We start from the raw sequence: 57,671 nt of genomic DNA on the forward strand, positions 1-57,671 counted from the left end.
AATAACAACGGCTATAATCATCAGCAGCAAGTGCTCAGTGAGTCCCACGGCTGTGAGGATCGAATCGAAAGAAAAAATCATGTCGAGCAACACAATTTGAACAATGACATTGAGCAAGGTTGCCGACTTGGACGCCTTTTCTGAGTCGTCTCCCTCCATTTTCTGGTGCACCTCCATCACCGACTTAAATACCAGAAACATGCCGCCAGCCATCAGCACAAGGTCTCTCCCGCTAAGATCGGTGCCGAAGATAGAAAAAAGCGGGTTTGTAAGCCGTGTGATATAGTTGATGCCAAATAAAAGACCGATGCGCATCACCAGTGCAAGGCTAAGCCCAACAGTTCTGGCTCTCTTTTGCTGGAGATCAGGCAGCCCTTTTGAGACAATCGAAATAAAGAGGATATTATCTATCCCAAGAACAATCTCAAGAAAAGTGAGGGTGAGAAGGGCAATCCACGAAGATGGTTGAAGGAAAATATCAAAGCTCATAATAAATAACTGGTTTCAGTCTACTGTAAAAGTAATAAGCAGATCAATGAAGCTCTGATATTTTCCAACTAATAAGTCAATGTTTCAATGGCCCAAGAGGTTAAACAACCGGAGCCCAGCCTTTCTGATATTCTCTGCTCCAGTTTTTAAGCGCTTCTTTGTCATTCAAGATCTGCCCTTTAGCAGGATCAATGTTTAGGGTTCTTCCTGTTTCCTGAGAAATATTCCCAAAGTGACAAAGCTGAGTACTAATAGAAGCATCGGCAATTGGGGCGTTCAATGTTTTGCCCTCACGAATGGCGTCTGCAAAATTGTTAAAGTGATATACATCCAAAATACCCTCTCCCATTGTGTTGGTCGTAGCGCTTTCAGCACCTTCTTTCACTTCTTTCACCAGCTTACCTGACATGTCGAATAATTGATAAGAGTTTCTATCCAGTAGAATAGTCCCTTCTGTGCCATGAATGGTTACTCCTCTGCCTCTGTTATAAACTTCAAAGCCGTTGCAGCTTCTCCCTTCCCAGGTGATCATTTTACCACCTTCGAACTCGTAGTTCACCATCTGAGTGTCATAGTATTCCCAATCATCCTGAAACGCATAACGGCCACCGGAAGAGGAAACTTTTGTTGGATAATCGACGCCAAGTGCCCAGCGGCTAATGTCTATTTCGTGGGTGCCATTATTGTGCAGCTCGCCGGTGCCCCAATGCTTGAACCAATGCCAGTTATAATGCACGACGTTGTCTTTGTATTCCTTCCTGGGTGCCGGCCCCTGCCAAAGCTCCCAGTCCAGCCACTCAGGCACCGGAGCAGGCTTGCCCACGCCTATCGACTTGCGAGCATTTGCGTACCAGGCTTTGCACGCATAGGCTTTGCCAATGATTCCATTTCTGATGTCACTTATGGCTTCCTTTGAAGCAGAACCTGAGCGCTGCTGGTTGCCCATTTGCATCACAATTTTATTTTTCTTTTGTGATGCTACCAACATACCCGTTTCATTCGGATTGTGGCTACAAGGCTTTTCGATGTATACATGTTTGCCAGCGTTGGCACCCATGATACCCATCGGTGCATGCCAGTGCTCAGGGGTGGCTATAGTAATGGCGTCAACATCTTTGTTCTCAAGGAGCTTACGAAAATCTTTCTCTGTTTTCGCTTTTTTGCCCATTGCCTTTTCTATGTGAGCGCCTGCTGAGTCAAATACTCTGGAGTCAACATCGCACAGATAACCCAAGCTGGCATTGTTCACTTTCGAAATGGCCGAAATATGGGCCCTGCCCCTGCTATTGGCTCCTACCACTGCAAAGTTTACTCGATCATTAGCTCCAAGAATGGAACCGTAGCTTCTGGCTGACATGGCAAATGAAAGCCCTACAGTTCCCAAAGCTGTTTTCTTGATAAATTCTCTTCTTTCGTTATTTGTAGGCATTGCTTTGAAATTTTATAATTCTCTGATTCTAATATTCTTATAACTTACTTCGTTTCCGTGATCCTGAAGCAGGATGTGACCCACTGGCCACCTGCCAAACTCCGGCCATTTGCTATACTTGCTATATGCGACCAGGGCCCGGAACATTTGCGAAAAGCGCTCATATTCTACAACCTTGGTGCCGTTGAGCCAGTGTTCAACATGGCCATCCTTTGAAATAACTTTTGCAGTATTCCAGGTGCCCACGCCATTGAATGGTATTGGCTGCCCTAGATCAGACAAGTTCTCCGCCGCAATCAAATCATACAAAGACGATAATGTACGGTTTCCGTTCACGCCCATTTTAGCGTCGGGGTGCAGCTCGTCGTCAAGCACCTGAAACTCGCAGCCAATAGCCGAACCTGACCCTTTGTTCATTTCAGGATCCACAAAATACTTGATCCCGCTGTTGGCTCCAGGGGTAATTTTGAACTCAAGTTGCAGCTCGAAATTGCCATAGGTTTTGTCAGTAATAATGTCGCCAGGGCCCGCCGCTTCAGCACCGTCGGTGGCCAATATGGTGAGCACACCGTCTTTCATTTGCCAGCCTTTCTCCGGAAACTTGTCTAGTTTGGCTCCTCTCCAACCTTCAGTGGTTTTGCCATCCCACAGAAGTTTCCATCCATCGCTGACTTCCTGGTCGGTTAGTTTTGTGGTCTGATTTTGGGCGCATGACTGTGTAAAGCCGAAAATCGTTAATGCAAAGAGTGTTGTTAGTGTCGTATTTTTCATTTTCATACCCGATTGAATCTATGAAGGTAATAAAATATAAGGCTCTGTCGAATACCGTTCATCCTTTCCCCTTGTTTGCAATAAAAAAGCTGCCAAAAACCAGCAGCTTCAAAATAACGCTTGATGAGTCATTATCCTATTTTCAACGGCTACTTCGTCATCTTTCGGTATTTAATTCTGGTAGGGATAATATCACCCCCAAGGCGAGCTTTTCTGTTTTCCTCGTAGTCGGTGTAGTTGCCTTCAAACCAATAAACCTGGCTATCTCCTTCAAATGCCAGTATGTGGGTACAAATTCTGTCCAGGAACCACCTGTCGTGAGAAATAATGACGGCGCAGCCTGCAAAATCTTCCAGTGCGTCCTCAAGTGCTCGTAGGGTATTAACATCAAGGTCGTTGGTTGGCTCATCGAGCAGCAGTAAATTGGCTCCCATTTTCAATGTTAACGCCAGGTGCACCCGGTTTCTTTCACCACCGGAAAGTATGCCAACCTTCTTCTCCTGGTCATTGCCTGCAAAATTGAACTTGCTTACGTATGCCCGGGAGTTGATTTGCTTACCACCCAACTCAATCAATTCATTTCCTTCGGAGATCGTCTGCCAAACCGTTTTGTTAGGATCAAGGTTATCGTGCTCTTGGTCAACGTAGCCAGTCACCACGGTGGGGCCGACTTCAAATGACCCGGCATCGGGCTGAACCTTTCCGGTTATCAATTTGAAGAGCGTCGTTTTACCGGCACCGTTAGGCCCAATAATACCGACTATGCCAGCTGGTGGTAATGCGAACGACAGGTTCTCAAAAAGAAGCTTGTCACCAAATGCTTTTGAAAGCCCCGTTGCCTCAATGACTTTATTGCCGAGTCTCGGCCCGTTAGGAATAAAGAGATCCAGCTTGGCTTCCTTTTCTTTGACTTCCTCGCCTGCCATTTTATCGTAGGCATTCAAACGAGCCTTTCCTTTCGCCTGACGAGCCTTGGGTGACATTCTGATCCACTCCAATTCACGCTGCAGGGTCTTTTGTCTTTTAGACTCCGTCTTCTCTTCTTTGGCCATTCTATCCTGCTTTTGCTCCAGCCACGACGAATAGTTGCCTTTCCATGGTATGCCTTCACCACGATCAAGTTCAAGTATCCAACCCGCTACATTATCAAGGAAATAACGGTCGTGGGTCACAGCGATGACCGTGCCTTTGTAGTTCTGCAAATGCTGCTCCAGCCAATGCACCGATTCAGCGTCAAGGTGGTTGGTAGGTTCATCGAGCAACAGCACGTCCGGCTCTTTCAAAAGCAATCGACACAACGCTACTCTTCTTTTTTCACCGCCAGAAAGGTTCTTGATAAGCGCATCACCAGGAGGTGTCCGCAAAGCATCCATGGCAATCTCAAGTTTGCTATCCAACTCCCATGCATTTACATGGTCAAGTTTCTCCTGCACCTCTCCCTGGCGCTGAATCAGCTTATCCATAGCATCGGGATCGTCAAGCACTTCCGGGTCTGCAAATTTTTCATTGATTAGCTCAAACTCCTTTAGCAAATCAACAATCTCCTGAGCCCCTTCTTCCACAATGTCTTTTACTGTTTTATTGGGGTCAAACTGCGGCTCCTGCTCCAGCATTCCCACGGTGTATCCCGGCGAGAAAACTACCTCCCCCTGAAACTCCTTGTCTACCCCTGCTATGATTTTAAGCAACGAAGACTTGCCTGAACCGTTCAACCCAAGGACACCTATCTTGGCACCGTAGAAAAATGAAAGGTAAATGTTTTTTAAAACCTGTTTTTTCGGGGGGTGAATTTTGCTCACACCCGCCATTGAAAAGATTATTTTTTCTGCACTCATTGTATAGGGTATTATTGATTCAAAGATGGTAAAAATTATTACCAATGATTCATCTTTGATTTATATTAGTTATTTTGCACCAAATGCTCATTTATCCGCAACATTATAATTATTTAGGAACTTGGAAAGACGAGACATACCCTTTGGGTATATAGCAGAGGAAAAAGTTTACCTGTCGGCCTACATGGAATTTTCTGACAGGCAAATTGGCGAAGTAAAAGAAAGTGAAGAGAAAACCATCCAATACTTTTTGGATCGCTTTCAACACCTCGTACAGAAGATTGATGAGCTCGAAAAAGCCATCAACGAAAGCGAAAATAAGGGCTCGTACCTTATGAAGCTCCTTCATATGAAGGAATCCCTTGGCAACTACGACGGGCTGGGAGACTACCACCCGCTCTTTGAAAGGCTCACGGTGCTGGAAGAAGATTTGAATGTAGCCATTGCCAAAAACAGGGAAAGAAATAGTGAAATAAAAACAGCTTTACTGGAAGAATTGGATCAGGCACTGGCCGAAAGCGATTGGCGGGAAGCCACTGACAAGGTGCTTGACGTGAAGGATCGCTGGATCAAAACAGGAAATGCCAAAAAGGAAATAAATGCCGAACTGGATTTAAGTTTTCAAACGAAGCTTACTGACTTTTTTGACAGAAAGCAGGTCTATTTTGAAGACAGAAGAAAGGCATTTGATGTTCGCATTCAAAAGTGCGAAGACTATATCAACGAATTGAAATCGTTGAAACCAAAGAAAGCCGAACCAGGCACCATTGACCGGGTTCGTGAGATTCAAAGGGAGTGGAGAAACGTGGGTGAGCTGCCAGCCAGAGAAAAGCGCCGGCTTGACAAGGATTTGCGGTATCACACCAACTATTTCTTCCGCAGGCCAGACGCACCATCGGGAAGCTTTCAAAGCAGAGGTGGCTTTCAGGGGCGCAGCGGGCCTCCGGCAAGAACGATGTATGGCGGCGGCGGTGGCAGGCCCCAAGATGGAGCTCGACCAGCCTACAGCGCCAGGCCTAATGTGATGCCATCTCCTGAGGAGCTTGAGAGTAATTTGGTAAGAAAAGTTGCCCTTATTCAAGAGGCAGAAACTTTGGCTGACTTGGGTACCCGTGAAAGCGTGGAAGAGCTTAGAAAACTTCAGCAGATATGGAAGGGCATTGGCATGGTGCCAAAAGAAAGAGCCAAAGAAGTAACTGAGCACTTCCTGATTCTCTGTGATCGGGGTCAGGAGAGAATCTTCCTCGAAAACCTGGCGGCCAACAAAGATCCCGAATACACCAAGAAGAACAATAGGGAGAAGACACGATTCAAGATGAAGCTTATTCGTGACCTTCTGGTGAGAGACGAGCAGGATTTACAGACCTATCAGGAAAATCTTGACAGGCTCAATGCCACCAAACAGGCATTCGACAAGATGCTTCACAATAAATACCTCAACCAGAAGCGCAAAGTGATCGTGAAAAGGCAGTTGTTACAAGAGCTAAAAGTATCGCTGGATCAAATTTGAAGCTTTTTGAAACTTTTATTGGATAATTTTGTATTTATCCATAAAATGAAGCCATCAGCGCTGCGATTGGGCATGCCTATTTTGCCTCTTTCCTGCAATTCAGAGCCGATTTAACTTATTGTGTATGAGAAATTTAATAAAGGCCTTTGATTACAAAAACTGATGACTAATTTTGCGCACTATTTGAAAAACAGAACAAAATTGGAGGTATAGATCATGTATTGGACACTTGAACTGGCTTCGTATCTTGAAGACGCCCCATGGCCCGCCACCAAGGACGAATTAATTGACTACTCCATTAGATCAGGAGCACCACTAGAAGTAGTAGAAAACCTGCAAGAGCTAGAAGATGATGGTCAACCGTACGAAAGCATTGAAGAAATATGGCCGGACTACCCGACCAAAGAAGATTTCTTTTTCAACGAGGACGAGTATTAATACCCGTCGTCAATAGAAATAATGGCTGAAATGATGGCCCGGTAGCTTATGCCGGGCTTTTTTTATTTTTCAGCAACGCCTCTGCAATCAGTAAATCGGCCTGATGCGTGATTTTAATATTTTCTTCATTGCCGTCAATAAGCACTATTGAGTCCCCAGCCGACTCCACCACACTGGCGTCGTCGGTAAACAGGGCACTTTCGGGCTGCCTGTAAGCCTTCTTGATCACGCTAATGTCGAATGTCTGAGGGGTTTGGACCAATCTGTATTTGGATCGGTCACGTGCTGCCGACTTATTGCCAGGGCCAGGCACCTCACGAATCGACTCCTTCAGTGGTAAGGAAACTATCGCATTGCCTTGTTTCGATGCTACTTCAAACCCCTGGGTAATAACCTCAGTCGACACAAACGGGCGTACTCCATCGTGAATGGCCACTAGCCCTTTGTCTGGCAAGTGCTCTAGCCCATTTCTCACTGACTGGAATCTGGAAGCACCACCCGCCACTATTTGATGTGCAGGCAAAAATCGATGCTCTTCGCAGAGCTCTTTCCAAAGAGCCATGTTGCTTTGCGGTAGAACCAAAATGATGGCCATTGCCGGGTCAAAAGAGGAGAAGACTTCGATTGTACGCATGAGTATCGGGCGGCCATTTACCTCCAAAAACTGCTTGGGCAGCGTACTACCCATTCTGCTTCCTGAGCCTCCCGCTACTATGATCACGTACTTTTCAGGCATAAAAAAACTCCTGTTTGTTAAACCTTCGAAAGATAACGCCGAAGTTTTGTAAACAGGAGCTTCTTAAAAGAAATCTGCTTCTTTACAGAATCAGCATCGCATCGCCATAGCTGAAGAAACGATATTTTTCTTTGATCGCCACACGGTAGGCTTCCATCACGAGGTCATAGCCTCCGAAAGCGCTCGCCATCATCAACAGGGTTGATTCAGGCATGTGGAAGTTAGAAATCAAAGCGTTGCAAATCTTAAATTCGTAGGGAGGAAAAATGAATTTATCCGTCCAGCCTTCATTAGGCTTCAATCGGTTGCTGGCAGAAACCGAAGACTCCAGCGATCTCATCACCGTAGTGCCTACTGCCACCACTCTTTTTTTCTCATCGATGGCCTTGTTGACCATGTCCACCGTTGGCTGGCGCACGAAGAAGTTCTCTGAATCCATTTTGTGCTTGGTCAGGTCTTCAACGTCGACAGGACGGAAAGTGCCCAAGCCAATGTGCAGCGTAATAGGGTTGATTTCCACACCCTTGATTTCCAGGCGCTTCATCAACTGCTTGGTGAAGTGCAAACCTGCGGTGGGCGCTGCCACAGCTCCAACATTCTCTGCGTAGATCGTTTGGAAACGCTCTCTGTCGTCTGGCTCAGCTTTTCTTTTGATGTACTTTGGAAGTGGTGTTTCTCCAAGGGTATCAATCATCTTGTAGAAGTCAACTCCTTCGCCATCATAAAGGAACCTGATGGTTCTTCCTCTTGAAGTAGTGTTATCAATAACCTCTGCGACAAGGTCTCCATCACCAAAGTAGAGCTTGTTGCCAACCCTGATCTTACGTGCAGGATCCACAAGCACATCCCATAAGTGCAACTCTTTGTTGAGTTCTCTTAGAAGAAATACTTCAATTTTAGCACCTGTTTTTTCCTTGTTACCGTATAACCTGGCAGGGAAAACCTTTGTGTCGTTAATGATAAAGTTGTCTCCCTCATCGAAGTAGTCAACTATGTCCTTAAAAGTTTTGTGTTCAATTTTTCCAGAATCTCTGTGCAAAACCATTAAACGAGATTCATCTCTGTTTTCAGAGGGATAGAGGGCAACCAGCCCCGCAGGGAGGTCAAATTTAAATTCTGATAATTTCATTTAATATTACGGTATTAAATTGTGAAGGAGGTGGTAGTCCATCAAATAAAGGATGCAAAGATATAGAAAGTTTCAGTACGATGTAATTATTTGTATTGAATGTCAACTAATAAAATAAAAAGCCTTGCTGATCATCCGCTTAACACTCGAAAGCTTCAGGTTTGCCTGGAACGCTCTTAGGTCCAATCTTCTGAGAACGGTTCTTTCCTTATTAGGGGTGACCATTGGCATCTTCGCCATTATTGCCGTGTTCACGATTGTGGACAGCCTTGAACGCAGCGTTAAAGACAGCCTTAACTTTCTTGGATCAGACAATATCAACGTCGAAAAATGGCCCTATGGGTTTGGCGGAGGGCCATACCCCTGGTGGAAATACATGAATCGTCCACAACCTACCTATGCTGACTATCAGTTTCTGCTGGAAAATGGCGACAGCTTTGAAGCCATAACTATCTCTGCCCGAAGAGGTGGTGTAACGGCCAAACAAAAAAACAATTCTACCTCCTCCGACCTTATGGGGGTAGCTTTTGACCATAAGGACGTATATGAAATACCTCTTGAAAAAGGCAGGTATTTTACCCGACTGGAAGCCGATGCTGCCCGAAACGTGGCCATTATTGGCGCCCGAATTGCGAAAGATCTTTTTCCCTACGAGGATCCGGTGGGCAAAACAATAGCCATGCGAGGCCTGAAGTATTACGTGATCGGCACTATTAAAGAAGAGGGAGAAGGATTCCTCGGTACCCCAAGCAACGACGACAATATTTATGTTCCTTATAAGACATTTCTTAAGCTCTACTATAGTGGTGCCAGAGATGGAATAGGCTCATCTATTACGGCCAAAGGAAAATCTTCAGACATTGGATTGGTCGAGCTCGAATACGAGCTACGAGGACTCATGCGCCAAAGGCGGGGACTCAAGCCGAAGCAGGAAGATGACTTTGCTCTCAATCGCCCCGAAGCGCTGGTGAATTTTATCAGCTCGACTTTTGACGTACTGAGTGTTGCAGGCTGGGTCATTGGAAGCTTCTCCATTCTCGTAGGTGGTTTTGGTATTGCCAATATCATGTTTGTGTCCGTAAAAGAGCGAACCAATATTATTGGCATTCAAAAATCACTCGGTGCCAAAAACTACTTTATCCTGTTTCAATTCTTGTTTGAAGCGATTTTCCTCAGCGTGATTGGAGGCGGAACCGGCATCTTCCTGGTGTATCTGATATCCTTTGTGAGCCTGGGCACGCTCGACCTGCAGCTTACTGTTGGCAACATTATTCTTGGACTGGGCGTATCAGCTGTTATAGGCATGGCCTCGGGCATCATACCTGCTGCTACCGCCTCGAGGCTGGATCCTGTTATCGCTATTCGAACGCAGTAAAGGCAGATACCTCACCTAACAATTTGTTCACAAGCTCCTTGCTGATGTGACCGGTATGTTGTTTTCTTATTTTTTTCCAGATAGCTGGCAACTGTTTGGTGCCAAAACGTGTTGAATATGCTTTGCTCACCAAAGCCTGATCTAACTTTATCATGTCGAAGGAAAAAATCATCCTTTTTACCCTTGCCGGAATAAATTTCACTCATATTATGGACTTCATGATCATTATGCCCCTTGGGGATTTGCTCATGAAAGTATTTGAAATTACTCCTCAGCAATTCAGCCTCATTGTCTCCAGTTATACGTTTACTGCTGGTATATTCGGTTTTATGGCGGCCTTTGTCATCGATAGATTCGACCGAAGAAAGGCGCTCCTATTTCTTAATGTGGGGTTTGTGGTCGGCACCATTGCATGTGCACTTGCTCCAACTTACGTCGTTCTTCTTTTTGCGAGAAGCCTTACAGGCGCTTTTGGCGGTGTACTTGGTGCTCTCATATTATCGGTGGTAGCAGATGTGGTACCCGATGAGCGCAGAGGGCAGGGTATGGGGATCGTGATGGCCGCCTTTTCGGTGGCATCGGTGGCAGGAGTGCCTTTTGGCTATTTCCTTGCTGAGAAGTTTAGTTGGCATGCTCCATTCCTACTTTTGGCTGGCATGGGCACTTTGATTACCCTGGCGATATTCAAATTTATCCCTTCACTCACAGGGCATATGGTGAAAAAATCGGATCGCCCCAGCCCCGCCAAGGTACTGACAAATGCCATTTCGCTACCCAATCAGAAGTTGGCACTCCTTTTTATGCTAACGTTAATTCTGGGGCAGTTCTCGATTATCCCATTTATTGCTCCTTACATGATTCGAAATGTAGGTTTTGAGGGTGATCAAATTACTTACATCTACCTGGTAGGCGGCGGTCTGACCATTTTCACCTCGCCTTTGATTGGCAGACTGGCGGATAAATTTGGGAAAAAGACAGTCTTTATAGTTTGTGCCAGCGCTGCCATTATCCCAGTCTTCCTGATCACTAACATGCCCCCGGTTCCTGTGGCAGCGGCACTAGTAGCTACGGGGCTTTTCTTTGTATTGGGTGGAGGCAGGATGATCCCAGCGATGGCAATGATTACCTCTTCGGTAAAACCGCAGAACAGGGGGAGCTTCATGAGTATTAGCTCGTCGGTACAGCAGCTGGCTGCCGGATTGGCCTCACTGATTGCCGGAGTGATTGTGATAGATAATGGGGGAAGCCTGGCCAGGTACAATTGGGTAGGCTATTTTGCCATTGCCGTTACTGTGGTTTGTATTTTCCTTGGGTCCAGAATTAAGTCCGTCGAGCAATTGGCGGCTGACGACGCTTCTGTAGCGAAAGAAAAGGAAGCGCTTGCTGAAGCATGATAAAAAAATACATTGGCTCTGAAATGGAAAGCCTTCCGCTCTTAAGTGAAACGGAAGGCTTTTTTTAACCGGTCCCGGAAAGGTTACTTGAATTTAGGATGCTTCATGCCAGGAAAGTTCTTGTCGAAGAACTCACCATATTCCTTAATAATCTGAGGCATCTCTTTTCGCAACCACAAAATGCCTATCAGGTTGGGGATGGTCATCAGCGCAATGGTGATGCCTGACAGCGTCCAAATGATGGTGGTATCGGTAAAAGAAGCAAAGAAAAATGCAATGGTGTAAATAATATGATAGGGCATTACTGACTTTGGCCCGAGCAAGAAGGTCATGGCTCTGTCGCCATAATACGACCAGGAAATAGCCGTGCTAAAGGCAAAAAGCAGAAGCCCAATAGCGACAATGTACTGTCCCGCATCTCCAAAGAAACTCCTGGTAAAGGCGATTGTAGTAAGTGGAGCACTGTGCACGAGTGATTTTCCTTCAACCAAAAGGTCGCCTGAAGGGTCAACAAGGTTACCATTTTGCACTTTGACAGATCCGGTGAAGGGGCTGCCTGCTTTTGAAATCTTTACATCTTCGGCTATGGAGCGTGCGTGAATGATTGACAGGTTGTTGGTCACCGAGCCATCCTGCACATTCAGGTCACCGTTGTATAAGGCAACAGCGCTTTTGTTAGTAAGGTGTCCGAAAAGCTTTTCCTGATCCTGCGGATTATTTTCGTCGTAAACGGCGTTAAGCACAAACATGTCCGTTTGTTGAAAAACATTCTGATGCTTTTCATTCCAAACACCACTTGAGAGTAGCACAAGGCCAGTAACAGTACAGATGATTATTGTATCAATAAAAGGCTCAAGAATGGCCACCATCCCTTCTGAAAGAGGCTCGTTGGCTTTGGCTGAAGCGTGAGCAATAGGCGCAGAGCCCTGACCAGCCTCATTAGAAAACAGTCCTCTGTTGACACCTCTATTGAAGGCATAAGCCAACGTAGCTCCCAAAAAGCCACCTGTGGCAGCCGAGCCAGTAAACACATCAGCGAAAATCGATACGAATGAAGGGATGATATTGCCAGCGTTATAGAAAATAACAGCAAAGGCTCCAATGAAGTAGATGATTGCCATGGCTGGAACCAGCTTAGAAGTAACCGCAGCAATTCTTTTGATGCCTCCAATGATCACCATGCCAAGAAAAATAGAAAGCACCAGGCCGGTGATCCAATGCTCAATGCCAAAAGTGGCAAACACCGAATTGGAAATACTGTTGATTTGAGGCAAGCTGCCTGTACCAAATGAGGAAAGCACAGTGGCTATTGCGAAAAGGGTTGCCACCCAACCCAGGCTTACTTTTTTGCCAAACAGCATGAAATTGGCATTCTTCATATAATACATGGGGCCGCCTGCTTGTGAGCCATCGGCAACAGTTTCCCGGTATTTGTGAGAAAGTGTTACCTCCACAAATTTGGTGGTCATGCCCAGGGCAGCAGTCATCAACATCCAGAACAGGGCAGCGGGGCCTCCAAGGTGGATAGCCAGGGCCACACCAGCAATGTTTCCTGTGCCTACAGTACCCGAAAGTGCCGTTGAAAGCGCTTGAAAATGGGAAGTATCGCCGGGCAGGTCAGATTTGTCGTATTTACCTGACACCACCCGCAGTGCGTGGCGAAAGAAACGTATCTGAGGAAACTTCAGGTAAATGGTAAAGAAAAGTCCGGTTCCAAGCAGGAAGTAAACAAACCAGTCGGCACTGCCGATAAAGCTGTCGATAAGAACCAGAAAATCGTTGATTTGCTGCATCATACGGGATAGGTTAATAGTAGAATCGTTGGGAATGAGTTTTGTACAATCGACAAAAATAAGAATAATAGCTTCTGGTGAAAGGAGCATTATATAAAAAGCCTGTTTGACCGTACTTCAAGAAGCTAAAGACCGTTAATTTGCTCTGTGACAGAAATAGCAATGAAAATAGACGATTGGCTAACCCTTCTTGAAGAGGAGCAGCTGGAAGCCACCAAATTCGACTTACCAGTCGGTAGCATCCCATCTGTCCGCACCTACCCGTTGTTTCAAATTAAACGCTCTGACCCCAATGTCTTTTTTCCGGCTTTGATCGCAAGTAAACTGCTGGAATGGAAGCACCTGATGAACTCTTCCCAAACCGAACGGGCTGACAAGATTGCTGCCAGAATTGTCAGCACCGTTCCGCTCTACAAAAGCCGCCGGGGCCGCATGCACTATAACTTCTGGCCAACCAGTCCCGATATTCCTTTCCCCAATGGCAGGCTTCTGCATCGATTCGACTTCTTCCGCCTGCCCGATGATATTGATGACACGGCCCTGGTTTATTCGGCACTGCCAGCTGATCAAGACACACTATTAACTCTTCGGAAAGACATTGAAAAACATTTCATCAAATACTACCCACAGCAGCCCAAGGTATATGCCGCCTGGCTGGGAGATAAAATGCCGTGGGTAGTGGACACATGTGCCATAATCAATTTACTAAGCCTGTTTCGGGGCCTGTGGCCTACCGAATTCACCAGACAGTCGGACGAACACATTAAAAAGATTCTACAGGAAGCGCTATATGTGACAGAGCCATATGGGGTCGCTCCTTACTATCCGGACACGGCCGTTATTGCCTATCACCTTGCCAGATGGGTTTCAGAGCAAGACGACACTCTTCTTCTCAGCACGCTGCAAAAGTCTCTGGAAGAGCTCCTCAAAGCAGAAAAGAATGAATTCCGGGCTATGCTGTATGGCATCAGTTTGATGAGACTTGGTGCCTCACCGATAAAATCCATCGCTGCTGACAGACTAGCTGCTGACTTGCAAAAGTACCCCTGGTTTTATGGGACTATGTTGTCAGCCGTAAAACCAAATTGGCTCCAGAGAGTTGGGCGACTAAAGGTCTTTCACATATCCCATTCATGTCCGGCATGGAATTACACACTTTGGGTAGAATACACTTTGCTGAAAAAAATGATAGAAAAACGAAACATTGTATCGTAATATTACGATTAATAGTCTTGCCGGGTAGTCCGGCATATTTTTTATCGTTAACCATCGTAATAATACGATTAATCATGAGAACACAAGAACTACTATCATTGCTTAGGTCAGAAAAAGGAAGGCACCTCGAATTTGAGTACGCACCAGGAAAATTCCTTCCAGCCACTTTTCACATCACAGAGGTAAAGAACCAAAAGATTACATCGGTAGATTGTGGAGGCAGAAAACTGGCATTCAATCAGACGGTTGTGCAACTCTACGTAAATGACCTGGAGACCCTGAGAAAGCCCTGGACAACCGACAAGGCACTTTCCATATTAGACTTAGTTGACACGAAAGATGCAATGGACAAAGAAGCAGAAGTATTCTTTGAATGGGGCCACGGAGCGCTTAGAACGTCGGTTTACAGCGTGGAACTAATAGAAAACGATGAGGACACGCTGCGCATCAAGTTATTTGCTCAGCAACCGGTTTGCAAACCAAGTCTCGAACTTGCTTTGTCAGCGGCATCGTGCTGTAATTGATTTTTGCTAGCTTGGTTGAAATGTGCCGCCAGCGCCAACTGAGGGCTGTGCCTGGCACGAAAAATTGCTTCAAATGAAAACTGAGATAGCTGAAATGGTGCCCGCCAACTGGCCAGAGGTAGAACGCATCTACCTGGAGGGCATTGAAACGGGGCTGGCGACGTTCGAAACTCAAAGTCCCGGCTGGGAAAATTGGGATGCCGGACACCTTCATGCATGTCGGTTGGTTGCCAAAGTAGATAAGCAGGTCGTTGGCTGGGCGGCACTAAGTGCGGTCTCGAAACGACAGGTTTATAAAGGAGTGGCTGAGGTGAGTATTTACATCAAAAATGATTTCAGGGGAAAAGGTCTCGGGAAAGCGCTGTTTCAGGAATTGATCATTGCGGCGGAGTCGGAAGGCTTCTGGACTTTGCAGTCTTCGGTTTTCAGAGAGAACGTGGCGACAATAGCCCTTCACAAAAGCATGGGCTTCCGGGAAATTGGCTACAGGGAAAAGATTGCGCAGCTACATGGAATATGGAGAGACACTGTGCTGTTAGAAAGAAGGAGTAAGACGGCGGTATAATGCAGTTGTTTTAAAAGGATCAAGCAATATTTCTGGGGGATTAATTCTTTTGACAAGAGTATTATGTCATTACATAAAGAAGCAAAAGGTCCAAGCCTAACCCGGCCGGGCGAGACGCATTGAACCAGTTTTACTTCTTTATTGTCTATCATTCCCCAAATGGTACAACGTTATTTCAGCGTCTTACTCCCCAGGTTTTCCGCTTGATCCTTTTAAAAGGTGGTGCCACCAGCTGACGCTGTGGGCACCACAAAAGTCTCACTGAACACAATTCCAAGCTTTGTTTACCCCCACCCTAAGCTGGGTACCCTAAAGGGAGCAAAGCTTGAAATTGCTGGTCAATACCCATACTTCTCTTTCCACAGAGCCCGTAGCTGCTTTCTCATTTCTTCCTCACGGGCGTTCTTCCCGGGGTCGTATAGTTTCGTGCCTTTTATCTCCTCGGGCAAAAACTCCATTTCAGCAAAGTTACCCTTATGGCTATGGGCGTATTGGTAATCCTTGCCGTAGTTGAGGTCTTTCATCAGTTTCGTAGGTGCATTGCGAATGGCGAGAGGAACCGAAAGGTCTCCCGTTTGATTCACGAGGGAAATGGCGCTGTTGATAGCCTCGTAGCTGGCGTTGCTTTTTGCGGAGCAGGCCAAATAGGTGGCGCATTGAGAAAGGATGATGCGAGATTCCGGGTAACCGATCATGGTCACTGCCTGAAAGGTGGAAGTAGCCAGTAACAAGGCATTTGGATTGGCATTGCCAATGTCCTCTGACGCCAGAATGAGCATGCGCCGGGCAATGAACTTCACATCCTCACCTCCTTCAATCATGCGGGCCAGGTAATATACGGCGGCATTTGGATCGCTACCCCTGATGGACTTGATGAAGGCAGAAATAATATCGTAGTGTTGCTCTCCTGACTTATCGTAAATGCTGATCCGCTGCTGGGCTGTGCTGGTCACCATCTCGTCGGTAATCTCCAAAGGGTCGTCAGGATACTGGTCAGTGACCAGTTCAAACAAATTCAGAAGTTTCCTGGCATCACCGCCTGATAGTCGGAACAAAGCCGCCTTCTCCTTCAGCTTGATCTTCCTGTCCTTCAATTTTTCGTCCGCCTTCATGGCATTGGCCAGCAGGTTCTCAAGGTCTTTTACCTCAAGAGCCTTCAGGGTATACACCTGGCAGCGACTAAGCAGGGCCGAGTTGATTTCAAAGCTGGGATTTTCGGTTGTGGCACCAATGAGTGTGATTTTTCCTTTTTCGACCGCCCCCAATAGCGCATCCTGCTGCGATTTATTGAAACGATGAATCTCGTCAATGAACAATACGGTGCGGATGCCGGGTCTGGCTTTCTGAATGACCTCCCTCACATCTTTCACTCCGGCGCTGACGGCACTGAGTGTTTCAAAAGGCACCTTCAGAGTATTGGCAATGATATTGGCCATAGTGGTTTTGCCCACGCCAGGAGGTCCCCAAAAGATCATCGAGGGAATTTGCCCGGAAAGGATCACCTTCCTCAAAATCCCCTTCTCTCCCACCAGGTGCTCCTGCCCGATCAGCTGATCGAGGGTGGTGGGGCGCATGCGTTCGGCGAGGGGAAAAGTGTTTTGGAACATGTTGGTGTTTTGGCGTTTTACAGGAGAAACAAAGTAAGCAAATTTGATCTAAACAGCCGTGTAGCACAGGCATGAATCAGGTAAAAAACAAAGCCTCTGCATCCAGGCGGAATAGTTTCCCGCAATGGCGCAGAGGCGCAAAGAAAATCTGAAACTTAGTTTAGTTCAGCAACATCGCCGACTTCACCAGGTTGATGAATTCTATGCGGTAACCGTTTTTATCCTGGCCTTTGGCTCCATTAGCCAGCGACACTACCTGGTCGTATGTAATATCACCTTTGAACTCGGAGTTTCTTAGCATCATGCCAAAACCAGCAACAGCAGCTGACCATCTGTAATTCTCCGAGGTTTTGGCTGTTGGCTTGTCCATGATCGTGTTGACCAAAAGCTTGCTGGTGTCGCCATCTGGCTGCTTGTAACGTAGCTTCACAGTCATCAACTCATTTGTTTTAGCAGCGTCAGGTACGACGGTATTCTGCTGGTACTTCAATGGATCAACAGGCAGAAAGCTACTGTTGACTCCCACCGGTATGATTTCGTACAGCGCCGTTACTGTATGGCCTGAGCCAAGTTCCCCGGCATCCTTCTTGTCGTCATTGAAGTCTTCTTTGTTCAAAAGCCTGTTCTCATAACCAATCAGGCGATAGGCCTGCACTTTGGCTGGATTGAACTCCACTTGTATTTTCACGTCTTTCGCAATGGTGAACAGGGTTCCTCCAAATTCATTAACAAGCACTTTTTTGGCCTCCAGAATATTATCGATATAGGCATAATTGCCATTTCCCTTGTCGGCCAGTATCTCCATTTTGGAATCTTTGTAGTTGCCCATGCCGAAGCCAAGAACGGTTAGGAAGATGCCATCATTTCTTTTTTGCTCAATCAGCCTTTCCATGCTGGCATCGCTCGACTCACCTACATTAAAGTCGCCATCCGTGGCCAGAATCACCCGGTTGTTTCCACCTTCTACCAGGTTTTCGAGCGCCGTTTTGTAAGCCAGATGTATTCCAGCGCCACCTGCGGTAGACCCGCCAGCCTGTAACTTGTCAAATGCCTTCATGATGGTTTGCTTGTCGCTGCCACTTGTAGGGGGTAGCACAAGACCGGCCGCACCGGCGTACACCACGATGGCTACCTTGTCAACCGGACGTAGTTGCTCGGTCAACAGCTTAAAAGACGACTTCAGCAGGGGCAGCTTATTGGGATCGCTCATTGAACCTGACACATCAATCAGAAACACCAGGTTGCTGGGAGGTAGATTGTCGGTTGGGATGACTTTGCCTTGCAAGCCGATGTGCACCAGATAGTGCTTTGGATTCCAGGGAGCAGAAGACAATTCGGTGTTGATGGAAAAAGGATCTTTTCCCTCCGGCTGTGGGTAGTCATAGTCAAAGTAGTTGACCATTTCTTCTATGCGAACGGCGTCGACCGGAGGTTTTTGGCCCTGGCTCAGGAACCTGCGCATGTTGGAGTAAGAAGCTGCGTCGACATCGATAGAAAAAGTAGAAAGCGGTTCGTTCAGCGGTTGATTGAAAACGTTCTCGTGAATGGTAGCATAGCCTTCTGTGTTGTGAACCACAGGTGCAGGCTCCATATGATAAGCTGTGCTGTAAGCCGCTCCCATAGCCATCGACTTCTTCATGCTTCTTTCCATGGGTTGACTAACCGCCATATCAAAGACAATCTCTTCTTCGTCAGCCAGCTCTTTTAGTTCCGGTTTTGGTACAACTGCCGGCCTCCAGCTGGGGTCAGCCTTCATCTTCACCTCCAGCACCTTTCTTCCGATCACGGCTACCTCCTTATTAAAAAATCCTGGTTTGGTAAAAATGAGCACATCGTTCTCAGTAGGTACAAAAATTTCGAATTCACCTTTCTGGTTGGTGACTGTGGTCTTGCCGGTTGTTTTGACTGCAACATTCACGTCAGTTAGTGGCTTGCCATCTTTTTCATTCAGCACCGTTCCATTAACCTTTATGGACGCCGGGCTGTAGGCAGTAAATGAAGATAGCACCAGGGCTATCAGTACGAGGGGTTTTGCTACATTTTTCATTGTCATCATAGTTTGATTTTGATAACAGGATGCAAGACCAGTTCAAATTCCATAAATTAGGCATTAATAAATTTGATTGAGCGTTATGTCACCAACTGGCTAACCATTAAAAAAGCAACACCCGTTTGGAATTACTCGATAGATTTTCTGATGAGGCCCTGTGGCAGGGATTCGTGACTGAAAAAGACAGGAAGGTGCTGGCAGTACTGTACGACCGCTACCTCGCTCTTGTGTATGGGGTTTGCCTCAAGTACATGGGCGACAAAGAGGAGGCCAAAGATGCTACCATGGAGGTTTTTGAGAAACTCTACGAAACCAGCCCCTCCCAAAAAATAGAAAAATTCAGAAGCTGGCTTTTTGTCGTCGCTAAAAATCATTGTCTGATGAAGCTTCGTTCGAAAAAGGGAATTCAGGAAAAAAGTGCACACTTATTTATGGAATCAACCGAAGTTGTGCATCCATTAGACGAAGAAGAAACTGACCTCACTCCGCAACTACAGCAATGCCTTGAGCAACTGAAGACGGAACAGAAAGGATGTGTGGAGATGTTCTATTTCAACAAAAAGACCTATGAAGAGATCGCATTGAAGAAAAGCATAGATGTGAAACAAGTGAAAAGCCATATTCAAAACGGAAAAAGGAACTTGAAGCTCTGTATTGAGAGTAAAAGATGAGCAAGCCCAAAAACGATATCGATCCATCAAAAAGCCAGGAAGAAAAAGACCTTCTGCGCTACCTCAATGAAGAGATGAGTAGCAAGGAGAAGTACACTTTTGAAAGAAAGGCAGAAAATGACCCTTTCCTTTATGAGGCGATGGAAGGCCTGCAGGATATGGACGTGAAGCTTCTGGCCAAAGATTTGGCTGATATGAAAAAGAAACTGACCAAGTCTGAAAGTGCACCTTTTTACAGCTTCTCTAACGTTTGGAAAATAGCGGCCGTGGTTACGCTGCTACTGGTGGCAGGCTTCTCGGCCTGGAGACTGACGAACAGTCCGATAGAAGAGGAAGTGGCCAGTTCGGAAACTGTGCCAACCGACTCATCGCTTGTGGCGGACGATTTGACTCCTGCCTTACCGATTGCGAATGAGCAAACCGACTCATTGACGGAAGCTGATGAAAAAGACGTCATCTCCGGCGGCCCGGTGACTCAGAGCCAACCTGCTACGACAGACCAGACAGCCGAGGTGGCACCACAACCAGTAGCCGCCAACCAGCTAACGGAGACCACCGAAAACGAAGCAGACAACGCAACAACGCCAATAGCTATTGCCGATGACATTGCCGCAGATGAACTCGTCACGCAGCGAGAACAAGCTGCAGGTGCGGGTGTGGCCTTGCGGGAAGCTGAATTGGAAGAAGTCGCTACTGAGTCATTGGCGCAAGAGGTCTCCGTCCCCAAACTCTCAGAATTCAACGCCATTACCTCGCTTGATGTAAGCAGCACTGAAGACAAAGCAAAAAAAGAGGCATCTCCGGTAGCTAAATCAGCTGCCCGGTCAGCCAGCCCGACAATTAATACTCAGCTGGCAGCGCCGGTGTCAGGAATGGACGTATTCAGAAAGTTCGTATCAGACAGCCAGCAGAAAACAGCTGACATGGTCGCTGGGGAAGTGCAGCTTACATTTTCTCTTACTTCCCAGGGAGCTCCTCAAAACATCACGGTTAGCAAATCTCTTTGCGAGTCTTGCGATCAGGAAGCCATCCGGTTATTGCAAAACAGCGGCCCCTGGAAATACAACGATGGGATAACAGGCACTCCGTTGAGTACCATAACCATTCAAATCAGCAACTAGGCCGAATTGGCATGTGGGCATTATAGTGCCTACCTTCGTGCCATAATTTCCAGCCATGAAAGCAAACCCCTGGTGGGTTCATCCTGCACTTTTGATTACTGGCTTACTCTACGGCGCCAACTACAGCGTTGCCAAATCGGTGATGCCGGAGCCGGTATCTCCGTTTGCGTTTATTCTTGTGCGGGTGTTTGTTGCAACAGTACTTTTTTGGCTCATTCAGCCACTATTTACCAACGAAAAGGTCGAGAGCCGCAAAGATTTTATCCGGCTGATTGCCTGCGGTTTTTTTGGCGCTGCCATCAACATGCTCATGTTCTTCAAAGGCCTCAGCATGACTTCTCCCGTCAACGGCGCTTTGATCATGACCCTTACTCCAGTGGCGGTAGTCACAATGTCGTATTTTCTGTTGAAAGAAAGGATTACTAGAAGAAAAGCGCTCGGACTTGCTTTTGGCTTATGTGGAGCGGTTTTTCTTGTCGGTCTGCATGAATTCTCCTTCAACAACAGCTTTCTTTTGGGAGACCTTCTTGTGATCGGCAACGCTGTTTCCTATGCTATTTACCTTGTTTTGGTCAAGCGACTGATGGCTCAATACCACCCGCTGACTGTTGTTAAATGGACATTTCTTTTTGGATTGCTTTTCGTTACTCCGTTTTCAATTCACGAGGCTGTTAACATTCCATTTGGGGACTTGTCCAGCGCCCAGTGGATTAGCATAAGCTACGTGCTCATTGGAACAACCGTTATTGCCTACATTGCCAATGTATCGGCCTTGAAATACGTGAACTCGTCAGTAGTTGGCTATTACATCTTTCTTCAACCTCTTTTCGCCACGCTTATTGAAGTGGTATCGGGGCGGGAGCTTCCCACCATTGGCAAGCTCATTTCCGCAGGTCTTATTTTTCTTGGGGTATACCTGGTGAGTGTAAAAAGGGGTAACTAAAACGCACTTTTCAGTTTCCCCACAGCCTGGCCAAAATAGTCGATCATGTCATCCTTGATGTCCAGGTGCGTCACCAACCTTACCTCATGCTTTCCAAATGGCACAGCCAAAATGCCTGCCTCTTTCAGTTTGGCTACCATGTCAGTTGCCAGCACCTTTTTGTCCAGTTCAAAGATGACAATATTGGTATCCACAGGTAGTAGTCCGGTAACATAAGGAATCGTTTCTATCAACCCTCCAAGCGCTTTGGCTTTCTGGTGATCAATCTTCAGTCTTTCTACATGGTTGTCGAGCGCATAGATGCAGGCAGCTGCCAAAAAACCTGCCTGACGCATACCGCCACCAAAAACCTTGCGCACCCGCTTTGCCTTTTTGATGTGCTCATGGCTACCCACCAAAGCCGAGCCAACCGGGGCTCCAAGTCCTTTGGAAAAGCAGACGGACACGGTATCGAACAGTTCGCCAACATCCTCTGGCCGATCGCCCGTTTCTACTAATGCATTGAAAATACGAGCACCATCAAGATGCATTTTCAAGTTTTTCGAGCGGGCGGCGTCACTCACGGCTTTGATCTGGGCCAGCGTGTAATAAGCACCTCCCCCTTTGTTCATCGTGTTTTCCAGCGACACAAGCCTGGTGAGTGGTAGGTGGATATCATCTGGGTTGTTGATGTTTTCGAGCACGTGCTCAGGTGAAAGCCTGCCCCTGTCTCCATCGACAAGCCTGGCCGATATAAGAGAATTGCTGGCGATCCCACCCCCCTCATATAGATAAATGTGAGAACGCTTGTCGCAGATAACCTCGTCCTGAGGCTGCGTGTGAATCCGCAGGGCAATCTGGTTAGTCATGGTGCCAGAAGGGCAGTAGATGGCTGCCTCCTTTCCGAACAAGCCCGCTATTTTTGCTTCCAGCTTTTTTACGGTGGGGTCTTCATCGAAAACGTCGTCGCCGATTACGGCCGTCATCATGGCCTCGAGCATGCCTGGTGTGGGCTTTGTTACTGTATCACTTCTGAAATCTACTGTCATCATGTAGGCAAGATATTAAAATGTGTTTGTATCAGGTAAAAAAGTGGCTCGTGAAGACACGAGGCCACGGCGAAATATTAGTATGTGTGTTCAGGGGAACCTGGCTGGTGAAGACACCAGGCCGCAACGGAGACTGGTGAAAACACTGACCGCAAGTTGTATCACAAAAAAACGAATGGCAAAGGCCGGTGGGTTCTCTCCACCAACTTGCTTATAAAAAAACAAAAGGTCCAAGCGGGACGCATTGAACCAGTTTTGTTTTTTTATTCCTTACGAAATGTGTTGAGTTAAAGCTATGAAGGACAGCTACTTCAAATATTTATCAAAGTACACCTTGGCCGCCTCAAAGGTGCGGAACCAGCTATCATACCGCAGGAAGCCGTGCACTTCGTCGGGGAATATGAGCAGGTCGACGTTCACCCCTTTTTCTCTGAGTGTCTCGGCAAGGTCGGTGGTTTGCTGAAATAGCACATTCCGGTCGTCGTCACCGTGCACCAGCAGCACAGGCGCCGCCCATTTCGAAAGGTCAGATACCGGCGAAGACTCGTAGGCTTTGTCCATGAGCTCTTCACTGATGCCCCACCAGCCGCCGGGGCTAAATTGCTTTGCCCGGAAAGCCCAGTCGTGCACGCCGTGAAGATCGACGCCTGCTTTGAAAAGTTCAGGGTTTCTTGCAAGCCCCATGGCAGTGAGGTAGCCGCCGTAGGAGCCTCCCCACAGGCCAATTTTGGCTGGGTCTACTTCCGCCCTGCCTTGCAGGTATTTGCCTCCGGCTACAATGTCCTGGTATTCTGCGGCTCCCCTTGGTCCCTGATTTTCGGCTCTGCGAAAGTTTTTGCCATACCCGACACCATCACGATAATTCACCGACATCACCACATAGCCTTGGCTGGCCAGGTACTGGTTGAAGGCATAGGCGTTTGAATAATAACTTGAATAGTGGAAGGTCAGCAACATTTGTCTGATGGGGCCGCCGTGCATGAAAATAATGGCGGGATGCTTCTCACCCTTTTTGTGCGTGGCAGGCATAAATAGTTGTGCGTGAATTTCAACGCCATCGGGCGATTTGTAAATGACCTGCTCTGGCTTGACCAGCGACTTAGCGGGAAAGGCCGATGGAGCAGCCGAGGAAATTTGTTTCACAGTCGAAGCTCCAGACGCCAGAAAACCGACAGTCTTGTCAAAGTTATACCCCATGTATTGCATCGCCAGCCCCCTGCCGGAAGCCAATGGCACTGGCGTCATTTCGCTTTCTTCTCCTTTTGTTAGTGCCTTTGGCGTTCCACCTTTCACTGCCACACTATACAAGTGCCTTCTGTCGATATCCCCACAGTTAGAAGAAAAATAAAGTGTACTCCCGTCTGCAGAAATTCCGCTGTCCTCTGCCTCGCAGGCGCCGGGTGTCAAATCGGTAAGCCCCGACCCATCCGGATTCATGCTGTAAATATGCATCCAGCCTTCATGCTCCGAATAAAATAGCAGTCTGTTTGCTTTCGTCCATTGTAGTGGAGCCGCCGGGTACGATTGAGCAAAGCCGCCGTCGTCCGAAGGGGATTTCCATACTTCTTTAGCTGCCCCCGTGACAGCATCGGCCACAAAAATGGAAAATGACTCTCCACCAGTAATATTGACGAGTTCATCTCTTTTCAAGCCTTTGTATCTGACAAAAGCCACCTGTTTGCCGTCAGGCGACCATACGGGAATCATATCTCGGCCCACGGATGGAGCCATCCAGCGGATTTCTCCTTTTTCTGCGGTGAAAATGCCTATGAAACTATGATCCCCTCTCGAGCTGGTAAAAAGCACTTCTTTGCCATCAGGTGACCATGCTTGCCCACCATTGCTGCCACGAGCCCGAAACAACAGCCTTTCGCTATCAGATTCAGGAATGCCGTATTCATTGATGTTTATTTGGAAAATACCTGCCGGGCTGGAAAAAAGAATGGTGTTTTCAGTGGGATGGACGGTTGGTGAGTAGCCGTTTGCCACTCTGATCGCATCACCACCTTCTGTAGAAATAAGCCAGATGACTTGCTCGGCGCCTTCGGGGTTGCTATCGGGGTTGGCTATTTCGCCGTTGCGGTTTGGTGCACTGCCCCTCACGTAGAGCAACCACTGGTCATTCATAAAAAAGGTAAGTGAGGATATTTCCTGCCCATCATCCTTACCATAGCTGGTAAGCTGAACCGAAGGCCCATCAGGCCCTTTTGCAAAGTAGATATTTCTTATCCCCCTTTTGTTTTCAACCCACGCCATCGCATCGGTCGCCTTGCCAGCTACCAACTCAGTGGCAAAGGGGTAAGACATCACGTCCTCAAGGCTGAACTGTGCAAGTGCGGGCAAGGAAAGTATAGGAAGCAGGATAACCAGCAAAGGCTGGCGGAAACGATCGATCATTTTGTGGTTGGTTAGTCGTAGGTAATTTACCCAAATGAATCGTTCCCGCCAACTGGTTTAAGTCAACCGGCTGCTATTCACTTTCCACGATCAGAAACTCCACTCTTCGGTTGAGCTGCCGACCATCAGCAGTGTTATTATCAGCAGTTGGTTTGGTGAGCCCGTAGCCTTTGAATGCCAGTCGCCCAGCGTCGATACCCTGCTTAATTAGATAATCATAAACGGCCTTTGCCCTGTTGGCGCTCAACTTCATGTTGTAGTCAGCGCTGCCCGTGTTGTCGGTGTGCCCCGATATTTCAATACGCAGTCCCGATTGGTCGGTCAGCAGCTTGACAAACCGGTTGAGCTCAGGAGTAGCTTCCTTCTTGAATGTGAACTTGTCTACGTCAAAAAAGATGTTGTTAAGCCGCACCACCTGTCCCTTTTCAATTGGCACCAAATAAAGATCCTTATTGATTTCCCGATACTCCTTCAGGTTGATAAGATCGAGGTTTTCGCTTACTGAAATAAACCCATCGGATTGACCCAAAAAGCCATAATTCTCGCCCGAGGGTAAAATAATGCTGTAGCTACCATCTATTGCGTCGCTATTCGCAACGCCTGCCTGTTTACCGGAGCTCAGCACTTCATAGTTGATGCTGGCTCCCAGCGGCTCGTTTGTTTTGGCATTGAGCACCCGGCCCCGCACTACCACCACGGGTTTTGGCCTCAGTGATTCAGGAAGTCTCACCCGATATAAATCGCTCTTTCCATTGGAATCTTTGCCGTAAGAGGAGAAGTATGCGTAGTCACCCGATGCGGTAAAAGAATAGTATGCGTCAAATTGAGGTGAGTTAATGTGAGGTCCGAGGTTTTGCGGCTCTGTCCAGTTGAGCCAGGTGTCGTCGAGGCGTCGGGTGACGAACATGTCGGAGCCGCCGTAGCCTGGCCACCCGGCAGTGGAATAGTAGAGTGAAACGCCATCGGCGGCCATATAGGGGAAAATCTCGGATGCCGCTGTGTTTACAGTTGGCCCGATATTCATGGGTGCCGTCCAGGTACCGTTTTCCCTTTTAAAACTAACATGGATGTCTTTAGAGCCAATGGAGTTTTCTCGCTGCAAAGTCATCAAAAGCGTTTGCCCGTCGGCCACGAGAAAATACTCTCCGAACTTATTGTGGTTGTAGAAGCTGTCGATGTCGACTTTTACAGGAAAACCCCACTTGTCTCCTTCCTTATGTGTGATCGAAACACCCACGCCCATCGTTCCGTCGGCATTGTAGGTATTGAGCAGCAAGGCAGTTTGGTTGTCGGGTAAAATAGACTCCAGACCGCTGTTGCTGGCATTGTTTAGCGGCCGCCCAATGTTCACTGCCGTATCAAGGCTTCCATCTTCGTTGATTTCCGCAAACCAAATGTCCTGGGTAGCAGGATCATCGAGATTCTCCGGATGGCCTTCCCTTGTGAAGTATAATACCTTGCCATCAGGCGAAATGATGGGATTAAGCTCATCGGTCGGTGTATTCACACTTGTTGAGAGGTGCTCTATCTGCAACGCCTTGTCCGCATCGGGAGACAGGTTAATCCCCGTTGGAACTGGTGCGTCCGAGTCACTAATGGCTATTGCGTCAAGCTCGTTGAAGCCGGGCACCGAAGCTGTGCGCAATTCGACCTTTACCGCAGCCACCTTGTAGGTCGTTTTAGGGAACACATGCGAAAACAGTCTACCCGCCTCGCTCAGCGGTGCGGTTGAGTCGTTTTGGTAAATAACCGATTCGTTGTCTGCCTCATCGTAGAGGAGTATCCTGCTCACGGCACCTGGATTAAAGATTTCAACTACGGCTACCTGGCTGATTTGCATTGGCTTGTCGAAGCCAACTTTGATCCACTCGCCTTCAGGACTATTTTCCTTGCTGGGCGTCCAGCCGCATGGTGTAGCTCCAAATACCGGATACCTGCTTGGCTTACCCAGAATCTCTTTGGCGAGATATTGTCCTTTGTAATTGTTGTTGATGTACTCGCTGGAAAAACCAACCACGGAAGAAGCCCACTGCACCTGCTGGGCTTTTAATGTAAACATGCCAGCACACAACAGAATAGCTGTAGCTGCCGTCTTTCTAAAACTTGTAGCAATCATAAATGTACCTGTGTTTTGTTAACAAAACAGCGGCTAAACAGGTACGCATCCAGGGCGAAACAAGGCCCTCTTTAAAGCCGAAAATTATAGATTAATTTTGGATACTTCTCAATAGTCATTCAATTTCTTGCAATTCTTCAGGCCACTGAAGTATCCAATCGGAATGGCGGAATGGCTCCCAGGCTACGCTTCCAAGGTCAACTTCCGGGTCAATCAAAGGGTGGGAAGGGTGGCCATTGAGACTTACCACACAGTCAACAAATACGGCAACCTCTTCCCATCCTTTGTTTTCGTATTCCTTTTTGAGATGATGAGCAAACTGCCAGATGATATCGGGATGGCTGCTGGCCATCCTCCCTTTAAGTGAACCCAGATAATGAGACGGACGAACCTTCTCTACCTCACCGGTCTTCTTGTTGGTGACTCTATAAACAGCGCTGCCAGTTTTCGTCCGAAGCATCATATGCCACGATAACTTATGGCCTTCATCTGTCCAATGCACGTTGCCCTCGAACAAATGATGCCTTAGTGGCAGCAACAGCTGAATCAGGAAATAGCCCAGAAAGAGAAAATAGCCCGGGTCGTTTGGCAAGTGCGTTTTTGCAGGCAAAGCAATTCCCCATTTCCACCTTCCCAGTAGTTTTTTTCTGAGGTCTTCTCCATCGAAAAAGAAGAACAACGTGCCCAGCATGAGGTAAGGAAAGATGCCGATTTGAAAAACAAATGAATTAAAGAGGTGAAAAGCTATCGACAAGGCAACACCTACCCAGCGAGTCCTCTTGATTAATAACAACCATATAATCGCTCCGTCAAAAGCGATACCTCCATAAGCAAGCAAATAGTGAATCCACTTGTACTGCAGCATACCGCCTATCAACCAATAGTGTGACTTGCCCTTCATCCATATTTCCATTGGCCTGGCCTCGAGCCAATCAGGGTAGATTTTGGCGATGCTGGCGAACGTATAAACGATCAGTAACTGAAGCACAAAAAAGGAGATACACCACCTGGGACAAGACGTTGATCGTTTATCAGGGTGGTAATGGGCATCAAGAGACAAATCATCGGCTGCGGGCATCAGCGCCATGGCGTAGGCCATCAGCATAAAAAGGTAGTGATGATTGTTATAGTGGGCCTTGTGGGAGAAGTAAATGTATGTCCAGGTGAGGGCAAACGCCCAGGCTGAAAACCTGTACCGCCAGCCAAGCATGATCATGATGCCAATCACACAAACAAAAGCAAAAACCAGGTACATCCCAATGCCTGGCAGCGGCTGCATCCAGCCTAGTCCCTGATAGGTAAAAACAACAACTGCTTCAGTATAAATTTCGGAGATTTGGCCCAGCAAGAAAAAACTTGCTCCCTCCATAAATACGAGAAAGCCAAAAACCACCCGGAACAACACAAGGGGTGTATTGTCAACTGGTTGCGATAAGTACTGTCGATTAAGTGTCAGAGAGGGAAACACATCAAAAAATTTGTGTAAAGAAATGAATCTCTGGCATAAAAAAAAGGGCCCTAAAGACCCTCTTTTTCAAACCAACCTAAACCTATCTACTAAAAACAACTATGCGTTGTTATTTCTTATTCATTTAAAAGTGTTTACGTTTCAATTGACCATTGTGTTGCCCCCGGCAGTGAAATTTTGATCTATTTCTTTCGCCAATTTCTTGGATGTCGCCAATTTCTCAAGCTGCAACTTTGCTTCAACCCTCATAGCGTCATCTTTTCGGCCAACAGCCGCTCCCGACAATGCCCTCTCTCCTGCCACAAACCCTGACCCATTCAAAGACGACAGGAGCGAGACGACTGCCACAATTATTCCCAATAGGAGAATCTTTGTTGTATTTGCGTTCTTCGATTTCATAGTCTCTTTGTTCAATGGTCATGAAAATAAGTCAACACTTGTGCCAAAAATTTCAACTATCTAATAGTCAAATAGTTAAATATTTTCTTTTGCAAAAAAGTGTACATATATGAACAATAACCTGCCGATAGATGAACGAAACTGACCTGGCTTCAGTATCTGAAGCGCTACTAATTCGTACAAATGGGCTGATGCTATATTTTCAACCCCCATTTTCCTAATTTTGCAGCTTTACAAACCCAATTATGAGTCAGTCACTTGAAGAAATTCGCAGCCTTGTAGAAAAAGAAGTTCAGGCCATTCATAATATCCCGGTAGATGGGTCGATACTGAACGCCATTGATGCGCTGTACGAACAGATACATGTTAAAAAAGGGAAGATTGTCATTAGCGGTATCGGCAAAGCCGGCCAGGTAGGTCAGAACATCGCTACAACTTTCTGCTCAACAGGTTCGCCTGCTGTGTTCCTTCATCCATCGGAAGCACAACATGGCGACCTGGGAGTTTTGCAGCCGAACGACATCCTGCTGGTTATTTCCAATTCGGGCAAAACTGAAGAAATTCTCAAGTTGCTGGAGCTGGCAGACAACCTGTATCCAAAAATCAAGACTATTTGCATCACCGGGCATCCGGAAAACGAACTGGGAAGAACAGCCAACATTTGCCTGAGCACTGGTCGGCCGAAAGAAATTTGCCCACTAGATCTGACGCCAACCACCAGCACCACGGTGATGTCGGTTTTGGGCGACTTGCTGGTGGTATTGTTAATGAAAAAGATCAACTTTGATAAGGCTGGCTACGCCAAAAGGCACCATAGCGGCTACCTCGGACAAAAAAGCAGAATGCAATGAGTAAACTATTCCTGATAGCCGGCCCTTGTGTGGTCGAGAACGACAAAACACCTTTTGAAATAGGCAGAAAAGTAAAAGGCATCTGCGACGAGCTGGGCATCGATTACATTTTCAAAGCCAGCTTCAAAAAAGCCAACCGCACCAAGCTGAATAGCTTTACCGGTATCGAAAAAGAAGATGCCATGGCGATCATTCAGGCAGTGGGGAAAGAACTTGGGGTGCCTACCATTACCGACGTGCACGAAAGCTATGAGCCGGCTATCGCAGCCAAATATGTGGATTACCTGCAGATCCCGGCCTTCCTATGTCGACAAACCGATTTGCTGCTGGCAGCTGGCGAAACAGGCAAAGGCGTGAATATCAAGAAGGGGCAGTTTATGTCGCCCGAGGCGATGAAGTTTTCACTGGAGAAAGTGCTGTCCACCGGCAACAAAAATGTGTGGCTTTGTGAGCGTGGGTTCTCGTTTGGCTACGAAGGGCTGGTGGTGGATGCCACAGCTATTACCAGGCTAAAGAAGCATGGCGTGCCCGTGGTGATGGATTGCACGCACTCTGTTCAACAGCCCAACAAAGCTGATGGTGTCACAGGCGGCAATCCTGAAATGATCGAAACCATGGCACTTTCCGCCATTGCTACTGGTGCCGACGGCCTTTTTATAGAAACCCATCCCGATCCAGCCAATGCTTTGAGTGACGGCCAAACGATGCTGCCGATTGAAAAGCTTGAGGGGATATTGAGGAAAGTGATGAAGGTGAGGAAAGCTCTTTACTCGTAGTAAGGTATCAAACTACAAATTTACATTGCAGATTTTTAGGTACTTTTAAGAAAGAAAAGATCGAAGCCATGGTCACTGTAATAAAAAAAGGCACTCCGAAGAAGGAAATAAACGAGAAAATGAATCAGGCTCTGCGAAAGCAACCCAAAACAGATTTAAGAAAACTCGCTGGGTCTCTCAAAACGGATATTGACCCTTTGCAATATCAAAAAGATATTCGCAATGAATGGAAATGACCTTTTTGTAGACACAAATATAGTATTGTACTTTCTGAAGGGGGATCCTGAAGTGGTAGAGATGATTGCTGACAAGAACTTAACCATTTCGTTCGTAACAGAATTGGAGCTTTTGTCTTTCCCTGGCATCGATAATGAATCTGAGACGGCCATTCGAACGCTGCTGGAAAATTGCCGGATAACTTCTATTAATAAAGAGATTAAAGACGTTACTATCGCTTTCAGAAAGAATTCTCGCCTGAAACTACCGGACTCAATAATAGCTGCTTCGGCTTTTTGCCATAAGCTCCCTCTTGTCACAGCAGACAGACAATTCTTAGCTGTTGACGAGGTGGAGGTTATCTTCTATGAACTATAGCTACCCTTCTCTTTTCCCATTAGTTACTTAACATCGACCTAAGTTTTATTCGTGAAAGACTACAAAAACATAAAACTCCTCATCCTCGACGTTGACGGCACACTTACCGACGGCGGTATTTACATTATGGAAGACGGGAGTCAGTTCAAAAAATTTAATTCCCGTGATGGCATGGGCATCCGGCTGCTACAGAAAGCGGGCATTGAAGTTGGGATCATCAGCAATGGCAAAACCACCTCAATGGTACAGGCCAGGGCCGACATGCTGGGCATGACCAGGGTTTACGTAGGCGAAGCAAAGAAAATGGATGTGCTGGAAGCCTGGATGACTGAGATGGGCATAGGCCTTGACCAGGTGGGCATGGTGGGCGACGACATCAACGATTTGCCTGTCATGGAAAAAGCCGGGCTCTCGGCCTGTCCGGCTGATGCAGTGAGGGCAGTGAAGGAAAAAGCTGATATCGTGCTTCAGCTCAAAGGGGGCGAAGGATGCGTGCGTGAATTAATCGACAACTACTTGCTGGCCGATTGAAAATGGGGTTAAACCGGCCTATTTAGGTTTGGCAAAGCGATTATTAATCCTATTTTTGTGCAAAAATCTTACGACAGAATGAGCGTTCTAGTAAATAAAAATTCCAAGGTCATCGTGCAAGGCTTTACTGGCACTGAAGGCAGTTTTCATGCTGAACAGATGATCGAATATGGAACCAACGTAGTAGGAGGTGTTACTCCGGGTAAAGGAGGTCAGAAGCATCTTGACAAACCCATTTTCAATAGTGTAGAAGAGGCTGTGCAAACGACTGGAGCTGATGTTTCTATCATTTTTGTACCACCAGCTTTTGCCGCTGATGCTATCATGGAAGCAGCCGACGCCGGCATCAAGGTAATTGTGGCAATCACAGAAGGCATTCCTGTAAAGGACATGATGACTGCCAAAAATTATATCAAGAATAAAAAAGTAACGCTGATTGGCCCTAACTGTCCTGGTGTCATTACTCCGGGCGAAGCGAAAGTAGGTATCATGCCTGGTTTCGTATTCAAAAAAGGAAGAGTGGGCGTAGTGTCTAAGTCAGGTACATTGACTTACGAAGCAGCTGACCAGATTGTGAAGGCAGGTCTTGGTATTTCAACGGCAATCGGCATTGGTGGTGACCCCATCATTGGTACTCCTACGAAAGAGGCTGTTGAATTGCTGATGAACGACCCCGAAACTGACGCCATCGTGATGATTGGTGAAATTGGAGGTAACTATGAGGCACTTGCTTCTGAATACATAAAAAGCACTGGCAACAAAAAGCCTGTTGTTGGCTTCATCGCTGGCCAAACAGCCCCTCCGGGCCGCAGAATGGGTCATGCTGGTGCTATTATTGGTGGCGCCGACGATACAGCTGCAGCCAAAATGAAGATCATGGAAGCCTGCGGCATTCACGTAGTGCAGTCTCCAGCGGATATTGGAGAAACCCTTGCCAAAGTGCTTAAGAAATAAGTAATACATTATAACAAGCAAACCTAAACCAAAGAACAGAGCCGCCGTGCATAGCAGGGCGGCTTCTGTTTTTTCCACTTGTTTGGTTTAGAACTTCAGCGTGTAGACGATGTTGGGCAACATGGCCAGCTGATAAGATTTCACAATGTTGCCAGTGCCGGCCACAAAGTATTCATTCACTAATGCCTGGTTGTTGGTGACATTGGTAACGTCAATTTTAAATTCGCTCGTCGTCTTCTTCCTGTTTTTTCTGGTGCCAATAGCCAGGTTAACGAAAAACACATCATCACCTTTTACTGAAAACGGGTTGGCGTCGTCTCTCACCTCTGAACCGAGCTCTCTGGAGGCCTCAAGATCAATGGGGGTGTATCGCTGACCTCCGATAAGCGCTGCTTTAGCGTTAACAAAGAGCACCCTGTTCCTGTCGGCAGCTCCTACTTTGAACTCTTTTCCCCCGATCACATTCACGATGTAATTTCCATCAAAAGTCGACGTCCGTTCTATTCCGTCCTGTGCTGTGTAAAGAGACTTGTATAGTGACACAGTCGACATGTAATAGAAACCACGATTCAGGTATTGCTCCAGCGTAAGCTCCACGCCATAGTTCCTCCCGGTTCCTTCATTTACCAACGACTCGTTAACAAAAGCTCCTGAGCTGTTGATCATAGAGAAGCTGCTTGACGGATCTTTCTCCACCGGCACGTCGTATAGCTGCTGGTAGTAGGCTTCCAGCTTCAGGTGAGTGCTTTGGTTGAGCACCTGATTGAAACCAACAACATAGTGTGCCGCTTTAGTAGTTCTCAGGTTCTTGTTGGGCTGCAAAAGTGAGCCGTCTTCCTGCGTTTGTTTGGCCAGGTAAGCAGAGACCGGCTCCAGCCTGCTATGAAGACCAAAACCTGCCGTGAAGGCCTGCCTGCTGTTGAGGTCGTACTTCAAACCAACTCTTGGCTCCACAGATTGTGTATTGTTCAAAGCAAACAGGAAATAGTGAACACCGCTGGTCATCGTCCAGGCCTCGTTGAAACGCAGTTTCCAGCTACCAAATGCTTGAAGTGTTCCTGTGTTCCCTTTGTCATCCAGCCAGGTGTCGGTGGTTTTGGTCTCGTAGTTGTAAAGGTCAACTTTGGAATTGTATCCGAGCCTTGAGTAGATGATACCAGTCTCAAATTTGTTTTTTGCATTTAGCTTGTAGTTCAACGTGCTGGCTACTCTGATGCTATTTTTATTGAGGTCAATATCTTCCACATCCCGGAAGCCGGTGTCTTCATTCATATCGTAATTCGATGTTTGGCCGGACAACGACAAAGCAACAGAGTTTCTGACGAAGACATTGTCATTAATAAAGTAGGTGTGATTAACACCCACCACGCCGAGGCGAGCCCCAAAGTCTCCTCTGGAAAGTACAATGTCCTCATCTTCCTCATCAGTTTCGGTTTGGCTGATATTGCTAATGCCGCCCAGGCCAAACATGGTCACGTACTGCTTCTTCCCAATTGGCAAAGCGATATTGAAAGACCCATCCTGGTACTTGGGCACGCCGTTGAAATCAAGAATACCGGCATCGGACAGCAGCTGCAACGAGGAATAGCGATAATTGGCTATGTAAGAACCATTGTACCCCTGTTTGAAAGGCCCTTCAGCGGTAAAGTCCACTCCGAACACACCGAGAGAAGTAGTATACTCTCGTTGCTCATTGTTTCCCTTTTTGAATTTGATATCAAAGACTCCTGAAAGTGCATTGCCATATTCAGGCGAAAAAGCTCCGGTGAAAAAATCGGAGTTATCAAGCATATTGCTGTTCAAAGCATTCACCGGTCCGCCAGTGGCTCCTTCGTTCGCAAAGTGATTGGGGTTCGGTATTTCTACACCTTCCAATTTCCACAAGATTCCTTTGGAAGAGTTTCCTCTCACCACAATGTCATTGTTGCCCTGCGCATCGCCGTTTACTCCAGCAAACGCCGATACCATTCTGGCGGGGTCATTAATGGCACCAGCATAGCGCTGTGTTTCCTCCACCGAAAATGAACGGGCACTGACCAGCGCCATCTCATTCAGCACTTCAGATTTGTCCTTTTTTGCCGTAACGACCACTTCATCCAGCTTGTCAATCGACTCAACCAGGTCAATACTCAAAAGCACCTCCTTGGCGGAATTGACCTGAATATTTGGAATAACCTTGTCTTCAAAGCCAATGTAGGTCACAAAAAGCGAAGCCCTGCCAACTGGCACATTTGTAATCCTGAAGTTGCCATCCGGGTCGGTCACAGCGCCAAGTATTGGGTCGGTGCCAACTATCTGGACGGTGGCGCCAATCAAAGGGCTCTTGGCATCCTGGTCTAAAATCTGTCCTCTGACAGTTTGTGTCATTTGTTGAGAAAATGACAAAGAAGTAGCGAGCAGGAGGAGTGCTCCTGATAATAAAAAAGTCTTCATGAGTGTTTTTGTGTGGTTTATTGGAAAAAGGAGGGGGAGGTATTAAAACCTCACCCCAACATGATAGCCTACCCAAGCCTTCACGTTTGTGCCCGAAAAAGTCTGGTCATAAAATCCATTCTCACCGAGGCCGAGGCCATAGCTGCCATCAGCATTGACAGAACGGGAAGTGGATATATTCAATATTGGGCCAGCGTTCACTGATAAGGTTTTGAAAATTTTGTAGCCCACGTTGACTGATAGCTTGGTCACCTGGTTGAGGTCGTCCTGAAAATCATCCACTCTGTTTACCCCAAAAGAGGCAAGCTCAACGCTTGTGACAAACTTGTCTTTGATTGGTTTAAATTGTGTGCCGAAACCCGCACCTACCGCCCACAGGGGATTGTCGCCAGTTTGAATGCCGATTTCAAGTACGCTGTAAAACTTATCAGTTCCCGACCTGAACGCTGCATTGATATCGGTGATGTCGTTGTAGCTCAGGGCAACCTCGTGCTTACCAGTTCGCACGATATTAAGCAAACCAATGGTTGCGCCCTTTTCAACTGTGTCGGCTATGTTGACAATACCGAACTGAAAGCCCCGCAGCGTTTTGGTGTAGTTGGCAAAGCCAGATGCCTGCACACCATTCACTTCTTTCGCATGGTTATAAAACCCGCTGAGCTGAGCACCTTTCAGAGAATCGTTGGCATAGTTAACAAAACCGGCACCCTGCACACCCTTTACGCTTTTTGCATAGTTGACAAAACCTGAGCCCTGTGCTCCGACAACATCACCCAGTGCAAAGTTCACAAAGCCGGTTCCCTGCACGCCTGTAATATCGCCGTGGGCATAGTTCACGAATCCAGACCCCTGGCCACCGGTTACATCACCATGGGCATAGTTGACAAAACCTGAACCTTGCACCCCAGTCAAACCTTTGCTCATATTGACAAAGCCTGCCATTTGGGCTCCTGTCACCTGCTGTTTGACACCGTTTACAAAACCGGCTCCCTGAAAGCCTGTAACGCTTCCTCCCACAAGGTTTACAAAGCCCGATAGCTGCAGGTACTTCACGTCTGACCTATCCACGTTAACAAATCCACCCAGTTCAACACCATTTACACCGTAGTTGTAGCCTGCCCAAATGTTCAACGAAACATTGTTGAGTGACTGGCCATAGGGCCTGAAGTTGGTACCCAGCACCGGAATAAACGACACCTGGAGTGCCTGCTCGCTGATGATCTCTTCAGCTACGTCGCTTTTTTGATCTTCGTTTGAAGACTCTTGTGCACTACTCGCAAAGGTTACCAAACCAAGGAGCATCATCGATAAAAAAAATTTTGAGTTCATGACTTTAATTCTTTAGAGTTCTATTTAATTTCTCTTTCCCCTATGGAAATTAAAGTCGCTTCTACCCCCACGGGCAGATGAAAAAAAAACAGGAAAATATTTTTAAGAGCACTATTATGTAGCCAAACAGGCTAAAAAAGGCGCAAAGCGGCAGTATAGCCTACCCAAACCTTAGAGTTGGAAGTTGCGCCAGAAGATTTGAAAAGTGGTCGTCCGCCAAACTTTGTGGAAAGATCCAGCGCCTCACTATCTGAAGAATAATTAAAGAAATGAACAACAGGGCCAGCATTGATCGAAGCCCATTTCAACAGCCTAAATCCGAAATTGACCTGGAAGCGGTAGTCGCTGGGGCCGTCTTCAATCCAGGTATCCATTGGTTGCACAGTGTTTGTTGAAAGCTCAAAGTCGGTATAGATTTTTTCAGTCCAGTCCACCTCTGTTCCTACTCCGATCCCCATCGACCAAATAGTGCTCTCCTGAGGAACAACGCCAAACGTTAACAAGGTGTAGAAATGCTTCGTGCCGGATCGGAAGGAGAAATTCAGATCCGTTATGTCGTTGGCGCTCACGTCAAAGGCGTGAAATCCTTCCTTCACCAAGTTAAGAATACCGATGGTGGCCCCCTTCTCAACCTTTTTTGCAACGTTTACAATACCCACCTGAAGACCATTGACGGTTCCTGCCATATTGATAAAACCGGAAGCCTGAACGCCATTAACAGCGGTGGCCATATTCAAGAAGCCAGCCCCTTGAATACCCCTCACCCTTCCTGCCATGTTCACAAAGCCGGTCCCCTGAACACCGTTCATGTCGAGCAGTGTAAAGTTAGTGAATCCTGAGAGCTGTGCGCCATTGATGTTGTTGGCCACATTCACAAAGCCTGTACCCTGCAGGCCCGTGTAACGAGTACCAGCATGGTTAACAAAGCCGGAAAGCTGCGTGCCCTTCCCTCCAGAGGGGGTAAGGTTGACAAAACCAGATGCCTGTACCCCATTCATTTCGCCGCCCACAATGTTGCCAAATCCGCTGGCCTGAACACCCGTTACGTCCATTCTATCCACATTGAAGAACCCACCCAATTCAACTCCACTAACCGAATGGTTGTATCCTGCAAAAACGTTCAACGAAACATTGTTCCCGATTTTGCCGGCCATCAGTCCGTTAGTTCCTACCACAGGCAACAGTGACAGTTGAACCCAGCGCTGCTCGACCATGTCGACGTTGCGAATATGCTGCTTCGCTTTTCGGTTGACCAAAAATCGGACAATGTTCAAAGAATCAATGAAACGCCGGAGTGTTCTGTCTCTGGTTTCTTCGGTTGCTTCCAATGGCTGCAGCTCAATCTTAACCGGCGCTATCTGCTGATTAACAATCCTGATTACCGTGTCTTTATAGTTCTCTTTGCTGATGGCGAAAGCCGTCACGCCGTCCTGAAAAAAGGTGGACAGCTTGTAAGAACCATCCTCGCCGGAAAGGGTCGATGATAAGTTATTTACATCGTAAACACTTGTATTGGCAAGGCTTCTGCCCGTGCGGGCATCTACAACTTCGCCCACAAACTCAATATTGGACTTGTGGGATTGCTTATCTGCCACTGGCTGAATAATTATGTAGCTGCCCCTTACTTTGTAATCAAAGCTCTTTCCAAGCGTTTTTTTTAAAACTTCCTCAAGCGAAGTCTCCTGAAAGCTGGCAGTAATGTTTTTGTTTGGAAGCAGATCCGGGTTATAGGAAAATCTACAGTCGGCCCGATTCGAGATTTCAGTAAGCGCCTGCCCAATCGGGAGATCAGTGAAGTTTAGTGACAGCCGTTGGTCAAGCAGGTTTTGACACCAGGCCCTACCAACAACCGCCACCAAAAAAAGTGTTAAAAAAATCAGTTTTCCGGACATCCCGTTCCTTTTAAAAGAATGACGTTTCCACTTTTACTAACCTTCAGGTCGAGCGTGAGCGCAATCACATCAAGGATATTGTTCAAAGAGTCATTTTCAAAGTTTACGGATAGGCGACAGTTAGCCATTTGCTCATTTTCGAGCTCAATATCTACAAAATAGGCCTCTTCAATAGCATCTATCACGTCTGGGAGAGAATGGCCAGCAAAGGAAAGCCGACGGGTTCGCCAAAACTGATCTACTCCGGTTGAAGTAGACCCACCAGTAGAGGCCAAAAGTCCCGACTTGGCTGTGTACGTAGCTTTCTCGCCCGGGGTTAGGATAACTTCCTGCGTGCCCACGGAAAAAGAGACTCTTCCGGTAGCCACAAAGACTGCAACCGTGTCCTCCATTGCCGAACTCTTGACGTTGAATGAGGTACCAAGCACCGTGATGATAGCAGGCCCGGCATGAATAACAAAAGGCTTAACGGTATCGGGCTCCACTTCAAAAAATGCCTCTCCTTTCAAGTTCACCTGCCGAAGATTGGCAGCAAACTCCTCGGGGTATTGAATAATACTTTCTTCATTCAGGGTGATGTGGGAACCATCCAGAAGGTCAACATTTATTATCTCCGAAGCTGAAGCTACCTCGGTCATCTGCACCTCGGCAAAATAGCTGCGCAAGAAATAAGTGATGCCACCGAGTAGAACCAGGGAAGCTGCAATCCACATAATCCACGGATTTCGCCTTTCCAATTTCCTTTGGTTGCTGACGGCGGTCGCTTTGGCTGTTTTTACGTTGGCCCAGGCAGCGTCTACATCAAACGATGTGTGTGTCGTTGCGTCGTCCGTCATCACAGCTCCGAGGTCTTCCCAAAGCATTTTTTGCTGAACAAAATCCTCTTCATTTGCGGCAGACTCAGCAACCCACGTCATCACAGCCGCTGACTCAGCATCAGACGCTTCGCCGGCAAAATACTTTGCGAGCAACTCGTTGGTGACTATATGTGGACTCTGCTTACTCATCTCTTCATTTGTTCGACAACAAGATTACCATTTACCCCCATGCAAAAACAGAAACAATAAAACCGCAGGCAGATACTCGCCTAACTCTTCCCGCATGATCTTCAAAGCCTTACCCATTTGATTCTCCACGGTCTTCAACGACAGGTTCAGTTCGTCGGCAATTTCCTTATATCTTTTGCCCTCAAACCGGTTTAGCTCAAATATCTCCCGACATTTTTCCGGGATTTTATCCATAGCACTGGCAATCTTTTCTTTCAACTCCTCGAGTTCCAGAAAGTCGGTAGACTCTCCAACAGGTGCCACGTACCTTGTTCTGTCGGCATACTTCTGCTCTACCTTTTGGTGCTTGATATAATTGAGGCAGGCATTCCTGACGGCCCCAAAAAGGTAAGACTTTATCGACGTTTTGATTTTCAGCAGATCTGTTTTGATCCACATATCGCTGAAAAGCTCCTGCACAATTTCCTCGGCTATTTCCGTATCCTTGACATATTTGAGGGCAAACGAAGCCAGCCCTGAATAATATTCACGGAAAATACCCTCGAAGACTTTTTCGTCAGCGACGTTGACAATATGGGCAGTATGTTCTATCTGATCTGACAGTTTCTGCGTGATTTCCTGCAATAATAATGAGTTTTATATCAAAAACAGGTTGGCTCCATTGTTAAGAACAGGGCAATCGCATTTTAAACCATCCTGTCGAAATTCTTCTCTTTTACCCTGGCCCTAAAGGGAAAAGAAGAATTTCGAAGCTGTTTCACCCTTAAGGACAGCCGACGTGGAACGGGGTAATAAACAGCTTTGAAAGTAAAATGTGGAATTTGTTTTAAATGCGATTGGCCTGTTGCTAAGAAACCAAAAACAGCCACCCGCAAAAAAAGAAAAGCCGGGAACGCCCCGGCTTTACAAAGTTCAAGCTTTTGCAAGACTATTCTTCGTGCAAAATATCAACAGGGTTGCTGAAAGCGGTTTTTACCGACTGATAGCTTACTGTGAGAATGGCCAAAACCAGGGCACTCAATCCGGCGTAAGCAAAGACCTGCCAATTGATGCTTGTTCTGTACTGATAGTTTTGCAGCCATACATTAGCCGCCCACCAGCCAAGAGGCACAGAGATAACGAAGGCAATGATCACAAGCCGGGCGAAATCCTTACCCATTAACACCACAAGCTGACTGACCGACGCCCCCAACACTTTCCGGATGCCAATCTCCTTGTTGCGCACTTCTGCCATGTAGGAAGCCAGCCCTAGTAGGCCCATACATGCAATTAGTATAGCCAAACCGGTGAATACAGAAAACAGTTGACCCAGGCGCTGCTCAAATTCGAAAGCGCTGAAAAACATGGCATCAGTAAACTGGTAGCTAAATGGTAAGCCGGGTGCAAATTCATCCCACTGTAATGATAAAAAGCTTAGAAAGTCTTTTACGTCGGCAGCCTGATTATTTTCCGGCTTCAGTCTGACTGAGAGAAAATGTGTCTCCTGATGGGTGATGGGTGCCCCATAAGGAAATACTGCCAGCGGCTGTATCGGGCTGTCAAGCGTCCAGTAGTTAAAATCTCTAATCACACCGATGACGTTGAAGCGGGTATCCCAGTAAAGGAGCTTTTTGCCGATCACAGTCTCATCATTGTTCCAACCAAGGGCCTTTACTGCATTTTCATTCAGTACAACGCTCGTACGGTCGGCCTGGAATCCTTCTTCAAAGATTCGGCCGTGCAGCACTTCAACACCGAGGGTCTGCAAGTAATTATTACTCACGTTCATGTAGTTTATCGGCTGCTCATTCTCGGGGTCATCCTCGGTAGTGAAGCTGTCACCATCCCATATATTGGGAGGAACCGACGTAGACATGCCCACCGAAGCAACCGAAGGATTGTTGCTAAGTACTTCTCTGAACGACACCCTCTTTACTGAGTCCATTCTTTGCACCTGCGGCACAATGATCAGGTTGTTCTTGTCAAAGCCAATGTCTCTATTTTGCAAATAAGTAATCTGGTCGTACACGATAAAAGACAGCACTACCAGTGTGATGGAAATGGCAAATTGAAATACCACCAAGCCTCCACGAAGCAGCTGGCCACCCTTGCCCACCTTGTTTTGCTTTCTAAGTGCCTGAATAGGGCTGAAACGAGCCATGTAAAACGCAGGATAAGCGCCGGCAAGAAGAGCGGTGGAAACAATAATTATCAGAAGGAAAATGATTTTCATCCCGCTATCAAAAAGACCAAGAGTGGACAGCTGTATTCCAGCCAGACTGTTGAAGTAAGGAAGGCAAAGCTCAACAAGGCCTATTGCGAGGGCGGACGAGAATATTACCAGAATAAAAGACTCAGCCAGGAACTGGAAAAGCAGATGCTCTTTCAATGCGCCCATCATTTTACGCACACCCACCTCTTTTGACCTGCTGACCGATCGTGCTGTGGCCATGTTCATGTAGTTAACACTGGCCAGCACAAGCACCGTAATGGCTATTGCTGATAACACATACACATAGAGGATATTGCTTGTTGGGCCCAGTCTGTTGGGGGAGCTTACCGAGTGCAGCCATATATCCGACAAAGGCACAAGGTACAAATGCCAGGGCTTGCCACCAGAGGTGATGGTTTCATACGCCTGGCCTGCTCTTTTGCTTGGCAGGTCAAAAATAGCTTCCCTGACTGACTCTGGATTTGCACCTTCCTTCAACAGGGCATACGTGACAAAGCCAGACCAAAACCACGCTGTATTTCGGGCAGCTACCTCGGGGAACGACGACATAGAAGCAAGGATATTAAAACTGAAATGGCTATTGGGTGGTACGTCTTCCATTACTCCGGTGACTTTGTAAAGCCCCTCTGTTCTGCCGTCTGTCATTTTCAGCGTTTGTCCCAAAGCGTCAACTGTGCCAAAATACTTCAGCGCTGAAGACCGGGTGATGACTACTGAAAACGGTTCATCAAGAGCGGTTGAAGCGTCGCCTGCGATCATTTGAAAGGTGAATAGCTGCAAGAAGGTGGAGTCCACTGCACCCACGCCGTTGTCTTCATACGCAACGGCGTTTTGCTGAGATGGCACACTTACGACCCTGTCACCCACCGTATACACCCTCGCCGTCTGCTCCACGCCGGGGATATCGGTGCGGATGGCATCGGAAACACCCGGCCCCGTAGAGCCAAATGTCGGATATGCATCGCCCCAGATAAATGTCTGATCGATCCTGTAAAGTCTATCCCCCTTTTCATAGAATCCATCGTAGCTAAACTGGTAATCGATATAAAGAGAAATAACCATAAACACTGCCAGCCCTACTCCCAATCCAAACGCATTGAGAATGGAGTAAAAGCGCTGCTTGAGCAGGTTCCTGATAGCGACGGTTAGAATGTTCTTTAGCATATCCTTAAATTTTTGTCTAACCAAGCAAGACAACCATTGTACCAAACTGTAATCTATTGCTTTTCAGTTAATTACAAAAAAACGCCTCGCCTTGCCAATTCCAGTATCAAGCACAGGTGTCTGATATCGGACAGTGTAAAAAGAAAATCCCACCGAGTGGCGGGATCTTCCAGCATTAGTAACCTATGGCTTTTTCAGCTTGGGTAAAGCTCTTCTTGTGCGTTAGCCACTTCCCACCTTTTTCAATGAACCCAAGCCTGCATAGTCACAATCAACATACTCTTCCTGGCCACTTCCGGAGTATTGCGGTCATTTACGAAGTATGAAATAGTTTTGGATTTCTCTGTGCCTGAAATCAGGTGGCTATTTGCCCGAGCACCACCATGTTCTCCAGTGTTGGTGACTCCAGCCCTCCTTTGGGCTCAAGGGTGATGGCAAACGCTACAGCTCCTTTGATGTTCTTCATCTTAACAAGACTATTGGGGTTAGTAAAATCAATAACCCCCATGTCAACAGGCTTACCCTCCACAATGGCCCAAAGCTGATAATCCTGCTGATCGCCAGGTGTACCCAAATTGCCCAGGTCAAGGTAGACCTCTTCCGAGGTGGTGTTCCAATAAACAAACAATTGAAGGTTGGAGTCCTCTTTTGTGGCGTTCAGTTGAATTCTCCTGGTGCTCTCGTCTGTTGCAAGGGCCAGCATTTGCTCGTTTTGGTCAAGCGAGTTCTTCACCTGATTAAGCTCCTGAGCCATCATGCTGTTCTGAGCAACCAGCGCTTCGTATTCTCCACTGACGCTGCTATATCTTTGGAAGTAGAATAGTGCTGCTGCAAATGAGAGTAAGGCAATGGTCACCGATGCCGCCATCATCCAGTTACTCTTTGTTTCGCCAGCTGGCTGAAGATGTATCCGCTTCCCTAATGGGGCAGACTCGGGAAGAGTGTCAAATAGCTTTTGCTTGACTGACACTGGCGGCGCCATTCCCAACTCCTGATCCATCAACTCCATCGCCTGCTCAACAGCCTCAAGTTCAGCCTTCACCTCGGGGTGCTCAGCGCACATACGCTCCACTTCAGCTTGCTCAGCTGTTGAGAGCGTGCCCAGAACGTAAAGTTCCAGTATCCCTGACTCGATGAATTCTTTACTTGTCAACGTTTAGTAATTTTCTTAACAATGTCATGCCTGCCCTTAGCCTGGTTTTCACCGTGCCGAGAGGAATATTGAACTTCTCTTCAATTTCCGATTGAGTGTATCCCTGAAAGTACATCAAGTCTACAATCTCGGCCTGGTCGGGTTTTAGTTTGCTGAGCAATTCTTTTACGCCAATGCCATCCACTTTCATTTCTTCCATTGGCAGGGCCACCTCAGCATATACGAAGGACTCGACCGAATCAGTTTTACCTGACTGTGAAAATTCTTTGGATCTTGTTTTGTCAATAGCCAGGTTCCTGGCAATATTCACCATCCAGGTATACAGCTTGCCTTTAGCAAAATCGTATTTCTCAGAGCGCTCCCAATACCTCAAAAAGGCATCGTTGAGTACCTCAGAGGCTACCTCTTCACTTTTTACGATTCGGAAGATAACGCCATAAATAGCCTTTGAATATCTGTCGTACAGATACTCAAAGGCCAGCTTATCCTTTACCTGAATGCGGCGGACTAACTCTTCTTCCGGGATGATATAGACGGTTCTTCCGCTCAACTACGGTCTGTTACAGGTGGATTACCTCGTCGTAAGCAGCTGCTGCTGCTTCCATCACCGCTTCCGACATGGTCGGGTGAGGGTGTACCGACTTGATAATTTCATGACCAGTGGTCTCCAGCTTTCTCGCCGTAACAATTTCAGCGATCATTTCTGTCACGTTGGCGCCAATCATATGGGCACCGAGGAGCTCGCCATATTTGGCATCAAAAATTAATTTCACGAATCCGTCGGCTGCGCCAGCAGCTTTGGCTTTGCCTGACGCCGAGAATGGAAACTTGCCAACTTTGAGCTCATACCCGGCTTCTTTAGCAGCCTTTTCGGTGTAGCCTACAGAAGCCACTTCTGGTGAGCAGTAGGTACAACCAGGGATGTTGTTGTAATCCAGCGGTTCAGGATGATGCCCTGCAATTTTCTCTACGCAGATAATACCCTCAGCAGATGCAACGTGCGCCAGCGCCTGGCCCTTCACAATATCGCCGATGGCGTAAATGCCCGGGATATTCGTTTTGTAGTAGTCATCTACCAGCACTTTACCTCTGTCGGTAGCAACGCCCACGTCTTCCAAGCCTATTCCCTCAAGATTGGTAGAAATCCCTACGGCAGACAGTACCACATCGCACTCAAGGTTTTCTTCACCTTTCTGCGTTTTCACAGTCACTTTGCACTTCTTGCCTTTGGTGTCAACTTTGGTTACTTCCGAGTTGGTCATGATGGTCATGCCAGCTTTTTTGAAGATTCTCTCCAATTGTTTCGACACTTCCTCGTCTTCGAGCGGAACAATATTGGGTAGAAACTCTACGATAGTAACATCCACGCCAATTGACTTGTAGAAGTACGCAAACTCTACACCGATAGCCCCCGAGCCAACCACCACCATGCTCTGTGGTTTCTTATCAAGAGTCATGGCCTTTCTGTAGCCGATAATTTTTTCATTATCGATGGGCAATGCCGGCAATTCACGTGAACGACCTCCGGTTGCCACTATGATATGGTCAGCCTGGTAGTCAGTCTTCTTGCCGTCTTTGGCAGTTACTTCAACTGTCTTGTTTTTCTTCAGCTTACCGAATCCTTCGATGTGATCGATTTTGTTCTTTTTGAAAAGGAACTGGATGCCTTTGCTCATTCCGTTGGCTACATCCCGGCTTCTCTTCACCATCCCGTCAAAATCGGCCTCGGCGCCTTTTACTGAGATGCCGTAGTCCTTGGCATGATTGATATATTCAAATACCTGGGCACTTTTCAGTAAGGCTTTGGTAGGTATACAGCCCCAGTTGAGGCAAATTCCGCCCAGCTCGTCACGTTCTACCACACCTACTTTCATTCCCAGTTGAGAGGCCCTGATAGCGGCCACATAGCCTCCGGGTCCACTCCCAATAACAATCAAATCGTATTTCGTAGCCATTTGAATATGTTTATGTCAATTTTAAAATATAGTCTGGCGGCAAATTTAAACCGTTTGGCTGGAGAAAAAAATCTTTCATGGAACCATACAAAAGTTATTACCAGACAGCGAAATTGGATTCTCACAATTGGATTCATTCCACCTTTTGGCATTATTTCCAGTCCGGAGGAGTCCGTACAAAAGTATAATAGCCACTGGCAGAATGAGCCACTTTTTACCTTTTATCTGCATTCTCTCAATTGCTTGGAACACAACAACTGAGTACACAGGAAAAATCCCGGCAAGGAACCTTTCTGCGTCACTAGCAACTGGTTTGCCCAGAATTACAAAGCCAAGCACGTAAACAACAGGAATGGTTGATAATTGTCTAAGAAATGTTAGCCTTGGTGAAATGGGCTCGCTGGAAAAGAATATACTAATAACGAACCACAAACTGAGAATTCCTGCTGCAACTACAACATAGTGGCTGGATGTGCCTGGCACAAACCAAACGCCAATAGCACTTGAATATTCCAAAATGTTGCCACCCACGTTTTGTAAATATCCAGCATCCAGAAACCCTCCCCCTTCTCGGGAAAAACCATAGAGGTTCCAGAGGAAGAAGCCAGAAGACGAAGTCAGAAAAGCAATGCCAATTTTTATCCTATTCACAAAAGAACTCTCCTCTAAAAAGAAAGTGAGAAAAATACTGGACACTATGAATACACCGGCGTTTCGTTGAGCACAAAGGAGCAACGACAACAGAATAAGTGCATAAAACAAATACACACTTTTTGTTTCACCGTGGAAATAGAGTGTGACGATGATCAGCTGAATCAGAACTAGAAAGAATGGCTCACTCCATAAAAAGGAATGCACTAAAAGCAACGGGGTTGAGAGAAAAATGTAAAAACATGCAAGAACCTTATAGCTAAAACTGCACAGTACAATATCAATCAGTTTCCAGATCAAAATGAGCGTAACTGCATAGCAAACGATATTAAAAACCTTGCTGAAGGACAGGTTCCCATTCCAAAGAGAAAGAATTGCTGGAAACAAAGGTGGCTGTGCAACATACTTAGCGCCAAGCTGCGTTTCCATTGGACGCCCCTCCGCAATCGCCCTCGCTGCCGATAAATAGTTATGCGAATCGTAAGTAAGACCAAGCCCGCACCAAACGGCGTAAACGAGGGTGCAGCATGCCAATGTACCAACCAAAAATGGAATGATCCATGTGTATTTATTATCAATTTGGGCTAGATACTTAGTCAACTTTTTATTTCTTTGATGCATTATCCAGAAATATACAGACAATGAAACTATTGGAAGGAAAAGTCGCCCTTGTTACCGGCGCTTCAAAAGGTATTGGTAAATCTATTGCAATGGCATTTGCTGAGCAAGGCGCCACCGTAGCTTTTACTTATCTGTCAAGTGTAGAAAAAGGCCAGGCGCTCGAAAAAGAGTTGTCGGCAAAAGGTGTAACTGCTAAAGGCTACAGATCTGATGCCAGCGACTTTCAGGCGGCTGAAGAGTTGATAAACGCAGTGGTAACCGACTTTGGAAGACTCGACGTGCTGGTCAACAACGCCGGCATCACAGCCGACACATTGCTGATGAGAATGAGCGAAGAGCAGTGGGACAAGGTGATTCAGGTGAACCTGAAGTCTTGTTTCAATACAGTAAAAGCGGCCACGAAACCATTCCTGAAGCAAAAGAGCGGCAGCATCATCAACATGACTTCCGTAGTTGGCCTCAAAGGAAATGCAGGCCAGGCGAACTATGCTGCTTCCAAGGCAGGCATCATAGGCTTCACCAAATCAGTGGCCCTTGAGTTCGGCTCCCGCAATATCAGATCCAATGCGATTGCACCAGGATTTATAGAAACAGAAATGACTGACGTGCTGGATGAGAAGATTGTGCAGTCGTGGAGAGATGCCATTCCATTGAAAAGGGGTGGCCAGCCCGAAGATGTGGCCAATGCCTGTATCTTTCTTGCCTCCGACATGTCAACCTACATTACTGGCCAGGTGATCCAGGTCGATGGTGGCCTGCTGACCTAAAACCTTTGACTCGGTAATCGGCTTTGCAACCACACCGGTCACTCATCGCCGATTACCGGTTAACATAACCCAGCGTGCCGCTCACCAAATTTACAGTAACTTCCAACACCCTTTTGCGGTGCACTTCGTTATCATTGATGTGTCTTAAAGAGCCAAATGACAGAAAACAATAATTTACTGTTCGAACATTCCCCCTGGTGGATTTTGGCGTGCTGTGCTTTGGGTTTGCTTTATGCTTTTTTGCTGTACCAGAAAAAATCAACCTGGTCAACACTGACAAACCGCATCCTTTTCAGCATTCGTTTTCTGCTGGTGAGCTTCCTGGCCATTCTGTTGCTCAGCCCTTTTCTCAGGCTTGTACTTAATCAGGTAGAGGAACCCATTTTTGTTCTTGCCCTCGATAATTCCACTTCGGTTGCCAGCGGTTTAGACTCTACTCAGCTTTTGGCCGTGTCCAGGCAAGTGGATCAGCTGGCGGCTGCACTGGCGGCTAAAGACATTACGGTAGAAAGAAGGAACCTCAGCAACGAAGAGCTTTCAAAATTTGAGGGTACACCTTTTGATCAGAAAACAACCGACCTATCCACGCTTCTTAGAGAGTGGCAAACCGAATTCGAAGGGAGAGCCTTTGCTGGTGCACTGATAGTATCCGATGGTATTTACAACAAGGGCATGGCTCCCCAGTATCTCAACTTTACCGGCAAAGTTTATACGCTGGGCGTTGGAGACACAATTCCTGTAAAGGATCTTATTTTGAACAATGTTCAGTTCAACAAAATCGCTTATCAGGGAAATCTTTTCCCGGTGCGGGCAGAGGTAATTAACCAAGGCATTGAAACAGGAGAGTTGGAAGTCTCCATTTTAAAAGACGGGAAAATAATCAGCACGCAAAGAATAAAAGGCGATGGTGGTGAGCTTCTCAACGCCGACTTTCAGGTGCCCGCCGAGCAGCAAGGCCTTCAGCACTACGTAGTTCAGGTATCTACCCATCCTGAAGAAACGATTCTTTCCAACAACCGGCAGGACATATACATCGACATTGTAGAGGGCAAAGAAAAAATCCTCATCGCTTCCGGCGCTCCCCACCCAGACATCAAGGCCCTTAAGGCTGCGATATCGAAAAATGAAAATTACGAGGTAAAAACCTACGTGCCAATGGTGGACAAAGAGCTGCCCACCGATGTATTTGACCTTGTTATCCTTATCTCACCATTCGAAAGACAGCGAAGACTGACTGCTTTGCTGGAGAGAGTGAAGAATGAAAACATGAGTGCCTGGTATGTACTGGGCAGCACCACTTTGTGGGCGGAGGCCAACGACCAAAACACGCTCTTTAAGGTAGAGAGGACAAGGAATGAGTCGGACCAGGTCAGGCCGGCATACAATGACGCCTTTCAACTTTTCACGTTCGAAAGTGAGTGGAAGGGCATAGTCAATTCTTACTACACCCCGGTGACAGTTCCATACGGTGACTATCAAATCAGCGGTGGCGTTGCTGTGGCGTTGTTTCAGAAAGTAGGCGCTATTACCACACCCCGGCCCATGTGGTTTTTCTCGCAAAACCAGCTACCCAAGCAAGCGGTGACTTTAGGTGAAGGCCTTTGGCAATGGCGCATGCAGGAGTACTCGAGAACAGATAATTATGTAGCATTTGATAATCTCGTGCTGAAAACGGTACAATACCTGAGCTCTAAAGAAGACAAAAGGAAGTTTCGGGTGTACACTACAAAAACTGAATTTTTCGACAACGAGCAGATCATTTTTCAAACTGAAACCTATAACGACGTCTTCGAGCCTGTTTATGGCACAGAGGTGGAGCTAAAGTTGACCTATGCCGATGGAAGCGTAACCAACTACAACTATACTACGGCGCCGGGAAATACCCGATTCCGGCTCAATGGACTGAAAGATGGTATTTACAGGTTTGAAGCCAGTGCCATGGTAAACGGGAACAAGGAGCTTGCCTCGGGTCAGTTTACTATAAGAAAGCTCGACCTGGAAAACCTGCAGCTAACGGCCAATTTTAATGTTTTGAGAGAGTTGTCAGCAAGCACTGGGGGTAAGTTTTATGCAGCTAATCAGGTTGACGCTATGATCGCCGACCTCACTGCACTGCAACCAAAAGGCAGGATTTACAGTTCAGAAAACTACCTTCCGATTATTCATCTCTGGTGGATCTTCACTATCCTCCTGGTGCTGCTGTCAGCAGAGTGGTTTACCCGAAAATATTCGGGCAGCTATTGAGAAAGATCCTCATCACTTGATTAAACCGGGATTAATTTGAATAAAGACTACAAAAGTTTGGTTTGGGTCAGGTGACGTAAATACCCCTTCCAACTAAGCTGCAAGCCACTACCCAGGGCTTTCTTCATAAACTTTTGTAGTCTGGTGGTGGCAGAAGTAGCTGGCCAGAAAATATTCGGGCCGCCATTAAAAAACAAAAGCCAGAAGTGAGACCTCTGGCTTAGCTAATTCTATTTGAGTATTTACTTCAGTTACTCTTTCTTTTCTTTCTTTACTTTCTTCTTTTTCAGTGAAATAACCAACTGCTCGGCGTCGGTTACATGATCTGCAAGGATAACGTCCCCCTCCTCAATTTCACCTCTAAGAATTTCTTCAGCCACCGGATCTTCCAGGTATTTCTGAATGGCCCGGTTCAGCGGCCTCGCTCCATACTGTGGATCGTACCCTTTATCAGATAAGAAATCCTTTGCCTTTTCCGTCAGTTCCACCTGATAGCCAAGGTCTGTGATTCTCTTGAATAGTTTACCAAGTGTGATGTCAATGATCTTATGAATATGCTCTCTTTCGAGGCTATTGAAGATAATGATATCGTCTAACCTGTTAAGGAACTCAGGGCTGAAGGTCTTCTTTAAAGCATTCTGGATGGTCGACTTCATCACCTCATCCATGCTGTTCTGTCTCGACTGAGTGGCAAAACCAATGCCTGCTCCGAAATCCTTCAAATCACGCACACCAATATTGGATGTCATGATGATGATGGTGTTTCTGAAATCGACTCTTCTACCGAGCCCATCAGTAAGAATACCGTCATCGAGCACTTGCAACAGGATGTTGAACACATCAGGGTGTGCTTTCTCGATCTCGTCGAGTAGCACCACAGCATATGGCTTGCGGCGCACTTTTTCTGTCAACTGACCTCCTTCTTCATAGCCAACGTATCCCGGAGGCGCTCCCACGAGTCTCGATACCGAGAATTTCTCCATGTATTCGCTCATGTCGATGCGCACCAACGAATCGTCCTTATCGAAAAGGTAAGTAGAAAGCACTTTTGCCAGTTCGGTTTTTCCAACACCTGTAGGGCCAAGGAAAACAAAAGAACCGATGGGCTTCTTAGGATCCTTCAAGCCTACTCTGGTACGCTGAATAGACCTTACGAGCTTCTTGATGGCCTCTTCCTGACCAATTACTTTGCCAGCCAGCTCTTCACCCATTTTCAGCAATTTATTGCCTTCCTTCTGAGCTACCCTGCTGGCAGGAATGCCGGTCATCATAGCTATTACTTCCGCTACGCTTTCCTCGTCCACTGCATAACGCTTCGACTTAGTCTCTTCTTCCCAGCGAGTCTTGGCATTTTCCAACTCCTCTATCAGCTTCTTCTCCTTGTCTCTTAGCTGCGCTGCCTCCTCGTACTTCTGGCTTTTTACCACCCTGTTCTTCTCCTTCTTCACATCTTCTATCCGCTCTTCCAACTGCACGATGTCTTCAGGAACATGGATATTGTTAATATGAACACGGGCACCAGCCTCATCCATCACGTCAATGGCCTTATCGGGCAGGAACCTGTCACTGATATACCTGTCGGACAAAGTCACACAGGATGCAATTGCCTCAGGTGTGTAATTCACATGGTGGTGCGACTCATACTTGTCTTTGATGTTGTTCAGTATCTGCATGGTTTCTTCCACTGTAGTGGCATCCACCATCACCACCTGAAAACGACGGGCAAGCGCACCATCTTTCTCAATATACTGGCGGTACTCATCAAGCGTAGTGGCTCCGATACATTGTATTTCGCCCCTGGCCAAAGCCGGTTTGAACATGTTGGAAGCATCAAGCGAACCCGATGCACCACCCGCACCTACTATGGTATGCAACTCATCAATGAAAAGAATCACGTCAGGTGATTTCTCTATCTCATTCATCACAGCCTTCATTCGCTCCTCGAACTGCCCACGGTACTTTGTGCCAGCCACCAATGAAGCAAGGTCAAGCGTCACCACTCTTTTATTAAAGAGCACTCTCGACACCTTCTTCTGAACGATTCTCAGCGCAAGGCCTTCAGCAATGGCTGTTTTACCAACACCAGGCTCACCAATCAGAATGGGGTTATTCTTTTTACGACGGCTCAGTATCTGTGCTACCCTTTCAATTTCTTTCTCACGGCCCACAATTGGGTCGAGCTTGTCATCCTCGGCCATTTTGGTCAGGTCTCTGCCAAAATTGTCGAGTACGGGCGTTCTGGACTTCTCCCCGCCTTTTGCCGCACCAGCTTCTCCTCTTCCGGCAGACCCACTTCCGCTGCTGCCAAATATTCTTGAAGAGGAATCGTCGTCAGTATCGTCAGTGTCTGACGATGCCAACGGATTTTCTGTTTGATATTCCAATAGCTCTTTCACGACTTCGTATGTTACGTCAAATTTCTCAAGAATTTGAGTCGCTATATTGTCTTCATCTCTCAGGATGGAAAGCAATAAGTGCTCAGTGCCGATCAACTGGCTCTTAAATATTTTGGCCTCCAAATAGGTGATTTTAAGCACTTTCTCTGACTGCCTGGTCAGGGGTATATTGGCTAGGTTTTTTACGTTGCTGGTGGCAGTGCCTTTGGTTGCCTGCTCCAGCGCAGTGCGAAGTTCCTCCAGAGAAACACCCAGTTTCTTCAGCAAGCCCACAGCTACACCTTCGCCTTCTCTAATCATTCCCAACAATAAATGTTCAGTGCCTATATAGTCATGCCCGAGACGAAGCGCCTCTTCCCGGCTTAGAGAAATTACCTCTTTGACTCTATTAGAAAATTTTGCTTCCATAAAATGGTATATCCTGTATTAGAGTAAAAATAATTTTTTAGTAGCGCAATTACTACTAATTGATGGTCGATTTGAATCTATTTAACAACGCCCCTCTCCCAAATGTTCAGTTCACAATTTACTAAGCTAATAAGGCCACTTTACTGAGGACTTCTTAATAATATGTAATGCATTAGGGCCTTCGCAAAAGATTAAATCGAGAATGGAGAGGTTAGGGACAAATTCGCTGCCAAAGTTTTGCTGGTACACAGCAGGCACGAAATGATCAATTTCCCCATTAGTGCTCTTGGGGCTAATTTTCGACCTCAAATCGGTAAAATCAAAATCTTTTGCCAATAAATATTTTTCTGACTGTAAAAATTTGTCTGACAGTCCGGCGCATTTCAGACATAATGACAGCAACTTTTCATTAAAATCAAGCAACCTGTCTGTCGGACTCAGAATCGCCTTTTGAAAATCTTCCCCAAAAAATTCGAAGAAAGGCGACTTGCCATAAGCGGAAAGGATGCCCTTCCAAAAAGGCCGCTGCCATGAAATGCTGTTATCAATCAACACTTCGTGAAAAGGGATTTTGGGAGCTGTGTGGCGCACGGGCACTGTCAGCGCCAGAGGGCCGTTGGCTCCAAGGACGATGCACCGGTTTCTGTAAGACTGCTTGATGTAGTTTTCATGCACATCGAAAATCACTTTGTCGAAGCTTTCCCAAACTGCGAAGTATTCAATGCATGGCAATAGCGGAAACTCGCAAACCACAATTTTTTCTGCGCCCACTATAAGAACTGGTTAAAATCTCCAAGCCCCTCTCTGATCACCTCAAACTCGTCGTCGACGCAATTGACAATAGTGCTGGGCACATTGTTGCCATAGCCGCCGTCAATCACTGCATCTACCAGGTCTTCATATTTTTCAAAAATGAGACCCGGATCGGTTGAATACTCAACAACCTCGTCCTCATCGTGAATGGAGGTAGTGATAATCGGATTACCCAGCACATTTACTATTTCCCTGGGAATATTGTGGTTTGGCACCCTAATGCCGACCGTTTTTTTATTGGCATGCAAAATTTTTGGCACCCGGCTGCTAGCTTCCAAAATGAATGTAAAAGGCCCCGGGAGCGCTTTCTTCATCACTTTAAAAACAGGCGTGCTCAGGTGGCGGGTGTATTCCGAAATATGACTAAGGTCGTAACAAATAAAAGACAGGTTAGCATTCTTCATTTTCAGCCCCTTAATACGCAAAATTTTCTCAATGGCCTTCTGATTGAAAATATCACAACCCATTCCGTACACAGTGTCGGTCGGGTAAATGATAACTCCTCCGTCTCTCAATATCTCCACCACCTGATCGATCTTCCTCATGTCGGGATTATCGGGGTGTATTCTTATCAACTCTGCACTCATATGGTTAGCTCTTTGCCTTCTTCAGAAACATTTTCTGACCCGAAAAGAATCTTTTTGCATCAAAAAATTCCAAATCCTGTTAAATACACTAAACTTTGAAGCCGCTAAGTTAACTGAAGTTAAACAGGTATGACAAAACGCAACGTATTGGTTGGGGCAATAGTGGTATTTTCCACCCTGGTATCATCATTTGCCTTTTACGCTTATCAGGTGCTCTTCACTCCCAATTTTTTAACTGAAACAGAAGGGGATAAGCCGTTCATTATCGAGAAAGCAGCTACTTTCAAGGATGTGCAAAACTCATTGTACGACAATGGCTATGTGACCGATCTGGTTTCCTTCAGCTTCCTTGCCAAGCTGATGAACTACCATGAGGCGGTGAAGCCGGGGTATTATATCATCCGAAAAGACATGAGCAATATCGAAGCCATCAGGATGCTTCGGGCGGGGCTGCAACAACCTGTTGACATCACCTTCAGCAATGTGCGCCTCATGAGTGAGTTGCCTGAGAAGCTGAGCAAAAACCTGATGATGTCGGAAGAGGAACTCAAGGCTTTGTTGCTTAGTGACTCGGTGGCTGAGGCCTATGGCTTCACCCAGCAAACGTTCATCAGTATGTTTATTCCAAACACCTACGAAGTGTATTGGACCATTACCGGCAAGGCATTTCTGGACAGGATGCACAGTGAGTACACCAAATTCTGGAGTGCACAAAGGAAAGAAAAGGCCGATGCCCTGGGAATGACGCCTGTGCAGGTATCGACGCTGGCCGCTATTGTGCAGGCCGAGTCCATTAAGGGTGAGGAAAGTGCCACCATTGCGGGGCTATACCTTAACCGTCTGAAGAAAGGCATGCCCTTGCAGGCTGACCCTACGCTCAAATTCGCCCTTGGCGATTTCGCCATCCAGCGACTACTCCTCAAAGACCTCGAAATAGATTCGCCCTACAACACTTACAGGAATGCCGGGTTGCCTCCTGGCCCTATCAACATGCCTACCATTCAGAATATTGAAGCCGTGCTGAACTACGAAAAGCATAAGTACCTGTATATGTGTGCCAGAGAAGATTTTTCGGGTTATCATGCATTTGCCACCAACCTGATTGATCACAACAAGAATGCAAAGCGTTTTCAGGACGCTTTGAACAAAGCCAAAATATTCCGTTAAATATGTATACCCACGAAACCCAGCTGAGGGTACGCTACGCAGAAACAGACCAGATGGGCTACGCTTATTATGGCAACTATGCTGCTTACTACGAAGTGGCCAGGGTGGAATGCATTCGGTCGCTGGGATTCTCTTACAAAAAGCTGGAAGAAATGGGCGTGATGCTGCCTGTGCTGGAGCTGCACACCCGTTACCTGCTGCCTGCCCGCTACGACGAGCTGCTGACTGTTAAAGTGGTGATCCCAAAAAAGCCGACGCTGAAGATTCTTTTTCAGTATGAAATATTGAATGAAGCTGGTAAGCTGATCAACCAGGGAGAAACTACACTGGTGTTTATCAACATGGAAACCAACAGGCCGATGCGCATGCCGGAGGTGATGGGGAAGCTTTTGGAACCGTATTTCAGTAATCAGTAAGGAGTATTCAGTAATAGGCGGGGTACCAATGAGGTGCGTCTTCAATCACCTGAAAGTTCAAAAAGCAGCTCTAATCTCAACTGTAAGTGGTAAATGGCAGGAAATAATCAGTAATCAGTGGCGTGCTTAGTATGTGGCGAGTACGAAGATTTAAAGTGCATAAAGTGATGCGGCTCACTACTATCTACTACTTACTGATCACTGAATACTTTTTTTCTTCCTGCCTATTGGCATATATCACCCAAACCACTACATTTGCAATCCGTTTGAAGAACGGCAAACAGAGGAGTGGCAGAGCGGTCTGCCACAGGCATCCCTTTGGGGGAATGCGGCGGTCTTGCCCCAAAGGGATCCCTTCGGGAAAAACCGTTGAACTGCTCAAACAATGTTCTTTACATACATATTGAAAAGTGAGGTTGATCAGACTCATTATTATGGTCATTCAAGCAATTTGCTTGAGCGGTTGAAAAAACATAATGGTGGAAAAGTAAGATCAACTAAAGCCAAAAGACCGTGGAAAATTCTCTACTATGAAGAATTTGAAACAAAGTCCGAGGCCTACAAGAGAGAAATGTTTTTCAAATCGATAGATGGTTATCGGTTTTTAAAAGATAAAGGTATTATTTGACCAAACACAGAGGAGTGGCAGAGCGGTCGAATGCGGCGGTCTTGAAAACCGTTGAACTGCGAGGTTCCGGGGGTTCGAATCCCTCCTCCTCTGCTCAAACAAGAGCTGGACGAAAGTCCGGCTCTTTTTGTTTGTAGCTCTCCAAACATCACACAATTCACCGTTGAACAGCGAGGTTCCGGGGCGGTTCGCCGTTGCGATTCGAATCCCTCCTCCTCTGCTCAAACAAAGGCCTGGTGCATTGCACTGGGCTTTTTGCGTTTTTAGCCCAGCATCGATTGCCATCTTTTGGGGCCAATCTGTATTTCTACGGATCGAACGTTTCGTTTGTGTTTAAATAAAAAAGTAAAACTGGCTCAATGCGTCTCGCCCGGCCGGGCTTCTCCAGTCGGATAGGCTTGGACCTTTTGCTTTTTTATGACCACTTGGGATATTGGATTTAAGGGCAACCTCCCCAGATTTTCCGTTTGATTCCTGTTTCTGAACGTCTCGTCCTCTCTTCCCAAATAAAAAACCCCAGCTCTTGCCGGGGTTTTCATTACAACATCCTCCAATTTCAATTTTAAACCATCTCGCCTTTCATTAATCCGGCCAGCATGTTTTTGAAGTTCTCTTTCTTGTTCAGGTGAGGAATGGGCTCCTTGGGTTCGGCTACGCCCAAAAACTTACAAAGCGGGCCCCAGCCATCACTCACATCATAAATCAGCAATTTGTCTGCCGGCACATGTGCTTTTACATTTTCAATATGCTGGCTGAAAACTTTCTCTGCAAAAGCTTTGTCCTCCAGCCTGCCTTCCAGATGCACTTCAAAAATCATCTTCTTGGCTAGCTTTACGCACTTAATCACTTTTCTCAATCTTGGATTGAATAGTAGCTTAGCGAGCATTCCTAGCTTCTCACCAAGCGACTGGGGGCCAGCTCTCCAAATCGTGCTCAAAATACTGGTGTGCCATTTTTCAAAAGGCCTCACAGTCAGAATTACCTTGGCATCGGGGTACTTAAGCATGTGCTCTTTGTACCAGGGGTAACAGGGAAAATCCACAGAAGCCTGATAGCCATCATACAAGCTGTCCCAATCGGTAGTCTTGGTGGTTTCCAGGGTAGTCCAGTAATGAAGGT

The 57,671-nt window shown here is 46.8% G+C and carries 48 protein-coding genes and 1 tRNA gene (2 of these 49 cut by a window edge); 21 read left to right on the forward strand and 28 right to left on the reverse strand.

The genetic code is table 11. The features are described from left to right. The 4 genes from AAC052_RS21825 to ettA all read right to left on the reverse strand — a co-directional run. Positions 1-489 carry the 5' portion of a TerC family protein gene (locus AAC052_RS21825; protein ID WP_317489537.1) on the reverse strand. 252 nt of this gene lie to the left of the window's left edge, so only the first 489 of its 741 coding nucleotides appear in the window; it begins with the start codon at positions 487-489; the stop codon falls past the left edge of the window. A 100-nt stretch (positions 490-589) separates the two neighbouring features. Then, positions 590-1,918, reverse strand: a complete 1,329-nt coding sequence (locus AAC052_RS21830) for a Gfo/Idh/MocA family oxidoreductase (protein WP_317489536.1) — start codon at positions 1,916-1,918, stop codon at positions 590-592. A gap of 12 nt (positions 1,919-1,930) precedes the next feature. Then, positions 1,931-2,689: a DUF1080 domain-containing protein gene (locus AAC052_RS21835; protein ID WP_339815495.1), complete on the reverse strand. Its 759-nt coding sequence runs from the start codon at positions 2,687-2,689 to the stop codon at positions 1,931-1,933. Positions 2,690-2,838: 149 nt separating this feature from the next. Next, complete coding sequence (gene ettA, locus AAC052_RS21840; protein ID WP_317489534.1) at positions 2,839-4,524, reverse strand: energy-dependent translational throttle protein EttA; 1,686 nt, start codon at positions 4,522-4,524, stop codon at positions 2,839-2,841. Between the two features lie 121 nt (positions 4,525-4,645). On the opposite strand from ettA, the gene AAC052_RS21845 reads away from it, so the two are divergent. After that, the gene (locus AAC052_RS21845; RefSeq protein ID WP_317489533.1) at positions 4,646-6,034 is read left to right on the forward strand and encodes a DUF349 domain-containing protein; all 1,389 of its coding nucleotides are present in this window, start codon (positions 4,646-4,648) and stop codon (positions 6,032-6,034) included. Positions 6,035-6,250: 216 nt separating this feature from the next. Continuing rightward, the gene (locus tag AAC052_RS21850; RefSeq protein ID WP_039751840.1) at positions 6,251-6,472 is read left to right on the forward strand and encodes a DUF2795 domain-containing protein; all 222 of its coding nucleotides are present in this window, start codon (positions 6,251-6,253) and stop codon (positions 6,470-6,472) included. A gap of 46 nt (positions 6,473-6,518) precedes the next feature. Here AAC052_RS21850 and AAC052_RS21855 read toward each other — a convergent pair whose 3' ends face one another. Both AAC052_RS21855 and queA read right to left on the reverse strand, forming a co-directional pair. Continuing rightward, entirely contained in the window at positions 6,519-7,208 is a 690-nt protein-coding gene (locus AAC052_RS21855) for a 2-C-methyl-D-erythritol 4-phosphate cytidylyltransferase (protein ID WP_317489532.1), read from the reverse strand. An 82-nt stretch (positions 7,209-7,290) separates the two neighbouring features. Further along, positions 7,291-8,337 carry a tRNA preQ1(34) S-adenosylmethionine ribosyltransferase-isomerase QueA gene (gene queA / locus AAC052_RS21860; protein WP_151996350.1) on the reverse strand — a complete coding sequence of 349 codons (1,047 nt, stop codon included), beginning with the start codon at positions 8,335-8,337 and terminating at the stop codon, positions 7,291-7,293. 124 nt (positions 8,338-8,461) lie between these two features. On the opposite strand from queA, the gene AAC052_RS21865 reads away from it, so the two are divergent. Both AAC052_RS21865 and AAC052_RS21870 read left to right on the forward strand, forming a co-directional pair. Further along, the gene (locus AAC052_RS21865) at positions 8,462-9,712 is read left to right on the forward strand and encodes an ABC transporter permease (RefSeq protein WP_317489531.1); all 1,251 of its coding nucleotides are present in this window, start codon (positions 8,462-8,464) and stop codon (positions 9,710-9,712) included. Between the two features lie 152 nt (positions 9,713-9,864). Further along, positions 9,865-11,106 (forward strand): MFS transporter, encoded by a 1,242-nt coding sequence (locus AAC052_RS21870; RefSeq protein ID WP_339815498.1) that lies wholly within the window; start codon positions 9,865-9,867, stop codon positions 11,104-11,106. Positions 11,107-11,189: 83 nt separating this feature from the next. On the opposite strand, the gene AAC052_RS21875 is transcribed toward AAC052_RS21870, so the two are convergent. Then, the gene (locus AAC052_RS21875; protein WP_339815499.1) at positions 11,190-12,902 is read right to left on the reverse strand and encodes an amino acid carrier protein; all 1,713 of its coding nucleotides are present in this window, start codon (positions 12,900-12,902) and stop codon (positions 11,190-11,192) included. Positions 12,903-13,061: 159 nt separating this feature from the next. On the opposite strand from AAC052_RS21875, the gene AAC052_RS21880 reads away from it, so the two are divergent. The 3 genes from AAC052_RS21880 (at position 13,062) to AAC052_RS21890 (ending at position 15,203) form a co-directional block, all read left to right on the forward strand. Then, positions 13,062-14,114, forward strand: a complete 1,053-nt coding sequence (locus AAC052_RS21880) for a hypothetical protein (protein ID WP_339815500.1) — start codon at positions 13,062-13,064, stop codon at positions 14,112-14,114. 74 nt (positions 14,115-14,188) lie between these two features. Further along, positions 14,189-14,638, forward strand: coding sequence for a DUF6428 family protein (locus tag AAC052_RS21885; protein ID WP_317489526.1), 450 nt, complete (start codon positions 14,189-14,191; stop codon positions 14,636-14,638). Between the two features lie 73 nt (positions 14,639-14,711). Beyond that, positions 14,712-15,203: an N-acetyltransferase family protein gene (locus tag AAC052_RS21890; RefSeq protein WP_339815502.1), complete on the forward strand. Its 492-nt coding sequence runs from the start codon at positions 14,712-14,714 to the stop codon at positions 15,201-15,203. 338 nt (positions 15,204-15,541) lie between these two features. Here AAC052_RS21890 and AAC052_RS21895 read toward each other — a convergent pair whose 3' ends face one another. Both AAC052_RS21895 and AAC052_RS21900 read right to left on the reverse strand, forming a co-directional pair. After that, positions 15,542-16,810, reverse strand: coding sequence for a replication-associated recombination protein A (locus AAC052_RS21895; protein WP_317489524.1), 1,269 nt, complete (start codon positions 16,808-16,810; stop codon positions 15,542-15,544). 160 nt (positions 16,811-16,970) lie between these two features. Next, positions 16,971-18,857: a VWA domain-containing protein gene (locus tag AAC052_RS21900; RefSeq protein WP_339815503.1), complete on the reverse strand. Its 1,887-nt coding sequence runs from the start codon at positions 18,855-18,857 to the stop codon at positions 16,971-16,973. Between the two features lie 125 nt (positions 18,858-18,982). Here AAC052_RS21900 and AAC052_RS21905 point away from each other — a divergent pair, with 125 nt between their 5' ends. From AAC052_RS21905 to AAC052_RS21915, 3 genes are read left to right on the forward strand one after another with little or no spacing between them, the layout of a single operon-like run. After that, the gene (locus AAC052_RS21905; RefSeq protein ID WP_317489522.1) at positions 18,983-19,531 is read left to right on the forward strand and encodes a sigma-70 family RNA polymerase sigma factor; all 549 of its coding nucleotides are present in this window, start codon (positions 18,983-18,985) and stop codon (positions 19,529-19,531) included. Further along, positions 19,528-20,652 carry a hypothetical protein gene (locus tag AAC052_RS21910; protein WP_339815504.1) on the forward strand — a complete coding sequence of 375 codons (1,125 nt, stop codon included), beginning with the start codon at positions 19,528-19,530 and terminating at the stop codon, positions 20,650-20,652. Before AAC052_RS21905 ends, AAC052_RS21910 begins: the two co-directional genes overlap by 4 nt. Before the next feature lie 55 nt (positions 20,653-20,707). After that, on the forward strand, positions 20,708-21,595 hold the full coding sequence (locus AAC052_RS21915) for a DMT family transporter (RefSeq protein WP_339815505.1): 888 nt from the start codon (positions 20,708-20,710) through the stop codon (positions 21,593-21,595). Here the strand turns inward: AAC052_RS21915 and AAC052_RS21920 are convergent. The 5 genes from AAC052_RS21920 to AAC052_RS21940 form a co-directional block, all read right to left on the reverse strand. Then, positions 21,592-22,623 carry a GntG family PLP-dependent aldolase gene (locus AAC052_RS21920; RefSeq protein WP_339815540.1) on the reverse strand — a complete coding sequence of 344 codons (1,032 nt, stop codon included), beginning with the start codon at positions 22,621-22,623 and terminating at the stop codon, positions 21,592-21,594. The genes AAC052_RS21915 and AAC052_RS21920 overlap by 4 nt on opposite strands. 306 nt (positions 22,624-22,929) lie before the next feature. Continuing rightward, entirely contained in the window at positions 22,930-25,020 is a 2,091-nt protein-coding gene (locus AAC052_RS21925) for a prolyl oligopeptidase family serine peptidase (protein ID WP_339815506.1), read from the reverse strand. A gap of 73 nt (positions 25,021-25,093) precedes the next feature. After that, positions 25,094-27,136: an OmpA family protein gene (locus tag AAC052_RS21930; protein WP_339815507.1), complete on the reverse strand. Its 2,043-nt coding sequence runs from the start codon at positions 27,134-27,136 to the stop codon at positions 25,094-25,096. A gap of 115 nt (positions 27,137-27,251) precedes the next feature. Beyond that, the gene (locus AAC052_RS21935) at positions 27,252-28,604 is read right to left on the reverse strand and encodes an HTTM domain-containing protein (RefSeq protein ID WP_339815508.1); all 1,353 of its coding nucleotides are present in this window, start codon (positions 28,602-28,604) and stop codon (positions 27,252-27,254) included. Between the two features lie 141 nt (positions 28,605-28,745). Next, positions 28,746-29,003, reverse strand: coding sequence for a hypothetical protein (locus AAC052_RS21940; protein ID WP_317489516.1), 258 nt, complete (start codon positions 29,001-29,003; stop codon positions 28,746-28,748). Between the two features lie 245 nt (positions 29,004-29,248). Between AAC052_RS21940 and AAC052_RS21945 the strand changes: the two genes are divergently transcribed. The 5 genes from AAC052_RS21945 (at position 29,249) to sucD (ending at position 32,709) form a co-directional block, all read left to right on the forward strand. Beyond that, the gene (locus AAC052_RS21945) at positions 29,249-29,854 is read left to right on the forward strand and encodes an SIS domain-containing protein (RefSeq protein WP_339815509.1); all 606 of its coding nucleotides are present in this window, start codon (positions 29,249-29,251) and stop codon (positions 29,852-29,854) included. Then, complete coding sequence (kdsA, locus tag AAC052_RS21950) at positions 29,851-30,630, forward strand: 3-deoxy-8-phosphooctulonate synthase (RefSeq protein ID WP_339815510.1); 780 nt, start codon at positions 29,851-29,853, stop codon at positions 30,628-30,630. Before AAC052_RS21945 ends, kdsA begins: the two co-directional genes overlap by 4 nt. 222 nt (positions 30,631-30,852) lie before the next feature. Continuing rightward, positions 30,853-31,224, forward strand: a complete 372-nt coding sequence (locus AAC052_RS21955; protein ID WP_339815511.1) for a type II toxin-antitoxin system VapC family toxin — start codon at positions 30,853-30,855, stop codon at positions 31,222-31,224. 51 nt (positions 31,225-31,275) lie between these two features. Next, positions 31,276-31,755, forward strand: a complete 480-nt coding sequence (locus AAC052_RS21960) for an HAD-IIIA family hydrolase (protein WP_317489512.1) — start codon at positions 31,276-31,278, stop codon at positions 31,753-31,755. Positions 31,756-31,833: 78 nt separating this feature from the next. Beyond that, positions 31,834-32,709: a succinate--CoA ligase subunit alpha gene (gene sucD, locus AAC052_RS21965; RefSeq protein ID WP_317489511.1), complete on the forward strand. Its 876-nt coding sequence runs from the start codon at positions 31,834-31,836 to the stop codon at positions 32,707-32,709. Positions 32,710-32,796: 87 nt separating this feature from the next. On the opposite strand, the gene AAC052_RS21970 is transcribed toward sucD, so the two are convergent. The 10 genes from AAC052_RS21970 to AAC052_RS22015 form a co-directional block, all read right to left on the reverse strand. Continuing rightward, positions 32,797-35,142, reverse strand: a complete 2,346-nt coding sequence (locus AAC052_RS21970; protein WP_339815512.1) for a TonB-dependent receptor — start codon at positions 35,140-35,142, stop codon at positions 32,797-32,799. Between the two features lie 42 nt (positions 35,143-35,184). Next, complete coding sequence (locus tag AAC052_RS21975; protein WP_339815513.1) at positions 35,185-36,471, reverse strand: hypothetical protein; 1,287 nt, start codon at positions 36,469-36,471, stop codon at positions 35,185-35,187. A gap of 131 nt (positions 36,472-36,602) precedes the next feature. Further along, positions 36,603-38,363, reverse strand: coding sequence for a DUF4974 domain-containing protein (locus AAC052_RS21980; RefSeq protein WP_339815514.1), 1,761 nt, complete (start codon positions 38,361-38,363; stop codon positions 36,603-36,605). Further along, a complete protein-coding gene (locus tag AAC052_RS21985; RefSeq protein WP_339815515.1) occupies positions 38,348-39,370 on the reverse strand; it encodes a FecR domain-containing protein in 1,023 nt (340 codons plus the stop codon). The genes AAC052_RS21980 and AAC052_RS21985 overlap by 16 nt, the downstream gene beginning before the upstream one ends. Before the next feature lie 24 nt (positions 39,371-39,394). After that, positions 39,395-39,994: an RNA polymerase sigma-70 factor gene (locus tag AAC052_RS21990; RefSeq protein ID WP_339815516.1), complete on the reverse strand. Its 600-nt coding sequence runs from the start codon at positions 39,992-39,994 to the stop codon at positions 39,395-39,397. Between the two features lie 304 nt (positions 39,995-40,298). Further along, entirely contained in the window at positions 40,299-42,746 is a 2,448-nt protein-coding gene (locus AAC052_RS21995; RefSeq protein ID WP_339815517.1) for an ABC transporter permease, read from the reverse strand. A gap of 355 nt (positions 42,747-43,101) precedes the next feature. Beyond that, a complete protein-coding gene (locus tag AAC052_RS22000) occupies positions 43,102-43,899 on the reverse strand; it encodes an anti-sigma factor (RefSeq protein WP_317489504.1) in 798 nt (265 codons plus the stop codon). Further along, positions 43,889-44,449 carry a sigma-70 family RNA polymerase sigma factor gene (locus AAC052_RS22005; protein WP_317489503.1) on the reverse strand — a complete coding sequence of 187 codons (561 nt, stop codon included), beginning with the start codon at positions 44,447-44,449 and terminating at the stop codon, positions 43,889-43,891. Before AAC052_RS22005 ends, AAC052_RS22000 begins: the two co-directional genes overlap by 11 nt. A gap of 10 nt (positions 44,450-44,459) precedes the next feature. Then, complete coding sequence (gene lpdA, locus AAC052_RS22010) at positions 44,460-45,854, reverse strand: dihydrolipoyl dehydrogenase (RefSeq protein WP_317489502.1); 1,395 nt, start codon at positions 45,852-45,854, stop codon at positions 44,460-44,462. Between the two features lie 75 nt (positions 45,855-45,929). Continuing rightward, positions 45,930-47,105 carry a hypothetical protein gene (locus AAC052_RS22015; RefSeq protein ID WP_339815518.1) on the reverse strand — a complete coding sequence of 392 codons (1,176 nt, stop codon included), beginning with the start codon at positions 47,103-47,105 and terminating at the stop codon, positions 45,930-45,932. Positions 47,106-47,146: 41 nt separating this feature from the next. Between AAC052_RS22015 and fabG the strand changes: the two genes are divergently transcribed. Continuing rightward, on the forward strand, positions 47,147-47,893 hold the full coding sequence (fabG, locus tag AAC052_RS22020; RefSeq protein WP_317489500.1) for a 3-oxoacyl-[acyl-carrier-protein] reductase: 747 nt from the start codon (positions 47,147-47,149) through the stop codon (positions 47,891-47,893). Between the two features lie 156 nt (positions 47,894-48,049). Beyond that, positions 48,050-50,137: a hypothetical protein gene (locus AAC052_RS22025; protein WP_339815519.1), complete on the forward strand. Its 2,088-nt coding sequence runs from the start codon at positions 48,050-48,052 to the stop codon at positions 50,135-50,137. Positions 50,138-50,388: 251 nt separating this feature from the next. Here the strand turns inward: AAC052_RS22025 and AAC052_RS22030 are convergent, their stop codons facing one another. The 3 genes from AAC052_RS22030 to AAC052_RS22040 form a co-directional block, all read right to left on the reverse strand. After that, the gene (locus AAC052_RS22030) at positions 50,389-52,941 is read right to left on the reverse strand and encodes an ATP-dependent Clp protease ATP-binding subunit (protein WP_339784893.1); all 2,553 of its coding nucleotides are present in this window, start codon (positions 52,939-52,941) and stop codon (positions 50,389-50,391) included. 126 nt (positions 52,942-53,067) lie between these two features. Continuing rightward, positions 53,068-53,712, reverse strand: a complete 645-nt coding sequence (locus tag AAC052_RS22035; RefSeq protein ID WP_339815521.1) for a WbqC family protein — start codon at positions 53,710-53,712, stop codon at positions 53,068-53,070. Next, positions 53,712-54,341: an L-threonylcarbamoyladenylate synthase gene (locus AAC052_RS22040; protein WP_317489496.1), complete on the reverse strand. Its 630-nt coding sequence runs from the start codon at positions 54,339-54,341 to the stop codon at positions 53,712-53,714. The genes AAC052_RS22035 and AAC052_RS22040 overlap by 1 nt, the downstream gene beginning before the upstream one ends. 129 nt (positions 54,342-54,470) lie before the next feature. Here AAC052_RS22040 and mltG point away from each other — a divergent pair, with 129 nt between their 5' ends. The 4 genes from mltG (at position 54,471) to AAC052_RS22060 (ending at position 56,645) form a co-directional block, all read left to right on the forward strand. Beyond that, entirely contained in the window at positions 54,471-55,508 is a 1,038-nt protein-coding gene (gene mltG, locus AAC052_RS22045; RefSeq protein WP_339815522.1) for an endolytic transglycosylase MltG, read from the forward strand. Between the two features lie 2 nt (positions 55,509-55,510). Continuing rightward, positions 55,511-55,924, forward strand: a complete 414-nt coding sequence (locus tag AAC052_RS22050) for a thioesterase family protein (protein WP_339815523.1) — start codon at positions 55,511-55,513, stop codon at positions 55,922-55,924. A 385-nt stretch (positions 55,925-56,309) separates the two neighbouring features. After that, positions 56,310-56,552 carry a GIY-YIG nuclease family protein gene (locus AAC052_RS22055; protein ID WP_339815524.1) on the forward strand — a complete coding sequence of 81 codons (243 nt, stop codon included), beginning with the start codon at positions 56,310-56,312 and terminating at the stop codon, positions 56,550-56,552. Between the two features lie 8 nt (positions 56,553-56,560). Continuing rightward, positions 56,561-56,645, forward strand: a tRNA-Ser gene (locus tag AAC052_RS22060). Between the two features lie 469 nt (positions 56,646-57,114). Here AAC052_RS22060 and AAC052_RS22065 read toward each other — a convergent pair. After that, positions 57,115-57,671 carry the 3' portion of a sulfotransferase family protein gene (locus tag AAC052_RS22065; protein WP_339815525.1) on the reverse strand. 124 nt of this gene lie beyond the right edge of the window, so only the last 557 of its 681 coding nucleotides appear in the window; its start codon lies off the right edge, out of view; it ends in the stop codon at positions 57,115-57,117.

It is taken from the genome of uncultured Imperialibacter sp. (assembly GCF_963974565.1).
Classification (GTDB): Bacteria; Bacteroidota; Bacteroidia; order Cytophagales; family Cyclobacteriaceae; genus Imperialibacter; species Imperialibacter roseus.

Bases quoted from the DNA above. Each gene is read 5' to 3' on its own strand.
- AAC052_RS21985 (WP_339815515.1), bottom strand. From the start codon at position 39,370: ATGAGTAAGCAGAGTCCACATATAGTCACCAACGAGTTGCTCGCAAAG.
- mltG (WP_339815522.1), top strand. From the start codon at position 54,471: ATGACAAAACGCAACGTATTGGTTGGGGCAATAGTGGTATTTTCCACC.
- AAC052_RS21975 (WP_339815513.1), bottom strand. From the start codon at position 36,471: ATGAACTCAAAATTTTTTTTATCGATGATGCTCCTTGGTTTGGTAACC.
- AAC052_RS21875 (WP_339815499.1), bottom strand. From the start codon at position 12,902: ATGATGCAGCAAATCAACGATTTTCTGGTTCTTATCGACAGCTTTATC.
- AAC052_RS22050 (WP_339815523.1), top strand. From the start codon at position 55,511: ATGTATACCCACGAAACCCAGCTGAGGGTACGCTACGCAGAAACAGAC.
- AAC052_RS21945 (WP_339815509.1), top strand. From the start codon at position 29,249: ATGAGTCAGTCACTTGAAGAAATTCGCAGCCTTGTAGAAAAAGAAGTT.
- fabG (WP_317489500.1), top strand. From the start codon at position 47,147: ATGAAACTATTGGAAGGAAAAGTCGCCCTTGTTACCGGCGCTTCAAAA.
- AAC052_RS22030 (WP_339784893.1), bottom strand. From the start codon at position 52,941: ATGGAAGCAAAATTTTCTAATAGAGTCAAAGAGGTAATTTCTCTAAGC.
- AAC052_RS21870 (WP_339815498.1), top strand. From the start codon at position 9,865: ATGTCGAAGGAAAAAATCATCCTTTTTACCCTTGCCGGAATAAATTTC.
- AAC052_RS21855 (WP_317489532.1), bottom strand. From the start codon at position 7,208: ATGCCTGAAAAGTACGTGATCATAGTAGCGGGAGGCTCAGGAAGCAGA.
- ettA (WP_317489534.1), bottom strand. From the start codon at position 4,524: ATGAGTGCAGAAAAAATAATCTTTTCAATGGCGGGTGTGAGCAAAATT.
- AAC052_RS21970 (WP_339815512.1), bottom strand. From the start codon at position 35,142: ATGAAGACTTTTTTATTATCAGGAGCACTCCTCCTGCTCGCTACTTCT.
- AAC052_RS21880 (WP_339815500.1), top strand. From the start codon at position 13,062: ATGAAAATAGACGATTGGCTAACCCTTCTTGAAGAGGAGCAGCTGGAA.
- kdsA (WP_339815510.1), top strand. From the start codon at position 29,851: ATGAGTAAACTATTCCTGATAGCCGGCCCTTGTGTGGTCGAGAACGAC.
- AAC052_RS21895 (WP_317489524.1), bottom strand. From the start codon at position 16,810: ATGTTCCAAAACACTTTTCCCCTCGCCGAACGCATGCGCCCCACCACC.
- AAC052_RS21910 (WP_339815504.1), top strand. From the start codon at position 19,528: ATGAGCAAGCCCAAAAACGATATCGATCCATCAAAAAGCCAGGAAGAA.
- AAC052_RS21980 (WP_339815514.1), bottom strand. From the start codon at position 38,363: ATGTCCGGAAAACTGATTTTTTTAACACTTTTTTTGGTGGCGGTTGTT.
- AAC052_RS21995 (WP_339815517.1), bottom strand. From the start codon at position 42,746: ATGCTAAAGAACATTCTAACCGTCGCTATCAGGAACCTGCTCAAGCAG.
- AAC052_RS21830 (WP_317489536.1), bottom strand. From the start codon at position 1,918: ATGCCTACAAATAACGAAAGAAGAGAATTTATCAAGAAAACAGCTTTG.
- AAC052_RS22025 (WP_339815519.1), top strand. From the start codon at position 48,050: ATGACAGAAAACAATAATTTACTGTTCGAACATTCCCCCTGGTGGATT.
- AAC052_RS21885 (WP_317489526.1), top strand. From the start codon at position 14,189: ATGAGAACACAAGAACTACTATCATTGCTTAGGTCAGAAAAAGGAAGG.
- queA (WP_151996350.1), bottom strand. From the start codon at position 8,337: ATGAAATTATCAGAATTTAAATTTGACCTCCCTGCGGGGCTGGTTGCC.
- AAC052_RS21915 (WP_339815505.1), top strand. From the start codon at position 20,708: ATGAAAGCAAACCCCTGGTGGGTTCATCCTGCACTTTTGATTACTGGC.
- AAC052_RS21835 (WP_339815495.1), bottom strand. From the start codon at position 2,689: ATGAAAAATACGACACTAACAACACTCTTTGCATTAACGATTTTCGGC.
- AAC052_RS21925 (WP_339815506.1), bottom strand. From the start codon at position 25,020: ATGATCGATCGTTTCCGCCAGCCTTTGCTGGTTATCCTGCTTCCTATA.
- AAC052_RS21920 (WP_339815540.1), bottom strand. From the start codon at position 22,623: ATGACAGTAGATTTCAGAAGTGATACAGTAACAAAGCCCACACCAGGC.
- AAC052_RS21940 (WP_317489516.1), bottom strand. From the start codon at position 29,003: ATGAAATCGAAGAACGCAAATACAACAAAGATTCTCCTATTGGGAATA.
- AAC052_RS22055 (WP_339815524.1), top strand. From the start codon at position 56,310: ATGTTCTTTACATACATATTGAAAAGTGAGGTTGATCAGACTCATTAT.
- AAC052_RS21850 (WP_039751840.1), top strand. From the start codon at position 6,251: ATGTATTGGACACTTGAACTGGCTTCGTATCTTGAAGACGCCCCATGG.
- AAC052_RS21890 (WP_339815502.1), top strand. From the start codon at position 14,712: ATGAAAACTGAGATAGCTGAAATGGTGCCCGCCAACTGGCCAGAGGTA.
- AAC052_RS21955 (WP_339815511.1), top strand. From the start codon at position 30,853: ATGAATGGAAATGACCTTTTTGTAGACACAAATATAGTATTGTACTTT.
- AAC052_RS22040 (WP_317489496.1), bottom strand. From the start codon at position 54,341: ATGAGTGCAGAGTTGATAAGAATACACCCCGATAATCCCGACATGAGG.
- AAC052_RS21930 (WP_339815507.1), bottom strand. From the start codon at position 27,136: ATGATTGCTACAAGTTTTAGAAAGACGGCAGCTACAGCTATTCTGTTG.
- sucD (WP_317489511.1), top strand. From the start codon at position 31,834: ATGAGCGTTCTAGTAAATAAAAATTCCAAGGTCATCGTGCAAGGCTTT.
- AAC052_RS21900 (WP_339815503.1), bottom strand. From the start codon at position 18,857: ATGAAAAATGTAGCAAAACCCCTCGTACTGATAGCCCTGGTGCTATCT.
- lpdA (WP_317489502.1), bottom strand. From the start codon at position 45,854: ATGGCTACGAAATACGATTTGATTGTTATTGGGAGTGGACCCGGAGGC.